This window comes from Oxalobacter vibrioformis, from assembly GCF_027118995.1.
GTDB classification, from domain to species: Bacteria; Pseudomonadota; Gammaproteobacteria; order Burkholderiales; family Burkholderiaceae_D; genus Oxalobacter; species Oxalobacter vibrioformis.
This window is the reverse complement of record NZ_CP098242.1, coordinates 1,430,722-1,487,936: the sequence shown is the minus strand read 5'-3', so window position 1 is coordinate 1,487,936 and position 57,215 is coordinate 1,430,722. Positions and strand designations below refer to the sequence as shown.

Below are 57,215 nucleotides of genomic sequence, written 5' to 3'. Positions count from 1 at the left end.
ATTTTTATTTTATCAAGTATAGTAAATGCACCGACAAAAGATATGTAGTTCAAGTCAACAAAATCCATATCAGCATATTTAGCATTATAGTCAATTTTAGTATATAACTCAGGAACGAGTTCCACATCAATGCCGTGCATTTCATACATTGATGCAATTTTATTCATTATCTTATTAATTTTTGGCTTTGGATAAACAATAGGCGTCGCTGGAGCGTCAGAAACCCCATCAAGATATGGATTATTTCGCCAGATAAAGTCAAAATACTTAGCATTTCTATACGCTGATTCTGATGAAATAAAAACCCTTTCTGCCAGTTTCCTTTCTTTTAAAAGGCGTGGCAACGGACTATGAAATAAATGATCACCCAATCCTCCGTATTCAACATTAATTACGATGGACCTCAATACTCCCTCCTCAATAAACGCTTTATTTTGTTAGAAACTCTAGCTATAAATATTTCCAGTCTCTTGCCGTTTTTTATTTTTTTTGAATCTAACTCAGTTAACAAATCTTCAAGATGAATTAGAGAACCATGAATGCCAAATGCTATAAGTATTATTAATGAATTAATTTTATCAAAAAGAGCTTGATTATCAATTTTTTCTGCTATCTTGATTGCCTCTGTTATCTTTCCTCTTGTTGCAAGATAAATAATTAAATTTAACCTGTCATATCCCGTAGGGTCTCCCTCGACATCATTAATAAACTCCACCATCCCAATGTTTTTTCTTAACGAATCAAATATATTCTCTTTCATTGCCAATGTTGAAAGATCGACAAATAAACTTTTACCAATCGCAACTTTTTTCGGATTTCTATAATCGTAATTTAAAATGACATCTTGAATATCTGGACGAAATTTGTACAAAAACTCAATGAAAATTAAAAACCAATTTCTGAGTAAATTTCCACCTTTTACCTCGCGGATATAATAGGAAGGCCTTGAAGGCAAGCGCTGGTGGTACAACTGAAAATCAGGAGTATAAATTTTACAATTTGCGGCAAGCAATCGATACCCAAAACCTTGTGTATCGAATCCATGATGTTCGGGATAACCCCCAGCCAAATTATAAGCTGTCTTTGTAAATAATAAATTACCAATAAATGGATTAGGCGAAGGAGAGATTAAATCTTCAAACTTTCCCCAACCTGATTTAAATCTATAAGTCAAACTTGGATTCGTGAGGTCATCAACAAAACAACTGGCAAACCCATTTGCGATTCCATCTGCCCGAGTTTTCTCTAACAAATCTATCGCTCTAGGCAACGATCCGGGAACGAGGATATCATCACTATCCAGAACAAATATCAGTTCATTTTTCGCCTGACTAATGCCAATATTACGCGCGGCACCGCCACCCCTGTTTCTCTTATTTCGATGAATCTTGATACTATTATTGTTAACATGATATTGAGATATCAAATCCCAAGAGCCATCTGTAGAACCATCATCTACCAAGATTATCTCCTGGTTAGCAACTCCACTTTGCAAGGCAGAATCGATTGCCTCAGAAAGCGTATCTTTTGCATTATAAATTGGCATGACAATGGAAATCATGCTACTTTTCCCTCTTGATCTCTTGCATGCTTGTGGTGTTGTTCTTGACAGTGATGAGTTTGTCCGCATATTTTAATGGCGTTGTTCCATGCGTAATCCAGATAACAGTCATCTTATCTTTCAACTGGCCTATATTTGAGATAACTTCATTTTCTATATGGGCATCTAAAGCATTTGTCGCCTCATCTAATACCAACACCTCCTTTGCTCGATATATCGCTCTAGCCAAACCTATCCTTTGTTTTTGACCACCAGAAATTTTTGCTCCTCGTTCGCCCACATCAATGTCGAGATTTTCAGGATGACTGTTTACCATTTCCTCTAATCCACATATTCTTACCACATCCCGGAGTCTTTCACTGTCAATCAGTGCCTCTTCTTCGCCTAAAGTAATATTCTCCTTTATCGTGCCATCCACGAGAAAGATGGTTTGAGGAACGTAGGAAATATACTTTTGCCAGCTTTCCTCATTATCGTCAATGCCTATGCCATCAACCAGAACAGTACCCGAACTAGGTGGCAATAACCCACACAATATGTCTATTAAAGTGGATTTTCCCGCACCGCTTGGCCCACTTATACAGATGATTTCACCCTTATTGATTTGCAGATTTACTGACCGTAGAACAGGTTTTTGGCTATCTGCATAGCAGAAATCTACGTTACTTAGGCATATATTTTGCCTAAAAGGAAGTGGGCGCCTGATAGCCTGTACATCAGAGGAATTCCCTGACGCAAAGAGCTCTGATAACAGAGTAATGCTTGGATACGAATACCGTATAGCCTGCAATCCGTTCATAATACGATTGGCACTCGGCATTAAGCGGAAGGCGGCCGCCGCATATAGGCCGATAATCGGAATAACTGACGCAGTTTCAGTTGCACCGGCAAACAAGACTACAAGCACAAGTACGAACACTGCCATCACCTCAAGAAAAAGCCTAGGTACGCTCTGAAGGGTTTGATTGCGTTTTCCGGCATTGCAACTACCATGCGCATGCTTTGCATAGGCGGCGGAAAATTGTTTTTGAAGCCCTGCAATTTTTATCTCTTTCAAAACGCCAAAGCATTCCTGCAGCTTTTGCTGTCTCATGCCTTCATGATACTGACGCTCTTCTCCCCATTTAAGAATTAGCCGCCGAACCCGTGCATGAAACAAATATCCGATAAATCCTAGCAATCCGACCATTAGAATAGCACCGAGCGGATTGACCGCTATCAGTACGCATAAAATACCTACACCAATCAAAATCTCGGAAATAAGAATGCAAAGTGGAGCGACCGCATAGTGACAAAAACTACCGACTTCTCCGATAATATTACGTATAAGCTGGGCAGAATTATGGTTAAGGAAGAATGAATAAGGTTTTTCAAGATAAAGACGTAATAAACGTATGGAAAGGTGCGCCTCAAGTGTGAAAATGAATTTGCTCTGGAAATATGTCTGAATTGCCAAATAGATATTTTTAAAAGTAAATAATACGAGCAATCCAAGTGTAATCTCTCCCAAGGAAAATTGCGCGAAGAAAACATTCAAATTACCGAGCATTCCACCACTGGCAATTTCGCTCGAGTTGGATGCCACAAGAGAGCCGAGAAAGGGAATGATCATTCCAAGGCCAATTGTTTCCAGAATGGTTGCAACTGCCATCATTACCACTAGAAGTTTTGCCTGTCTTCTCGACTTGACTGGCAATAAGCCCCATACCAAACTAACTGTATCAACTGCTTTATGTTTCATTATGAACTGTGGAAATTATCGAAGACGTCTTTTATTTTGGAGAAAAGTGATGCTTGTACATAAGCAGATTTAATTTATATATCAGTTTTCTGAAAAACTGAAAAAGAATAGCTTGTCCGCACAGGATATGACGAAATCACATGTATATTTATTCATTATTCCTGTACCGTTTTTCGCACAGCTTATATATAAGTGATTTTTAGTGTATGGCAATACCTATTATCTATATTCATACTGTTAGTCTTAAAGCTTTTTTCTGATTTAAAAAAGGATTTTTTTAAAGTATGATATGGTTTCTTCTAAGCCATCATCTAACCTGACCCTTGGCTCCCATACTAATTTTGTTTTAGCCAGAGTAATATCAGGCTTACGTTGCTGAGGGTCATCAACTGGCAAGGAATGAAACGTCAGAGTTGATTTTCCTCCAACCAGACTGAGTATTTTCTCGGCAAGTTCCAGTATGGTGAATTCGTTCGGATTGCCAATGTTAATTGGCCCAGTGATATCTGCTGGACTATCCATGAATTGGATCAGACCATCAATCAGATCATCTACGTAGCAAAAGCTGCGTGTTTGCTGGCCATCACCATAAATAGTAATATTTTCTCCTTTCAACGCTTGGACAATAAAGTTGCTCACAACTCTTCCATCATTAGGAAGCATCCGCGGGCCATAAGTATTAAAAATACGAGCAACTTTGATCTCAAGCTGATATTGTCTGTAATAATCAAAAAACAGCGTCTCTGCACATCGCTTTCCTTCGTCATAACAGCTACGAGGGCCAATAGGATTGACATTACCCCAGTATTTCTCCGTCTGAGGATGCTCGGTGGGATCACCATAAACTTCACTTGTGCTGCTTTGCAGGATACGTGCCTTAAATTGCTTGGCCATGTCAAGCATATTGATTGCTCCATAAAGGTTGGTTTTTATTGTTTTTACAGGATCATGCTGGTAGTGAACAGGGCTAGCAGGACATGCTAAGTTGTAAATAGAATCAACATCAATATAAAGTGGCAAGGTAATATCGTGCTGTAGAAATTCAAAATGAGGATGATTCAATAGGTGTTCAATATTACGCTTTGTGCCAGTAAACAGATTGTCTGCACATATAACCCTCACTCCCTTCTCGATCAAACGATCACAAAGATGAGAACCTAAAAAACCCGCGCCACCAGTTACTAATATTCGCTTCACAGCAACTCCAATGTTAGTATAAATTTATATATTTTATTTTTTTATAAGTTCAGCTTTTAACTTGGCTACGATATTTTGATATGCAAATATCTCACAAAAAAGTGGATCATATTTTTCTATTGGTATGAGCCCATATTCTGCCATCCGAAAAAAATCATAATTTGGAAGAAAATCCCAAAAATCCTTGAAAAATGTTCTGCTGATAACATTCATTCCATTAAATTCAAAATGAATCAAATCAACTAGATTATTATTGATGTAGGTATCAAAACCTTTCAATACGGCCAATTCATTTCCTTCAGTATCAACTTTTAATAATGATACTCTTTTTATTTGATTTTCTTTTGCAAATTCATTTAAGGTTATGGCTTTGACAGAATGCTCAACAGCTTGTCCGGCATGAAATTCTTCTATTACCTCTTTAAATAGGGATGCATGCTCAGAACCATCATGATTTTGGTAATCGTATAAGCTAAGAATCCCAGGAGCACTATCAATAGCCACATTAAAAGCCACTATTCCTAAACCATCAACTGCTGATTGCAGCTTTCCGAAAGTACGAGGATGTGGCTCAAAGCAATAAATTACACTGGCATTGTTAAGTTCGCGTATGTTTTTGGCGTAGTTTCCAATGTTTGCCCCAACATCAAGAATAACGCCACTTTCTAAGGTCGCTAAATGGGACTTTAAAAACTCCTCCTCGCCACTTTGATTTCCACGTACCCCAAGGCACCTTAGAGAGGAAAAATTAATGAATCTATTAAATTTGTAGAATATTTTCCTTGAGAAAATTCGTGCATAAATATATGAGAGAAGCATATTAATTATTTTTTGTTAGTTTTGCTCAAACAGATCGCGTGTGTAGACACGATCAGATATATTACGAATATCGTCAGTTATCCGATTGCAAACAATAATATCTGCTTGACGTTTGAAGACTTCCAAATCATCAACAACTCGAACATCTAGAAAAAAGGCCTCATGAAGCAATGGCTCGTATACGATAATTTCAATACCTTTTGCTTTGATATAACCAATGATATCGTGAATGCTTGATTCTCTGAAATTATCAGAATTCGCTTTCATTATCAGTCTATAAATCCCCACGACTTTAGGATTACGCTTGAGGATTTCCTGAGCAATAAAATCTTTTCGAGTATTGTTGGACTCGACAATGGCTCGGATAAGATTCTGCGGTATGTCTTGGTAACTGGCTAATAATTGTTTAGTATCTTTAGGAAAACAGTACCCGCCATAACCAAACGATGGATTATTGTAGTAATTACCTATACGTGGGTCTAGACACAACCCATTGATTATCTGCCTTGAATCCAGCCCAAGCGTTGCAGCGTAAGTATCAAGTTCATTGAAATAGGCCACACGCATTGCTAGATAAGCATTTGAAAAAAGTTTGATTGCCTCAGCTTCAGTATTGTCAGTGAAGAGAATGGGAATGTCTGTTTTCAGAGCGCCCTGTGTTAATAGACTGACAAAAACTTCTGCTCGATTAGATTTTTCTCCAACGATTATACGTGAAGGATAAAGATTGTCATGAAGAGCTTTTCCTTCACGCAAAAACTCAGGTGAGAAAAAAATGTTTTCACAGAGAAATCGAGCTTTTATTTTTTCTGTGTAGCCCACAGGTATTGTAGATTTGATAATCATCGTAGCATGTGGGTTTATGGCTAAAACATCCTGAATTACGGATTCAATAGATCTGGTATCAAAATGATTAGTTTCAGGATCATAGTCTGTTGGTGTCGCGATAATGATGAAGTCTGCATTTTTGAAAGCCTGTTGCTTATTTAAAGTTGCTCGAAAACGAAGTCGTTTTTGCAAATATTTCTGCATTTCGGCATCATCAATTGGAGATTTATTACGATTCAACATCTCAACTTTCTTTTGCATAATATCCAGAACAACGACATCATTATGTTGAGCCAAAAGAAGGGCATTAGATAAACCAACGTAACCAGCACCTACAACAGTAATTTTCACTTTTACTCCACACTCACATTAACTTCATAGCCATTTGCCTTCAGCAATGCGTGCTGTTTGGCCTGTTCCAGGTCATGCATGACCATTTCCTTGCACATTTCCCGCACCGTAATTTCAGGCTGCCAGCCCAGTTTTTCCTTTGCCTTGCTGGCATCGCCAAGGAGTGTTTCAACTTCGGTAGGTCGGAAATAGCGAGAGTCTATACGCACAATAGGACGATCTTCCCAGTAGCCGACCTCATCAACACCCTTCCCCTCCCAGCGTAATGACATACCCAGTTCTTCCGCTGTCCATTCGATAAACTGGCGAACGCTGTATTGCTTTCCAGTGGCAATGACAAAATCTTCTGGCTGCTCCTGTTGCAGCATCATCCATTGCATACGCACGTAATCTTTGGCGTGCCCCCAGTCTCGCAAGGCATCGATATTACCCATATACAGGCAGTCTTCCAATCCCTGGTTGATGTTGGCAAGCCCGCGTGTAATTTTTCGAGTCACAAAGGTTTCGCCTCTGCGAGGGCTTTCATGATTAAACAATATCCCGTTGCATGCATACATGCCGTAGGCTTCTCGGTAATTTACCGTAATCCAGTAAGCATAAAGCTTGGCAACAGCATAAGGACTGCGTGGGTAAAACGGAGTAGTTTCTTTTTGGGGTATTTCCTGCACCAGGCCATAAAGTTCGCTTGTACTTGCCTGGTAGAAACGGGTTTTCTTTTCAAGCCCGAGAATCCGGATAGCTTCCAGCATACGCAGGGCGCCCATGGCATCGATGTCAGCCGTATATTCCGGACTTTCAAAACTGACCGCCACATGGCTTTGTGCAGCAAGATTATAGATTTCATCCGGCTGAGTTTCTTGAATGATGCGAACCAGATTGCTTGTATCGCTCAAATCGCCGTGATGGAGTCTGAAGCGGGCATTTTCCACGTGAGCATCCTGGTAAATATGGTCAATCCGTTGTGTGTTGAACTGGCTAGCCCGACGTTTAATGCCATGAACCATATAACCTTTTTCCAAAAGAAATTCTGCCAGATAAGAGCCATCCTGCCCGGTAACGCCAGTAATAAGAGCGACTTTTGGTTTTGCTGTCATAATTTAATCCCGTTTGTTTATTCTGTGCGAAGCGTCTGGTTGTTTTTCAGAAAGTCCTGGTAGGTGATTGCCAACCCGTCCTGAAGATCAACTCTAGGTTGCCAGCCAAGAGATATTAGTCGTGTACTGTCGATCAGTTTGCGGAAAGTGCCGTCCGGCTGGCTCGCATCAAATTCGATTTTGCCCTGATAACCAACTATATGGCCTATAGTGCTTGCCAGCTCACCGATAGCGATGTCATCACCATAGCCAACATTGATGTGGCTTAGCATGGGCTGTGTATGCGCATCATATAAGTCTTTATCAAGATTCATTACATGAATACAGGCAGCCGCCATGTCATCCACATATAAAAATTCCCTGCGGGGGGCACCCGTTCCCCATATCACCACATTTGACAGGTTGTTGACTTTGGCTTCATGAAAGCGGCGGATGAGCGCGGGTATGACATGGCTGTTTTCAGGATGATAGTTATCACCTTGGCCATAAAGATTTGTCGGCATCACACTACGGTAATCAATAGCATGGCTTTCACCATATTGGCGGTTATAGCTTTCACAAAGCTTGATTCCCGCTATTTTTGCAATGGCATACGGCTCGTTTGTCTGCTCGAGTTGCCCCGTAAGTAATGCACTTTCCGCCATGGGCTGCATTGCTTCTTTTGGATAAATACAACTGGACCCCAAAAACAGCAATTTTTTTACTTTATTTCGAAAGGCAGCCTCGATGACATTGGCCTCTATCATCAGGTTTTGATAGATAAATTCTGCAGGGAAGGTATTGTTTGCATATATACCGCCCACCCTTGCCGCTGCCAAATAAACCTGATCCGGTTGCTCTGCTTCAAAAAAAGCACGTACTGCAGCCTGATCCGTCAAGTCCAGTTCTGCATGGGTGCGGGTAATAATTCGATCAGCAGGCTGATTATTTGCCAATAACTGCCGGACAATGGCAGAACCAACCATACCCCGATGGCCAGCGACATAAACTTTGGGTGCGTCATTCATATCATTACTCATCATTGCGGCCATAATTATCTTCCAGCCGCACAATATCATCTTCCCCCAGATAACTCCCGGATTGAACTTCTATCATTTCAAGTTCAACCTTACCCGGATTTTTAAGACGGTGAATTTCGCCAACCGGGATATAAGTGGATTGATTTTCACTCAGAAGAAACACATCATCTCCGCGGGTAACTTCAGCTGTACCCTTTACAACAATCCAGTGCTCGGCTCGATGGTGATGTTTTTGCAGACTAAGGGAGGCTCCAGGTTTGACGCCAATGCGTTTGACCTGAAAACGTTCGCCGGCATCAACTGAGTCGTACCAGCCCCACGGGCGAGACACTTTACGATGCATCACTGCTTCGACGTACTGGCCTTGTTCGAGCTGTACGACTACATCTTTTACCTGCTCCGCGTTATTGCGATGCGCAACCAGAACAGCATCAAGGGTATCAATAATAAGCAAATCCTGCGTTCCGAGCGCAACCACCGGCCTGTATGGCGCGTGAATGAATGTATTTGTAGCATTATGAGCCAATCCCTGACCTTCGACGCGATTGCCCTCCTCATCAGGTGAAGAAAGATCAGCTACGGCATTCCAGCTGCCGACATCACTCCATTGCCCATTGAAAGGAACAACGGCTACATCGCGGCAAGGCTCCATGACCGCATAATCGATGCTTTGCGATCTGCAGGATGAAAAGACGGTATTGTCGGGACGAATAAGCAGGTACCCGTCAGCATTGGACTTATGCGTTGCTGCAGATAGCGATTCCTGGCATGTTTTTAAAATATCCGGAGCATGCTGCCGCAGGGCATCAATCAATGTGCTTGCGCGAGCGAGGAAAATGCCGGCATTCCAAAGTACGCCACCTTGAAGCATGAGTGATTCTGCTTTATCAATGGCCGGTTTTTCAATAAAACGCTCCACCTGATAGCTGCCATCGGAACGTTTTGTGCCTTGTTGAATATAGCCATAGGCTGTGCTTGGAAAACCTGGCACAACTCCAAATGTAACAATAGCGCCGGATTCTGCTGCGGGAACACCCTTTTGAATCGTTTCAAAAAAAGCCTGGGCATCAGGAATATGATGATCTGATGGACAAAAAAGCAATAATTGGTCCGCATTAGCCGCTTTTTCAATATGAAGTGATGCAAGCGCCATAGCAGCAGCAGTATTTCTTGCCACAGGCTCCAGAATAATCGGGCCAGTTGCCCGGGCTGCCCGCAGGATATCGCTCACCATAAATCGATAGTCTTCTGCTGCAACAGTTATTGTTTCATTCCCAAAACCGGACAGACGCTCAATGGTTAACTGCAATAGACTTTTGTTTCCGACAAGCGGCACAAACTGTTTGGGAAAACTCTTTCTGGATAATGGCCATAGTCGCGTTCCAGAACCTCCACACAGGACAACAGGTGTAATCAATGGCTGTTTCATGAATAGATTGGAAATGAATTGATCCGTGGTAAGGAAAATTGGGGATGTGCCTTCGTCATTTTCGATAGCGCCCTACTGATCAGCATCTTTTTTCAAGGCCTCAATTTCTTCACGCAAGGCCTCATGCTCTTCTTGTTTACGCTTCAGAAAACGTCTTGTCAAAGCAGATTTCTCAGCCAAGCCTGTCGGTGTAAGCAAATAAACATAGCCAAGCTTATTCTTGCTTTTGCTGAAATTCTGCATTTTGACCCAGCCTTTTTCCATAAGAGCCTGCAGACAGTAATTAACACTACCCAAGCTGACACCCAGTTCCCTTGCTAATTCGCGCTGACTGATATCAGATGTTTCCTGAAGTCGTTTCATAACCCAGAAATGAACATCTTCCTGCAATCGCGTTTTTCGTTTGATTGTATTGGATCTCGTAGAGGGCATTTGGGAATGCTACCGCCATGCTGTATACGATCAGCAAGCACAGAATGGCGTCAGAATAAGCAAAAAGTGCGTTCAAAATTTGAACGCACTTTAACATATCTGCAGTATGATAACAATTCCCTTGCCAAAATGCATCAGATTCCTGGAGAAATCCTGGAAATTGTTTAATTAATTTTCCGTAGTTTCGAAGGATTAATCGACAGTGGGATGCCTTTGCTCAGCAATTCGACAAGGACCATAACCCGGCTATCACCATCGCGTAAGTAAAAGAGTGCTTCAATACCTGAAAAAGGACCATTTGTGATCAACACTCGCTCATCCGGAGAAAACAGCTTTTCAGGTTGTCGCCCAATAATGCTGTTTTGCTCACGCAACGCCTCAACCAATTCCTCGCTAATTCTGGCGGGTTCGTTCGCAAAGGAAACAAGTCGATTAACCCCTTTTGTTGATCGGATGGGAGCCCAACTCTGGCCGGATTGATCTGCTCTGAGCCGGATAAACAGGTAACGTGGAAAAAGCGGCTCCTGTCGTGGTTTTGTGTGAATAACGTACCAGAGCATAGGTCCCGCCTTGATTGCTATATGAATGCGGAACTGACTCAAATTTAATCTTAGATTAGTTCGATGCTTGTTACCAGTCGCTGATGAACTTTGCTTTTTTTGAGCGTTCCGAACTGCCTGAAAACCACCTTTACAGCAAAATCATTGCAAAAGAGACGCTTTGACAGTTTTGCAAGTAAGACATTGAGCGATTTCCCCCCGATAATACAATCCTATACATGTTAAACCTAGATTCAAGTAGAATGAAAGCTCATCCTTTTGTAGAGACAAAACTCACTAATGCAGTATCTTGCCCTGCCCTTTTTTATTTCTCTGCTTATTACCCTGCTGATTCTCAGATTTCAGCATTTGCATGGCAAGTATACGGCTGACCATGATTTGACTGGTGTTCAAAAATTTCATTCTCGTGCCGTTCCTCGCATTGGTGGCTTGGGCATCATGGTTGCGATGGTCGTAATGATTGGCTGGCTGTTTATTTCTGGTAATTCGGACGCCACTGCTTTTGCTTTGCTAATTCTCGCTTCTTCACCGGCATTTCTTGGCGGCATCATTGAAGACTGCACCAAAAAAGTACGTTCTCTGATCCGGCTCTTATTGACGATGATCGCTGCTGCCCTGGCTTTTTATCTGCTCGATGCCGGTGTATTCAGACTGGATATTCCCTTCATTGATCTTGTCATGGCTTTCTGGCCGGTTTCCCTGCTGTTCACCGTGGTTGCTGTCGGGGGTGTGGCAAATGCGATCAATATCATTGATGGCTACAACGGGCTTGCCAGCATGGTTTCTGTTCTGATGTTTGCGGCTTTAGGCTATGTCGGATTTCTGGTTGGCGATACATTTATCTGGCGAACCGCACTCATTATGATGGGTGCCATTTTGGGGTTTTTCGTCTGGAATTATCCAAGAGGCCTTATTTTCCTGGGTGATGGTGGGGCATACCTTATTGGCTTTATGCTGGCAGAACTTTCTGTGTTGCTTGTTACCCGGAACCCGTCTGTATCGCCATGGTTTCCCTTGCTGGTCATAATTTATCCCATTTTCGAAACTGTTTTTTCCATTTATCGTCGGGTGATTGTCCGCGGTGGAGCCGCGGATATTCCGGATGCCGCTCATCTGCATCAGTTGGTCTATAAAAGGATGGTTCGCTGGGCGGTTGGCAGCAAAGTTGCCCGGGAAAAAACCACGCGAAACGCGATGACATCTCCCTATCTCTGGTTTTTGTGTTCGGTTTCGGTGGTCCCCGCCATGCTTTTCTGGCAACACGCATGGATGTTGCAACTGTGCGTTGGCGCTTTTATTGTTTTATATATTGTGCTTTATCGGCGCCTGGTTCACTTCAATGCGCCCCGCTGGTTATTGATTAAAAAAGCGCGACAGGATACTTCCTCTGACGATGAAAAGGCGTAAATTTGACTGCCATGCTCCCGATTAATGACAGCGAAATCGACCGGATTATCTGGGAGGAAATTCACGATAGCTCCTCCAGGGAAGACTTTGCCTTTTATATGGTGCATGCGCCGGTAGATGCGAGGTATCGGGACGAGGCGAATGCGCGTATCAGGGAAATGGCAGATATCGAGGAGGATGCTCCCGCTCAATACCTCCGTGCCATAGACAGGATAAGAGTCCTGGCAGAAACAGGTAACGCAACAGCGCTTTTTCACATGGGGAAAATCAATGCGCTGGGGATTGCGATCAAACAGGATCTGGCTTCTGCCGTGTGGTGGTATGAAAAAGCCATGACGGCAGGAGAACCTCGTGCATTCGCCAATCTGGGATGGTTTTACCAGTCCGGTTATGGTGTCAAAAAAGACCCGCAAAAAGCATTTGAACTCCTCTCCGCTGGCGCTGATGGCGGTGTGGTTTCTGCACGCGCAGCGGTTGGCATGATGCTGATGTCCGGTGAAGGCTGCCGCGCTGATCCGGAAAAAGGGATTCAAATGCTTGAGGAGGCCTTTGAGCGCGGGTATGTCAATGCAGGAAATCATCTGGCTGATATCTATTTCGAAGGGAAACATGTGCCTCGCGATATTGAACGCGGGCATGCCTGGCTTTTCCGGTGCGTAAACCAGGGTGATGAGCGAACCATGGCGATACTGGGGCATTACCTGGTTGCCGGTACACATGGAATGACGGATGTCGAAAAAGGGCTTTCCCTTCTTGAGGAAGCGATCGAGAAGGGCTATCTGCTCGCCTTTTCCTGGATGGCTGGGCTGTACAAACAGGGGATTGGCGTTGAAAAAGACCTGGAAAAAGCCCGGCAATGGTATGAAAGGGGGTATGCCGCAGGCAGCAAGACATGTCTGGAGGAACTGGCGCGTCTCTTTTTTGACAATCGTCCGGATCAGGCCGGTCCGGATGGACAATCCCTTCACTGATCCCTTTCCCAAGCCCGATTTTCCTGTTTTTCTCGGCCGCGTTATCCTGTAAAGTATGCTTTGTTATCCCTTTGCATAGAGACATACCATGCATATCCTCCGGCAATGTGTCATCATTTTTCTCTGCCTGGCTTTTGGTGAACTGGTTGTTGATCTGACGGGAACCAAGTTTCCCTCTTCTCTGATCGGTATGCTGCTTTTAGCCTTCCTCCTGACTATTGGCTGGATCAGGCTGGAATGGGTCAAGGGTATTTCCGACTTTTTGCTGGCGCACTTCGGTCTTTTTTTCGTTCCGCCCGGTGTCGCGCTCATGCTGTATTTTGATCTGATTGCAGCAGAGCTGCTCCCCATTACCATTGCCACCATCTTAAGCACATTGATTGTGCTGGCGGCAACCGGCTGGACCTACCAACTCTTTCGGCGGCGCTCATGAGTCATTTCCTGCATAGCGAAGTCCTATTTATCACTCTGACCATCGCCGTTTTCTGGGGTGCGCAATTGCTGCAGCGGCGGCTGGGCTGGGTGCTGCTGAATCCGATCCTGCTGGCTATTGCCATCATTATCCTGATCCTGAAAGCCGGCAATATTTCCTATGACACGTATGAAAACGGCAGCCGTTATATTGCTTTCCTGCTCAAACCCGCCATCGTTGCGCTGGGGGTGCCGCTATACCAGCAACTGGAACAGATCAAAAAGCAGGCTGTGCCGATTTTTGCCTCCCAACTGGTTGCATGTATTGTTGGTGTTTTTTCCGCCGTCTTTATTGCCTATGTGCTGGGCGCATCACCCGAGGTGTGTGTCTCGCTTTCGCCCAAATCAGCCACCACGCCCATTGCCATGGAAGTGTCACGTGTGCTTGGCGGTATTCCGGCGCTGACGGCTGTCATTGTGATTTTGACCGGCATTTTGGGCGCGATAGTTGGCCTGCCATTTTTGAAGCTGATCCGTGTGCGAAGCCGGATTGCGCAAGGCCTGGCCCTGGGTGCGGCAGCCCATGCGGTTGGAACGGCTCATGCGATGGAAAAAAATGCACGTCAGGGAGCTTATTCCAGCCTGGGACTCATACTGAATGGCACATTGACCGGTTTACTGACGCCCTGGTTGCTGCAGTTACTCAGCTATTGAGACAAACACCGTTCTGTCGATTCAGGCAATCTGAAAACGGACAATTCCTGCCATCTGATCTTCAATCCGTTTTACGCGATTCTGTGCTTCCAGATAATTCAGGTGGGCGATGGATTCACCCATGGCAAACATCAGTTGATGGGCATCGAGTTCGCCCCAGTCAAACAGAACAGGGAGCAGTTCACAGGCTGTCCGGGGGTCGCGGATGGCTTCAAGAATGATATTGCATCGATTACGGTGATGTTCTTCCAGAAAATCGACCCGTTTATGGGCACCCACAAAGGGACGTCCATGGCAGGGCAAAACCAGCGTGTCTTCCGGCAGGCTGCGGTAGCGCTGCAGGGAGTCCAGATAAAGTTTCAGCGGATTGTCATACTGGTTGGGCGCCACGACCGGGATGTTTGTCGAAATACTGGGCAACAGCATATCGCCTGCAATCAATACTTTCAGCGCCTCACAATAAAATCCGGCATGCTCAACAGCATGCCCGTAACCGACGATTACACGCCAGTCATGCCATCCAATCCGGATAACCTGGTCGTCAAACAGACGTCGAAAAACCGGTGGAAGAAGGGGTACGCCGACCCGGTAGATATTCCCCCTGCGTTTCAAGGTATCCAGACGCCGCCTGTCCAGCCCGTGATGACGGAACAGCTCGACCATGGAATCGACGTCATAGCTGCCCGACCCTTCGGCAACCGCCTGGGCCGTGAGATACTCTCCCTGCGTCATCCAGAGTTCGAGACCCTTTTCCTGGTGCAGCCATCCGGCAAGCCCGACATGATCCGGATGATAGTGTGTCACCATCTGGCGAGTCAGCTTGTGTGTCTGAAAAAGCTGTCGCCAGATTTCCTTGATGGGCTCCCAGGTCAGGCCGGTATCTATCTGGCACCATCCGTCATTGTCGGCGACCATCCACAGATTCACATGATCCAGGGCAAACGGCAGTGGCATACGCAGCCATTTGATACCGGGAGCCACATCCATCGGGACACCCGGTTCGGGTATGGTTCGGGCAAAAGGATAATAGAGTGCTGACATGCTGACCCATCAATTACGCATGGCGTGATTCTAACCGAAAGATAGCTGTCTCTCATCCCTCAGGGATAAAAATACTGTCTGAAGACATAAAAAGTCGAAAACGGCAGGGGCGGCTGTCAGTTTGACTGCGTGGCTGACACCGATGGCTGTGGTTCCTGCTGTGCCAGGGCTTCGTCCTTTTGCGCTTCGTCACTTGCGCCAGGGGTGATGTAAGTGGCGATAACCATGTCGGACACCGCGTCGACCCTTGCCCGATGAAGCATGCGCGGGATTTCATCCATCTCGCCCTCCATCGATTGCGCAATGGCAGCCGCATCCACACTGCGAGCCGCATCCAGAACGCGTTGCCAGAATTCCCGTTGCGGGAACTCAATATTTTCCTTGCTGACGGTTTCGGATTTCCGCCCGCGCAGATCGCATTCTGTCGCATCAATTACATTCATGAAGCGTTCAGGCCTTCTGAATGCGTCACAGCGTTCCAGCAACATGACAAGCGTTCTGGAACGCAACTCACGACTGCGCCGGATATTGCCGTGCTCGCGCGTCGTCATAATGGCAATATCCCGATACATGTTGGAAACCCTCAGCCTGCGACAGACGGCTTCTGCAAGCGGTACCCCTCTTTCCTCATGCGCACGGTGGTGCGGCCACTGATGGGATGGTGTTGTCCCCTTGCCAAGATCATGCAGGAGGACAGCAAAACGAACCTGAAGCGGATAGCCCTGTTTTGCCGAATAATCAAGTGCGAGCATGGTATGAACACCCGTGTCGATTTCCGGATGCCACTGCTCCGGCTGCGGTACTCCCCACAGCGCATTCAGCTCCGGAAGAATGCGTTTCAGGGCGCCACATTCCCGCATGACCATGAACATGCGCGACGGCTGTTTCTCCATGAGCCCCTGTGAAAGCTCCTGCCAGATCCGCTCAGGCACCAGGGCATCCACTTCACCTGATTCAACCATCTTTTTCATCAGATCCATGGTTTCAGGCGCGATGGTGAAATCGGGAAAGCGCGCAGCAAAACGGGCAAGTCTCAATATCCGTACCGGGTCTTCAGCAAAGGCAGGCGATACATGCCGGAAAACCCGGTTTTTCAGATCCTCCTGGCCGCCGAACGGGTCGATCAGCTCGCCATCCTTGGAGAGCGCCATAGCATTCATGGTGAGATCACGCCGGGCGAGATCTTCTTCCAGTGTCACATCCGGCTCGGCATGAAAGACAAACCCCTTGTACCCCGGCCCCGTCTTGCGCTCCGTTCTTGCCAGGGCATATTCCTCTTTGGTCTGCGGGTGCAGGAAAACCGGAAAATCCTTTCCAACCGGCTGAAAGCCGAGAAGCAGCATCACATCAATTGTTGTGCCAACCACGATGTAGTCCCGGTCCCGTACAGGCAACCCGAGTATCATGTCGCGAACAGCGCCGCCAACAGTGTAGATTTTCATGTCTGTCCCCTTTGCTCAGCCAGTTTCAGATATGGACATTACAGCCGGATTCAATAAAAAAGGACCATCCAGCATGAAAGGCGTTGTTTTTACAATGCTTTCATCTCTATGATACCGCCAATCCCCTTTTTCTGCAGAGCAACCCTTTTTTTGCTTCAAGGGGGCGATACTTTGCCCATGCGCTTTTTCAGTGATTGGGGACGGCCCTCTGTCAAGGCAGCATAATACGCCGCATTGGACATGACTTTCTTGACATAATCCCGTGTTTCATTAAACGGTATCGTCTCTGCAAAAATTGCGCCCTCAACGGTACGTGTCAGCCTCGATCGCCAGGCGCGGGGTCTTCCCGGGCCGGCATTGTATCCGGCAGTTGCCAGGGTTTCGGAATTGCCAAGCTGATCCATCATCATTCTCAGATAATTGGTGCCCAGCAGGATATTGGTTTCCAGGGTGTTGATCTGTGAGGCACTGTAGTCAGCAAGACCGATTTTTTTTGCCACCAGCCGGGCGGTTGCCGGCATCAGCTGCATCAGGCCGGATGCCCCTGCAGTAGATCGCGCATCCATGATAAAGCGGGATTCCTGGCGAATGAGGCCATATGCCCAGGACATGTCCAGCCCAAGATCCTGGGTGGCCGTTTTCATGTTTTCCTTGAACGGCATGGGAAAGCGCTGGGTAAAAATGATTTCATCACGTGTCCGGTCTGAGGTATTGACCATCCGGTCCAGCACACCGCTGCGTTTGGCAAATTCTGCTGCCGCCAGCAACTGTCGGTCATTCATTCCCCGCAACTGCCAGTTCCATTCCCGGGCACCTTCAAAACGCATATTCAGGGAAAAGAATTTCAGGGCAAGCTGAAATCCGGGATTGTTTGCCATTGGCGCAATTTCCGCTTCTGTTACCCGCTTGGCCATTTCTGGCACGGTGATCTTTTTTCCCAGTTCTTCCAGTGCCAATTGACCATAAAAATGATGTTGATCCGCAATACTGGTGAAATAACGGCGCGCTTCCTGGCTGTCTCCTGCTGACTGGAGCGCACGACCTTTCCAGTAAACCCAGGCGGCATCATCCCTGACTTTTTCCGGCATGTCATCAATCCATTGGCTGACCGCTTTCCAGTCATGCGAGCGAAGCGCCATCCTTACCCGCCATTCCTGTGCATGGCGGGTAAGCGGTGCGCCCTGTGCGTTTTTCCAGTAGCTCAGCGCATCTGCCGCAAGGGAAAGTGATGCCGGAAGCGCAATCTGTGCCCATGCCGCCTTCCGTTCGGATGGCGTCAGCTGGCTCTCCGCCCCCTTCAGACTCTCTGCGGCCTGCTGATGGTCCTTTTTGGCCAGTTGCCCGAGCGCCAGAATAAACACTTCATGAGCCGCCTGCCCTGTTCCCGGCCCCCTGGACAAAACAGCTGCCGGCATATCCAGCGCACGCGAGACATCTGCCGGCAGCGCGCCTGCCAGCCCTGCCAGCCGCTTTATCGTTCCGGCAGAGCTGCCTTCTGCTGCAGTGCGGGCCTGAAACCAGAGATCATCCGCATTGAACTGTCCCTTTTGCTTGAGCGTGGAAATGAGGGTATAACAGGCATCACCGTTCTTACGCGGCATATCGAGCAGTATCCTGGCCTCGCTGGCAACATCCTCGCCCTGTACGGCTCTTGAAACGAGCGCATAGCACCTCAACTGCGAATCATCCTTGAGTTGAAAAAGCGGATATTCCCGGTCAAACGTGGCCCATTGGCCTCTTTTCCCAAGCACAAGCAACCAGTCATTGCGTAGCCGGTCTGCAATGGCGGTGTTTTCGTATTGTGAAATAAATCCCAGGATTTCCGGCTCGCCGGCCGTTTCAATACGCGATTTCAGGCGATAATATTCCACATAGGATGAAACAGGATAATCCGAAAGACTGGCAGCAAGCCGTTCCACCCTGGCAGCATCCTGCTTGCGCACGGCATCACGCAATTCAAGGAATACGTCATCCTGCGCCGATGTAGTGGACAGATCCGGTAACGCGTGCGCCACGCCTGCCATCAGGAGCGCACTCAGGAATAATGAAATATTTTTCAGATACTTACGCACAACTTACCCCGCTTTTATTCAACTATTTGGTATCCAGCTATGAGTGTACCACCAGATACGACGCCTCATATGAAGGCCACTGACCATCCGGAAGATATCAAGCCAGTGCTTCGCCGCTCCCTGCTCTCTGTCAGGCTCTCTCTGGATGACAATAAGCGGGCGCAGTGGGACACAAAAATCGGCGAACACATTGAACATCACCTGAAAACCCGCTCACTGACAACGCTTGGCGTTTACTTTTCCACCCAAAATGAACCGGACCTGATGGCACTTTATGACACCCTGTCCCGAAAAGGCATCATCCTGTCACTGCCGGTTGTCGTCAAAAAAGCGGCTCCCCTGCAATTTGCGAAATGGCTGCCGGGTGATCCGCTGGTAAAGGACAGCTATGGCATTTCCACCCCGGGAATCAGGGATTTTGTCCCCCTCCCCCAGGCATTGCTGATTCCGTGCCTGGGATACACGGCCCAGCGCTTCAGACTGGGTTATGGCGGCGGTTATTTTGACCGGACACTGGAGCAAGAACCCCGCCCGCATACCATCGGGATCGCTTACTCATGCCTTCAAAGCCGCTTCCCCATTGACGAATATGACATCCCCATGGATTGCATCATCACCGAAACCGGTCCCATCCCGTAATAAATCATGTGTTGGTTTTGAGACAAACGGCGCCTAGCGATATTCTTCATCATCCTGATACTGATTGCGCGAAATGCTGACATTCGTGTCGGGATGACTCCCCCTTGTTCTTTGCAGTTCTTCTTCACTGATATATTCAAAAACCTTGACCACGCGCTGGACACCCGGAACAATACTGGCAACTTTCGCCGCAATATCTCCCTCCTGTTGGGTGAGACGTCCCATCAGATAAACCGTGCCCCGCTCGGTTACCGTTTTTCTTGAATTGGAATAAAGGCCCTCGGCATTCACGAAGCGCGCGGCTATCTGTGCGGTAATCAGCGAATCACTGGAGCGGGCGCTCAGGCTGGAGGGGGCGGCAAGCACCAGTTCATTCACAATACCTTTAACGTTGGGGATACGCGCCACCTCGCGTTCCACCCGTACCTTCATTTCCTCATGCGGCACTTCTCCGGTAATCAGGACCAGGCGGTTAAAACAGGTGACATTGACATGTCCCGAGTCGCCGACGATGGCGTCAGCAACAGATTCTCCCTTAAAGCTGATCGTTTTGTCTTCGATCTGGGTGCCAAAAGTGCGCCTGTCCGTTACCGCCATGGTACCGGACACGCCAGTGCGGGCGATCGTGAGCGGCATGCAGGCCTGAAGCAAGGCCGCCATAACCAGGCATAAACAACCTGTTACCAGGCAGCGTTTCCATCCCATCATTTTCGTACGTTGCGGATTCATCACCATCTCGTCCAGATCATGTCACATCAATTACGTCACCGATCCAGAAAAACTTGAATGAACCTGCCTGTGCCGGAAATATGACATTTTGCAGGATTGTATCAACGCATGAAGCGGTACTATCCGGCTATAATCGGGGGTTTTACCCTTTAAATAAATGAAAACAGGGAACACAAGGTTCCCTGTTTGCGACATGAGGTGAGAAGGGGGGTCAGCGATATTCCTCGCCATCCTGATCCGAGCGGGTAGCCTCTGCTGCCGAGACATCCTGTGCTTTCATCTGATCCAGCTCTTCTTCGCTGATATGTTCAAAAACCTTGATCACACGCTGTACGCCGGGAACGCCTCTTGCCACCTCGGCAGCCAGATTTCCCTCACGCTCTGTCACACGTCCCATCAGATAGACATTGCCACGCTCGGTTACCGTTTTGAGTGAATTGGCATACAGACCATCCGTATTGAGAAAACTGGCGGCAACTTTTGCCGTAATCAGGGAATCACTGGAACGGGAACTCAAACTGGATGGGGCGGCAATCTCCAGCTCATTGATAATATTTCTGACATTGGGAATCTGTTTCACCTCGCTGGCTACCCGGGTTTTCATTCCCTCATTGGGCACTTCACCGGTGATCAACACCATCCGGTTAAAGCTGGTGACACTAACATGCCCCTGGCTACCGACAATCGAATCCGCCACTGACTCACCCTTGAAACCAATCGTGCGGTCTTCGGTTTGCGTCCCGAACGTCCGCCTGTCCGATGCGGCCATCGTGCCAGCCACTCCGCCACCAACAATAACCGTCGGCATACAGGCCTGAAGTACCAGCGCTGCTGTCGAACACAGGAGACAAATGCCCAACAAACGTTTCCACCGGGTTACTGCTGTGCTTTCCTTACTCATCAATATCTCCTCCAAATAATGCCGCATCAATGCCATCGCAGATGCAATGAATCACTAAAAGGTGCACTTCCTGAATACGGGCTGTCCGGGCATGCGGCACACAGATATGCACATCAACTTCCGAGAGCAGCTCTTCGATCCTGCCGCCGCCATTACCAGTCATGGCAATGACGCCCATATCACGATCCTTGGCGGCCTCGATAGCGGCAATGACATTGGTGGAATTACCGGAAGTGGAAATCGCCAGCAGGATGTCTCCAGGTTGCCCGAATGCCTGTACCTGCTTGGTAAAAACATCCTGAAATCCGTAATCATTGCCAACCGCCGTAAGAATGGAGGTATCGGTTGTCAGTGCAATAGCCGGCAAGGGCAGGCGGTCACGCTCAAAACGGCCAACAAGCTCTGCCGCAAAATGCTGGCAATCTGCGGCAGAGCCTCCATTGCCACAGGCTAAAATCTTGTTTCCCTGGGACAGGGCGGCAAACATCATGTCAACCGCATCTGAAATGGGAGGTGCCAAAACGGCTGCGGCCTGCATCTTCAGGTCGACGCTTTCATTAAAGTGTCCGAGTATGCGCTGATTTCTCATCGTTTTCGTATCTTTTCCCTGTCTGTCGAAAGGGATTACATTTCATCAATCACATTTTTCAGCCAGGTAATGTCGTCGCCATCCAATGCAACCACATCAAACCGGCTGGGGGGTGTCTTTACTGTTTTCTGCAAAAAAAGCTGCGCCGTTTTTACCAGGCGCTGCTGTTTTGCACGGGTGATACTTGCTACCGCACCACCAAAATTTCCTTTACTGCGTTTTCTGACTTCGATAAACACCAGGGTGTCACGGTCCTTCATTATCAAGTCGATTTCGCCCATCCGGCTGCTGAAATTACGCGCCACCAGAACCAGGCCCTGTTTGATCAGATAATCCAGCGCCTTGTTTTCTCCGGCCTGACCGGATGGCAACCGGGTCTTTGGCGCCGTTGTATTCTGCATGCTTCCTGTTTCTCCCTGAAAAGGATTTATCCAGTCAAACACAGACAGCGCGGCTTGTTTTTAACCCCGCACTCGCGCACAATCATAGCAGACTTATGGATGGACAACTGATGAATGATGAAAATGACAAGTTAAAAAATCTGGCCCGACTCATGCAAGGGGTCATCCGGCAGGATTACCCTGCATCCACATTATATGTGATGGCAACACCGATCGGAAATGCCGCGGACATCAGTCTTCGGGCACTCCATATCCTCTCACTGGTCGATGCTGTTGCCTGTGAGGATACCCGCATAACAGGAACCCTTCTTGCCCAATACGGCCTTTCAAAAGAACTGATTGCAACGCACCAGCACAATGAACGCCGGATGACGGATCAACTGATCCAAAGACTCGCCAGAGGGGAAAAGATCGCGCTGGTCTCTGATGCCGGAACCCCTGCAATCTCCGATCCCGGATACCTGCTTGTTGATGCCGTGCGTTCTGCGGGATTTCGCGTCATACCTGTTCCGGGCACTTCTGCTGCCATTGCCGCGCTTTCTGCCGGCGGTCTTCCCGCCGATCATTTTTATTTTGCCGGATTTTTGTCGGCAAAAACGGCTGCCAGAGAAACCGCCCTCAAATTACTGGAAAACATGCCGGCAACACTGGTGATATATGAAGCACCACACCGGATAAAAGAAACACTGGCATCGCTTTACACCGTCTTCGGTCCGGAGCGCCGGATTGTCATTGCCCGTGAAATCACAAAACTTTTTGAAGAAATACACGGCTGCCGGTTATCAGAAGCGCAAAGCTGGCTTGATGCTGATCCCAACCATGCCCGAGGAGAATTTGTCCTGCTGGTGGAGGGACAACCATCCGGCATGGACAAGGATGAAATAGAAGCCGCGCGCATTTTATCCATCCTCCTGGCTGAATGCCCTGTCAGCCAGGCGGCATCCCTTGCGGCCAAAATCACCGGTATCAAGAAAAACCGGCTGTATGATCAGGCACTGCGGATGAAGGATGAAATATAGGCATCACTCCGGCACAGTAGGCTGGGCCTCCTGCTGCGTCATATCCTGAATATCCGTTTCTTCCGGTTTTTCTTTTGTTGCCTCGGGGTCCCATCCGCCGCCAAGCGCAAGGAAAAGCGTCACCTGGTCTCTGGCGAGTTGGGCGTCTGACTCGGCCAGCCTGCTTTCATATTCGGCCAGTGTCCGGTCTGCATCGAGCGTGGTCAGAAAGTCTGACCGCCCATAATTGTAGAGCCGGTGCGCCTGTCTTGACGCCAGCGCACTCTGGTCACGCGCCTCTCTTAAGGCGGCATTTCTGTCCAGTTCCCTGGCATAAACGGTTAACGCGCTTTCCACCTCCTTTAACGCCCGCAAAACGGTACCGTCAAAGTCTGCCAGCGCAGCAGCGGTAACGGCTTCTGCCTGCGCAATACGCGCACGGGCCGGTCCTGTAGCAGGCAATGTCCATGAAATCAGCGGACCGATACCCCACCGGAAAAAGTTGCCCGATCCCCAGTCAGAAAAAGTGCCGGTGCTGCCAATATTCAATCCCAGGCTGATACTGGGATAGAGGTCTGCTGTCGCAACCCCGATTCTGGCCGTTGAACCGGCCAGCGCTCTTTCTGCTTCCCGGATATCCGGGCGACGGCTTAATAATGCAGCGCCATCCCCAACCGGAATCGCCTGTTTCAGTTGGGGAATCGCCCGGCACTGTCCCACTTTTTCTGTCAGCGCATCCGGCAGCTCCCCTGTCAGAACCGCCAGCTGGTATACCGCTGTCCGCTGCTGGGCAACGAGCGGCGGCACTGCGGCACGAAGCTGCTCCAGTTGGGCACGAGAACGACTCACATCCAGTGGTGTCCCCCTCCCCCCATCAGACAGACGTTGCGTTGTGCGAACAAATTTGTCCTGAAGATTGACAGACTCTACCGCCACATCAATGCGATGCCCGGATGAACACACATCCAGATAAGCGCGTGTCGTATCGGCAATGACGGTAATCCGCATCAGGTCATAGGCTGCACGGGTGGCTTCCATATCCGCTTCCGCCGCTTCCACCGCACGCGCGATTTTGCCAAACAGATCGAGCTGGTAGGACATGCCCGCTCCCATGTCGTAAAACCAGTGATTACTCTCTCTCTGTGCACCATGTTTGGTCGCATTTTTACCATAGGTCGGTGATACACCGACATCAAAAATCGGATCCGTCATCGTCCTGGCTTCCTCCAGAATGGCGCGTGACCGGGCAAGGTTTGCCGATGCGATTCTGAGGTCAGTATTGGCTGCCAATGCCTTGTTGACCAGTTCATTGAGGATTTCCTGTTCATACATCTGCCACCAGTTTCGAGGCAGATCATCCTGAACATAAACCGGCTCTTTGGCAGAAACAAATTCTGCGCCAGCCTTTTCCTGGCGGATAACCGCCTCATCAGGCACATGATAATCCGGGCCAACCACCGTACAGGCTGACAACAGGGCCAACAACAGCAAACTGATTGTTGACAGGGATAATCGACTAAAAAACATGGTGCATTCCTACTTTGTATTTTGAGCCTCAGCCAACTCGCGGCGATCACGGTTATGGATATTGATGGTCGCCGTCTGTCCGACAACCAGGCGCACATGCTCAGGCTTGGATTCGATGCCAACCCTGACGGGGATACGCTGCACAAGCCTGACCCAGTTCAGCGTGGGATTGATATTTTGCAACAGGTTATCTCCCGTACTGCGCTCCCGGTCAAAAATACCGCTTGCCACACTTTGCACCCGGCCCTTGAGTTTTTCCTCTTCACCCATCAGCGAAATCGTGGCCGCATCTCCCGGATGGATACCGGCCAGCTTGGTTTCTTCAAAATACCCTTCGACATAAATGGAATCGGAATCAATCAGCGCGATAACCGGATGACTCGCCGTCACATAGGTACCCACCTGCACATTAAGATTTGTCACATAGCCATTGACCGTAGCAAGTACCCGGCTGCGCTGGAGATCCAGCCTGGCCGTATCCCGCTGAACGATCGCCATGGCCAGATCCGCTTCATACTGCTCAACCTTGGCGCGCCCCTGCTCCCGTTCTTCATGGGAGACCAGTTCCTTCAGATTGCGATTACGCGCATCTTCCCGCTTGGCCTGCGCCAGATTGATACGGGCCGCGTTCACGGTTGCTTCCGCCTGCCGGAACGCCAGCTCAAAACGGTCACGATCTATTTCAAAAAGCACATCACCTTTTTTGATGACCTGATTGTCCCTGACATTGACCTTGATCACCTGACCGGTCACATCCGGGGCAATCTGAACCACATCCGCTTTCACACGTCCGTCACGCGTCCAGGGATCGTACTCATAGTGAACAAACAAACGCCATCCCAAAAGAACAGCAACCAGGGCAACACCGACCGTCACAAAGAAACGGATTGCCAGGGGTTTGGAAAACTCAAAACGCAAAAAACGCATACTAGAACCCACGTGCAGAGAACAGGAGAAAGAAAATACCCATCACAATGACAACAAGCGTAAAATCAAACAAGGCCGGATGCCAGATGTAGCGGTACAGACCGAACTTTGCCAGTCCCCGGCTGATCAGCCTGGCAACCAGCATGGAAGCAAAAAACATCACAATACCCCAGGGGATATAAAAGCCATAGACATTGAGTTCGCCGATCATTCGTACCCCCTTCTGGATATGGCTGCCCGGTGAAAAAGGGCATTCGGGAACAGATCACGGCGAATGCCTGCCAGGGCTGAAATCGTCTCGTTTTTTCTGTCCGATGAAGGCATACTGCATGCCTGGTACAGCAGCCGATCCAGTTGTACCAGCAATTCCCTGCCGTCACCCTCCGCCTGCTTGAGCTTGGCAGTGAAATAGGCTGACAGGTCCTTCATGAAGGCATCTAAAGAGATATTGTTTTCCCTGAGAAAATCCTGGATATCCAGCAAATGGGCCATGTTGATGCTGACCCTGACATCTTCCATCAGATCAAGGGACGGCCCTTCTGCCTTGCTTTCAACCATGGCCAGGCGAGGCCCAAGCAGATTCACCCTGTCTGTCATCCGTACGGCAATTGCCGCGATGGATACCGGGCGTCTTGCCGCTGCAACCCGGGCAATTTCCTGCCATCCGGCACGCATGATGCGGCGCACCATCCTTTCCACGCTGGCATTTCTCAGCACGCGATTAACGCCAATGGCAATGGCAATACCAACCAACTGGGCGGACTGCCCGTTAATATAGGTCTCCAGATCCTGCTGGCCGAAATCATAAAGCATCAGCATACCGACCACCGACATGATCGTCATCAGGAAACGGCCTGCTGTTGCCGGGCGGCCCACGTAAATACCGGACACAAGAAAAAACGGTGCCAGTACGAGAATCAGCATCTCAATTGTATGGGCACTGGGCACGCCGACAAGCAGGTAAAACGCTGAAAACGGCACGGAATAAACCGTATACCAGAATGCAGCTTTCAGACCCGGGGTAGGATCATCCTGGGCAGCAAAAATCGAGCTCATAATGCAGGCAAATGTCGGCGCCTGAAAACCGGTTGGCCAATCAGTCACAATCCAGAAAACGGAAGATATCGCCGTGGACAGGAAAACACCTGTTGCGGCGATGAATGCCTGTCCTTTATCGGTATGAAGCGCCCGATTTGAGACGGCCTTCAAATCCGGCACCTCCTGCAGTGTGCCTTTTTTCACACCGATTTCGATCTGGTAACGATAACGGAAACAATCTTCAAACGCATCAATCAGCATATTCAGCTCGGAAGCAAAATTGATCTGCAGCATGTCGCTCCAGCCGGCATTGATGTCGGTTTCAGGTGCCAGTTCCCTGATACGGCTTCTGAGCTGGCGCGCTCTTCCGGGAGTCGGTATGCCGCGCTGGCACCAGGCAGCAATATCGCCCAACAACTCCCGCCAGGCTGTAGACCTGACTTCGGAACGTCCCTCTTTTAACGTGGTCATCCGGTCTTCCATACCCGAGATAATGGGCACCAGGGAAGCCAGCCGGTCATGAAGCACGCTGACAACATCCGCTGTCCAGCGGATGTTGTGGGTGTCAAAGGGCAGGTGCGTGGCCATCAGACGCAGCTCGGTAATATCCTGCGCCAATTTTCTGTGTAATGGCGCACTCTTGCTTTCCTTTATACCGGCAAGTACATCTGCTGCCCACTGCTTCGCATCATTAATCGACTGGTCAAGCCGGGCTAAAAGTGCATTACCGATACTCTGCGGAAAAACGAGGCCATGGATCACCGATGAACACCACAAGGCGATGATGATTTCCTGGGCACGGTCAACGGCCGTCTGAAAAGGCGTCGCCTCCATCATGTGATGCGTTTCAGCCAGAAGCGGGGTGCCAATAATGGCCGCCGTATAACCCGCCAGCATGAAAATATAGGCGCGCGGCGTCCTGTCAAGCAGCGAGATATACATGCAGACGGCGGCAAATCCCCCAAGCACGCAGACATAAATGGAACGGTAATTGGCGAAAAGAGGAATCGTGATTATCACGACAAAGCCGGCCAAAATGGTACCCAGTGAACGGTACATCCCCTTGGAGCGTACCGAACCGGCCAGCGGAGCCGCAATCACATAGCAGGTACCCACCGCCCAGAAGGGATGCGTCAGCCCGATTTTGAGGGAAATATAAATCGCCAGCATGGCCGAGGCGAAACATTTGGCCGTAAACAGCCATTCCTGCGGTGCGGGCAGCACAGGAAAATTCAGTCGAATCACCTTGGTTGTCGGGGCTTCCATGGACGTGTCCGGCAGATGCCTCAAACGAGCTCGTGACTTTTGACGGATGATCGCAATGCGCCTAAAACACGCACACAGGCCTGAATATCGGAAATCGGCACATCCTTGAGCAACTCCCCACGAAAGGAGATAAGCGCCATTTCTACCTGGGCGATGACTTTTTCACCCTCTTGTGTCAGGTTCAGTATTTTTGCGCGCCGATCCTGCGGATCTTCAAGCCGTTCAACAATCCCGGCATTAACCAGCTGGTCAACAATCCGTACAAGCGAAGACGGGTCAAGACCCAGTGTTTCAGCCAGTTCACCCGGACGCACATGATTGCCCATCCTGCCAATCATCACGGCAGGCCAGGCCGTCGCCTGTGACAGTCCATAGGCTGCGGCAATTTTGTTGGCAACAGAAGTATAGGCACGCGACGTCTGTGATAAAGACGTGGTAAACAGCATACGGATTCGATCATTGTCTTTCATGGCAACCTTATTTTTATGCAAATATTTTGTATGCAAAATATTATCGTGCCAAATAGTAGAATGCAATAGGGCAATGAAAAAATTCTGTAACCAGCAGCGTTGCCTTCCCTTGTTCAGCCTTGCCGGCTCACGTTTTCCGTACTTTCAAAACGAAGCAGACGCGGCGGGGAAATAACGCATTATCAGGCAGGCTCTACCTGAACAAGCTGCTCTATGATGCGATCAACATGCACATGCCAATCAGGCAATTGAAATCCCAGACTCCGGGAAAGTGCCGAATTATCCAGACGGGAATTGTGAGGACGGCGCGCCGGAAGGGGATATTCTTCAGATGTAATGGGAGTAATTCCTGCTGAAGTCAATTTCATCGGGCGATTTTTTCGGGAGGCCTGATCCATCAAATAACAGGCAAGACCATACCAGCTTGTTTCTCCTGACGCGACAAGATGATGAATGCCTTCCGGTAAAATATCCCGGTAAAAAGCGGCAATGGAAAGTGCTGTCACATCGGCAATCAATTCGGCGGAAGTCGGTGCACCAGTCTGATCTGCCACTACATTCAGGGTTTCACGCTCCTTTCCCAGACGCCAGATCGTTTTAATAAAATTCTGTCCATGAAAGGCATGCACCCAACTGGTGCGGAAAATGAAATGATGGCAGCCCGCCTGTTGTACAGCAAGCTCACCGGCCAGCTTGCTTTTTCCATACACATTCGGCGGATTGGTGATATCTGTTTCAACATAAGGCGTATCTTTTTTTCCATCAAAAACATAGTCTGTTGAATAATGCACTAGCAGCGTACCATTATGGCGGGCATGATCCGCAAGCAATTCGACCGCATCAGCATTGATCTGAAACGCCAGGCGTTCTTCCTCCTCTGCCCTATCAACTGCCGTATAGGCTGCGGCATTGACAATCACATCGGCCCCATGTCCCCGGACAATCTCCCGCAAGCGGTCCTTGTCTGCCAGATCGACCTGATTGCGATCCAGCGCAATAACCTCTCCCAAAGGATAGAGCGTCCGAAGCAGCTCATGCCCGACTTGTCCGTTTTTTCCAAGTAAAAGTATTTTCATAAGGATTCCTGATCTGTTCTATTCATACCAGGACTCGGGTTTTCAACTGTTTATTATCCGTTCAAATCTCTACCCGTCCGCCTAGCTCAATAACCCGGTTGGCCGGAATCCGGTAATAATCCGCCGCATTGCGGGCATTGCGTGATATCCAGATAAACAGATGTTCCCGCCAGCGAGCCATCCCGGATGACGGCGTGGAAATCAGTGTCTGTCGTGATACAAAAAAAGAAGTCGCCATCATGTCAAAGGTATAACCATATTCCTTGCACAACAACAGTGTGCGCGGAATATCGACTTCATCCTTGAAACCATAATACAGATCGATCTGATGACATTCATAACCAAGCGCTTCCACTTTGACGCGCTCGCTGACCGGCACCCAGGGGACTTCTTCAATATGAATCGTTAAAAAGAAAACCCGTTCATGCAACACCTTGTTGTGGGAGAGATTGTGCAAAAGTGCCTGCGGCGCCCCGTCATTTTCCCCGCGCAAAAATATGGCCGTCCCGGCAATGCGCTGCGGCGGAGAGAAAAAGAGAGATTGAAGAAAAGAATTCAGCGGAATGGCATGCCTTTTCTGGCTGGCCCCGACCAGGATGCGCCCCCGCCGCCATGTCATCATCAGCACATATATAAAGAGGCCAATGGCAATGGGGAACCAGCCACCGCTTTTTATCTTGAGTGTATTGGAACTCAGCAGTGACACGTCGATCATGCAAAACAAGAGGGGAACCGCCAGGCTGAGGAAAATATTGCGCTTCCAGTGGTAACGCATGATAAAGAAAAGAAAAATGGTGGTGATCAGCATGGCCCCGGTTACGGCAACACCATAAGCTCCCGTCAGATTGGTCGATGAGCGGAATTCAACAACCGCGACAATAACTGCCACCATCTGCAGCCAGTTGACCGTGGGGATATAGATCTGCCCCATTTCACTTTCCGAGGTATACACAACCTTCATGCGGGGGAGAAGGCCAAGGCCAATCGCCTGCTTGGTAATGGAAAAAGCACCGGAAATCGTTGCCTGGGAAGCAATCACAACCGCTACAGTCGACATGAAAACCAGGGGATAAATACTCCAGGAACCCAGTTGCTGGAAAAAGGGATTACTCAGTGCGCCAGGATTCGACAGCAAAAGCCCCCCTGCCCCAGATAATTCAGCGTAAGGGCAGGAAATACCAGTCTGAACCAGGCACGGCGAATGGGCTGGGGGCCAAAATGCCCCATATCAGCATACAGGGTTTCTGCGCCGGTAAACGCCAGTACAACCGCACTCAATGCAATAAAGGCCGTTCCCGGATTTTGTTCGATAAAAAGCAGGGCATACCAGGGATTCAAGGCAAAAAGCACTGCGGGCGACGCCACAATATTAACCACGCCCATGCCGGCAAGCGCGATAAACCAGACAATCATGATGGGACCAAACCATTTCCCGATACCGGCGGTACCCTTGTATTGAATGGAGTACAACCCCACCATGATGGTCAGCGCGATGGGAATGACATAAGGACGAAATAGGGGCGTGGCAACTTCCAGCCCTTCCACGGCAGAAAGGATCGAAATTGCCGGAGTAATCACACTGTCACCATAAAAGAGGGACGCGCCCAGCACACCCAGCGCCAAAAGCGGATAGTACAGCCGCGACTTTTTGGGCAATGCCGAGTGGGCCAATGCCATGAGCGCCAGCGTACCACCCTCCCCCCGGTTATCGGCACGCAGCATGATCAGGACATATTTGACCGAGACCACAACAATGAGGCCCCATATGATCAGAGAAACAATACCCAGCAGATTGTTTGACGTCAGGATCAGGCCGCCTGTTCCGCCAAAAACCGCACGCATGGCATACAGCGGGCTGGTACCGATATCACCATAAACAATACCGATTGAGGCAACGGTCAGCGCAGCAAGGCTGCTTTTCTCTATCCCCTGTTTTTCCGCTTCAGGATGGTGTTCCAAATAAACTCCTATTTTACGGTTGCGCCTGCACAATAGGACAAAGCCGCAAAAAATGCAATTCCCGGATTGCGCCGAAATACCCGGTTTTATTTTCGGCCAAACCTGCGCACCCCATACTGCATTTGCGCAATAGATGCCGGACATGATACTTTCAGCAGATTCCCCCTTTTATTTAATTTTTAATTACGGCTTTTTCCATGTCCCAATATGTTTTTACGATGAACCGGGTCGGCAAGATCGTCCCGCCCAAGCGTCAAATCCTGAAAGATATCTCCCTTTCCTTTTTTCCCGGCGCCAAAATCGGTGTTTTAGGATTGAACGGTTCCGGGAAATCAAGCCTGCTGAAGATCATGGCAGGCGAAGACACGGATATCCTGGGCGAAGCACGGCCGATGCCCAATCTGAAAATCGGTTATATGCCCCAGGAACCGCAACTGGATTCGGAGCAGACTGTACGCCAGGCGGTGGAAAGCGGCCTTGGCGAAGTGTTTGAGGCCCAGGCAAAACTGGATGCGGTTTATGCCGCTTATGCGGAACCGGATGCCGACTTTGATGCGCTGGCAGAAGAACAGGCACGCCTGGAAGCAGTCATTGCGGCAGCAGATGGCACCAACCTGGATCAGCAACTGGAAATGGCCGCTGATGCACTGCGCCTGCCGCCCTGGGATGCAAAAATAGGCATCCTGTCTGGCGGGGAAAAGCGCCGGGTTGCCTTGTGCCGCCTCCTGCTGTCCCGGCCCGACATGCTGCTTTTGGATGAGCCGACAAACCACCTGGACGCTGAATCAGTCGACTGGCTGGAACAATTCCTTCATCGATTCCCCGGCACGGTTGTCGCTATCACCCACGACCGTTACTTTCTGGACAATGCCGCAGAATGGATTTTAGAACTGGACCGGGGCCAGGGCATTCCATGGAAAGGCAACTACAGTTCCTGGCTGGAGCAGAAAAGCCTTCGCCTGAAGCAGGAAGAGGCATCGGAGTCATCCCGCCAGAAAACCATTGCCAAGGAACTGGAATGGGTACGGCAGAACCCGAAAGGGCGACAGGCCAAGAGCAAGGCCCGCCTTACCCGTTTCAATGAACTCTCGGAATATGAATACCAGAAACGCAACGAAACCCAGGAGATATTCATTCCTGTGGCAGAGCGGCTGGGCAATGACGTCATCGAATTCAAAAACGTCTCAAAAGGGTATGGCGACAGGCTGCTGATTGAAAACCTGAGCTTCATGATTCCCCCAGGCGCCATTGTTGGCGTGATCGGGCCGAACGGTGCCGGCAAATCAACGCTTTTCCGGATGATCATCGGCCAGGAACAGCCTGATGAGGGTGAAATCAGGATCGGGCAAACGGTCAGGGTTTCGCTGGTTGACCAGTCCCGCGAGGCGCTGGAAAACAACAAGACGGTATTTGAAGATATCAGTAACGGCACGGATACCCTCACCGTTGGCCGCTTTGAAATGCCTGCACGCGCCTATCTGGGACGATTCAACTTCAAGGGCGCGGACCAGCAGAAAAACGTCGGCAGCCTTTCCGGTGGCGAGCGCGGCAGGCTGCACCTGGCCAAAACCCTCATGCAGGGAGGTAATGTCCTCCTGCTTGACGAACCCTCCAACGATCTGGATGTTGAAACCCTTCGGGCGCTGGAAGACGCCCTGCTGGAGTTTGCGGGCAGCGTCATCGTGATTTCACATGATCGCTGGTTCCTGGACCGGATTGCCACCCATATCCTGGCTTTTGAAGGCGATTCGCAGGTCACCTTTTTTACCGGGAACTATCAGGAATACGAAGCAGACAAACGCAAGCGGCTGGGTGAAGAAGGCGCCAAACCCAAGCGGATCCGGTACAAGCCGGTAACCCGCTAAAGCCTGTTACACAAAACATACAGAGATACGAAAAAAGGCATTAGATAAAAACGGGGCTCTAGATTACAATACAAAACTTTAAGGTGCATGTTATTAATACTGTGTCAAATATTGTTGAGATTCGCGATCTGGCTTTCCGTTATGGTGAGCGCCCGATTCTGTCGGAATTGAACATGACCTTTCCCCGCGGAAAGGTCATTGCCGTCATGGGTGGATCCGGTTCGGGAAAAACAACCATATTGCGCCTGATTGGCGGCCAGATTAAACCACAGGCCGGCACACTGCTTGTCAGCGGCGAGCCGATCCATGACCTGGATACAGAAGGCGTCTACCGGCTGCGCCGGAAAATGGGCATGTTATTCCAGTATGGCGCCCTTTTTACCGATCTGTCGGTTTTTGAAAACGTCGCATTCCCCTTGCGCGAGCAAACTGACCTGTCCGAAGAGCTGATTCATGATCTGGTGCTGATGAAGCTGCAGGCTGTCGGGCTTCGCAATGCCGCCTATATGAAACCGGCTGAGATTTCCGGTGGCATGGCGCGCCGTGTCGCCCTGGCCAGGTCCATTGCCCTGGACCCGGAACTCATTATGTACGATGAGCCGTTTGCCGGGCTGGACCCGATTTCAATGGGCGTGACGGCCAACCTGATCCGCCGCTTGAATGACGCGCTGAACTCCACCTCGATTGTGGTGTCACACGATGTGGAGGAATCCTTCACCATTGCCGATTATGTCTACTTCCTTTCAGAAGGACGTATCGTTGCCCACGGTACCCCACAGGAAATGCGTGAATCCCATGAGCCATACGTCAGGCAATTTGTGCATTCCCAGGCCGATGGCCCGGTTCCCTTCCACTACCCCGGGAAATCACTGGCCGAAGATCTGGGGCTGGAGAAAACCGCATGATCGCGTCTATCGCCACATTGGGTTTCAAAACCAGAAAACTGGTTGCCGGCATCGGCTATGCTTTCCGCATGTTCCTGACACTGACAGGCGCGATTGTCCGGGTCATCAGAAGGCCCCGCCTGATCACCGACCAGATTCATTTCATTGGCAACCATTCCGTTTTGCTGATTACGGTAGCAGGCCTTTTTGTCGGATTCGTGCTGGGCCTGCAGGGGTATTACATCCTGAACAAATACGGATCGGAACAGGCACTGGGCACGCTGGTCGCACTGGCCCTGCTTCGTGAGCTGGGTCCCGTCATCACGGCACTTTTGTATGCCGGTCGGGCCGGCACCTCGCTAACCGCCGAGATCGGCCTGATGAAGGCCGGCGAACAGCTGACCGCCATGGACATGATGGCCGTCAATCCGGTACACCGGGTTTTAGCACCACGTTTTTGGGCAGGCATCATTTCCATGCCGATTCTTGCCGCCCTTTTCAGCGCAGTGGGTATTTTGGGCGGTTATATCGTCGGGGTTGTCCTGATCGGTGTGGATGAGGGCGCATTCTGGTCGCAGATGCAGAGCAATGTCGACATCTGGCTGGATATCGGAAACGGGATGGTCAAAAGCCTGGTGTTTGGTTTTGCTGTGACATTCCTGGCGCTTTTCCAGGGATATGAGGCGAACCCGACCCCTGAAGGGGTTTCTATTGCAACAACCCGGACCGTTGTTTATTCATCGCTTCTGGTGTTGTGGCTGGATTTTTTGATGACGGCGCTGATGTTTAACTGAATTATGTGATTTTGACAACTTTTGACCATTTCAACCGTCTGTGTCAAATATGAGACACTTTGCCGGTTTTCTGTCTCTTTTCAACAACACGAAATGGGCTGTTTGCTAAACTAACTGGTATTATTTTTTTATGCAACGCAAATCTCTGGATATCTGGGTAGGTTTCTTTGTCATTGTTGGCGCTCTGGCTATGATGTTTCTGGCGCTCAAGGCAGGAAACATGAGTTCTCTATCGTTTGAAAAAACCTATTCCATTACGACCCGCTTTGACAATATCGGCGGCTTAAAGCCAAGAGCACCGATCAAAAGCGCCGGTGTGGTTATTGGCCGTGTGGGGGACATCAGCTTTGATGATGAGGAATTCCGGGCACAGGTCATGCTCCAGATTGAAGAGCGTTACAAGTTTCCGAAAGACAGCAGTGCCAAGATTTTGACATCGGGTTTGCTGGGTGAGCAATACATCAGCATTGAGCCAGGTGGCGATGAAAACAACCTGGCAAACGGCGACCAGATTACCATGACACAATCCGCCATGGTTCTGGAAAACCTGATCAGCCAGTTTATTTACAGTAAAGCGACAGAAGAAAAGGACCCTGACAAATGAGTCTCACTTCAAAATTGACCAAAATTTGTGCGGCCGCATCCCTGGCTGTGCTCGTAACCGGTTGCACACACAGCCCAAACGATCCGCTGGAAGGATATAACCGTCAGGCCTTTTATTTCAATGAAGCGATGGATACGGTGGTGGTAAAACCCATTGCCCATGGCTACCATGACCTGGTACCGGATGTTATCCAGACCATGGTCAGCAACTTCTTCGGCAATATCGCCGACGTCTGGATCGCTTTCAACAACTTTCTGCAGGGGCGTGGCGATGAAGGGTTCTCCGATGTCTCCCGCATCATGATCAATACCTTTGCCGGTGTTGGCGGACTGATTGATGTCGCCTCTGATGCCGGCCTGCCCAAACATAATGAGGATTTCGGCCAGACCCTTGGTGTCTGGGGTGCACCTCCCGGACCTTACTTCGTAATCCCCATTCTGGGCCCGTCCACCATTCGTGACACTATTGCGGCGCCTGCTGACTACTGGTTTGGCGACCCAATCACCTATATCGGCAACAGCCGTGAAGGCCTCATGTGGGGACTGGTTGCCCTTCGCGGTATCAGCAAGCGCGCCGAACTCATTGACGCTGCATCGGTCATTGATGATGCCGCCATCGACAAATATGAATTCATCCGCGATGCCTACCTGCAAAGACGCCAGCGCCTGGTTCATGACAAAGACCTGAGCGATGACCAATGGGAAACGGTTGATGAGAAAAACAAACGGATTGAAGGCCAGACCTGGCTGCCAAGCAGCGAAGTCAGGCCGCAACCCTCACCGGTAGAAAAAACGGCGGTAACGACTACCGAGGCAGAAGCAGCTCCGGCAGAGGCCAGTGCCCAGACTACGGCTGAAACACCGGAAACCGTGGTAGCGCCAACCGCAGCAGCAGATGCTGTTCCGGCAACTGATGACAGCGTGGCTGACTCTGCCCCGGAAAAGGACAAGCCAGCCCAGGCCTCTGGCCCGGCATCGGCTGAAACCGCTGCACTGATCAATTAATCAGACAATAAAATCGGGAAACGCTGATTAAATGATTTTGGGAGATGAAGTGCAAGGTGCATGGAGCGCCGCAACCAGGACATCTCTTAAGATAGGCGAAGGTTGCGAGCACCGTGTAACGCAGCAATTCGCTCTCAAAGCCTTTTAATCAGGGTTTCCAAAGCCCACCTTAATAAAAGAAGATTGAATATGACTGCATTAAAAAAATGGTTTGTTTTTGCCTTTACCACTTTGGCATTTACATGCGCAGCACAGGCGAGTGTGCAAGAAGCACCAGATGAGCTGGTCAAGCGTGTCAGCGTGGACGTGCTGGATGTTGCCAAAAAAGACAGGGATGTCAAAAAAGGCAACATGCAAACCATTTTCAGGCTGGTCGAAGAAAAGGTCATGCCCTACGTCGATTTCAAAAAGACCACGTCTTTGGCTGTCGGCAAATACTGGCGCCAGGCAACACCGGCACAACGTGAAGAGCTGACCAAACAATTCCACGATCTGCTTTTCTACACCTATGCCAGCGCCATCTCCAAGGTGGAAGATGGTCACAAGCTGCAATTCCAGCCGCTTCGCGCCAAGGCAGACGCAACGAACGTTATCGTCAATTCCCGTATTATCCAGCCGAAAAATCCGGAACCCATCCTGATTGGCTATCGTCTGGAAAAGCAGGCTGATGGCTGGAAAATTTATGACATCAATGTCATGGGTGCATGGCTGGTCGAAACCTATAAGACCACTTTCACCAATGAGATTGGCCGTGCCGGTATTGATGGCCTGATCAAGACACTCAAAGACAAGAACGCCAGCCTGGCCAAAGGTGGCCAGCCGACCAAATAATCAGAAGGCGTCCTGATGTCTGTTTCCATCACCAGCCTTTCCTTTTCCAGTGCAAAAGAAGCACTGAAAACAGGGCTGGAAGCCATCAAAGGCGGACAGACTGCTTTTGACCTTGGCAGCATCACCACAACAGACTCTTCCAGCATTGCTGTCATGCTTGCATGGCAGCGTGCTGCAAAGGCTGCATCAACGCCTCTTCAGTTCCTCAATACGCCTGACAATATCCTGAGCCTTGCGGCACTGTATGGTGTCACTGATCTGTTGGGTCTGCCGGCACCAGTGAACGCTCACGGCGAAGCCACGCATTAATCCGGTACGGCCCGTCGCAGAGGGTTTGTCGTACAATATCACGGCTATCGCCATTTTCCGGCAATGTAACTGATCCTTCCGACAGACTTCCCTGTATGGAAAAGTTGTTTTTATGTCAGCCATTGAAATCAGAAACATCAATAAAAACTACGGTGACCTGAAAGCACTGCAGAATGTCTCGCTTAATATCGGCGAAGGGGAATTTTTTGGCCTTTTGGGCCCGAATGGCGCAGGCAAGACCACATTAATCTCCATTATTGCCGGGCTGGCACGCGCCGACTCCGGAGATGTCCGTATTTTAGGCCATGATGTGATTGATGATTTTCAGGCCGCCAGAAAAAACCTGGGCGTTGTCCCCCAGGAACTCGTTTTTGATCCTTTTTTTACCGTTCGTGAAACCCTGCGGCTGCAATCCGGTTATTTTGGACTGAATAAAAATGACGACTGGATTGACGAAGTCATGCATAACCTGGATCTGTCGGACAAGGCCAATGTCAACATGCGCGCCCTGTCCGGCGGGATGAAACGGCGGGTGCTGGTCGCACTGGCACTGGTGCACAAGCCCCCTGTCATCGTGCTGGATGAGCCGACAGCCGGCGTCGATGTGGAATTGCGGCAAACCCTGTGGCAATTCATCGGCCGGCTCAATCAGGAAAAACATACCATTGTCCTGACAACCCATTATCTGGAAGAAGCACAGACTTGGTGCAACCGGATCGCCATGCTCCAGCGCGGTGAAATTGTAGCGCTCGATACGACAGAAGCCCTGATCAAACGGGTTTCCGAGTCCCAGCTTGTCTTAAAACTTGCGGAAAACCGCCTGCCGGAAAGTCTGAAACCGCTTATCGTGACGCAGGATACGATTGAGGCATCGCATATCTGGACACTGCGCATCAACCAGTACGACGAAATTGAAAAAATCCTGCAAATCCTGCGGGAAAACAGCGTTACCGTCAGTGATATTCAACTCAAGCAGGCTGATCTGGAAGATGTGTTTGTCCAGATCATGAATACCAGGAACCGCTGACATGTTTTCCTCGCCATTTCTCACCCTCTTTTATAAAGAAATCTGGCGTTTCTGGAAAGTCGCCACCCAGACCATTACCGCACCCATCCTGACCTCCCTGCTTTATCTGCTGATATTCGGACAGGCGCTGGAAAATCACGTTCAGGTATACGATGGCGTGACCTATACCGCTTTCCTTATTCCGGGACTCGTCATGATGAGCCTGCTGCAGAATGCCTTTGCCAACTCATCTTCTTCGCTGATCCAGTCCAAGATAAACGGTAGCCTGGTTTTTGCGCTTTTGGCACCGATTTCCTATCTGGAATGGTATGGCGCCTATCTGCTGGCTGCGATTTTCCGGGGCATTGTGGTCGGGCTGGGCGTTTTTCTGGTTACCTGCTGGTTTGCCGACATTTCTTTTGTCGCGCCTGCCTGGATCGCTGTTTTTGCGCTTTTCGGCGCAGCCATTTTAGGCAGTATGGGCATTGTCGCGGGTATCTGGGCCGACAAATTCGATCAACTGGCCAGTTTTCAGAATTTCCTGATCATGCCGGCAACCTTTCTTTCGGGCGTTTTTTATTCAATTCACTCTCTGCCATCAATCTGGCAAACCATCTCCCGGTTCAACCCGTTTTTTTATATGGTGGATGGTTTCCGTTATGGTTTTTTCGGCCAGTCTGATGTGAACCCGTTCTTCAGTCTTGCCATCGTCGCTGTTTTTTTTGTCTTTCTGGCAGCAATAACGGTACGGATGTTGAAAAGCGGGTATAAATTACGACATTAAACCCGTAGAATACGGGTTTTCCTGTTTAAAACAGCCATCTATTCAGACTCGGGGAGGCGGGCTGTTTTGCTTTACCTATTGACCTCGCCCTGACAAATTAGCAGAAATGGACAAACTGATTATTTCCGGCGGACACCGCCTTTCTGGTGAAATCACCATCTCCGGCGCCAAAAATGCCGCCCTGCCGATCCTGTGTGCAGGACTTCTGACAGCTGATACGGTTGCCCTGTCGAATGTCCCGGCTTTGCGCGATGTGCAAACCATGCTGCGCCTTTTGCAGCAAATGGGACTAAAAACCGAACAGCAGGGTGAAAACATTACGTTGAATGGCAGTGGCATCGATAATTTCTGTGCTCCATACGAGTTGGTCAAGACCATGCGGGCATCCATCCTGGTGCTGGGGCCGCTTGTTGCCCGCTTCGGGCAAGCCAAAGTCTCACTGCCAGGCGGTTGCGCCATTGGTTCACGCCCTGTCGAGCAACATATCAAGGGATTGCGCGCGATGGGGGCAGAAATTGAAATTGATGCAGGATACATTCATGCCAGGGCGGGCCGCTTAAAAGGCGCACGGATCACCACTGATATGATTACCGTTACCGGGACCGAAAATCTGCTGATGGCTGCCACGCTGGCCAACGGAGAAACGGTTCTGGAAAACGCCGCACGCGAGCCGGAGGTAACGGACCTGGCCAACCTGCTGGTCAAAATGGGTGCGCAGATTGAAGGGATCGGCACAGACCGTCTCGTGATCCATGGCGTTGAACAACTGCATGGCGCATCACACGAAGTGATTGCCGACCGGATCGAAACGGGCACTTTCCTGTGCGCGGTTGCCGCTACCGGCGGCGATGTCACGCTGGTGCGGACACAGGACAATATCCTGGACGCGGTTCTTGATAAAATAAGGGAAACCGGCGCCGAGATCACGACGGGTGATTCCTGGATACGGATACGGATGAACAGCCGCCCCAAGGGCGTGAGTTTTCGCACGACAGAATATCCCGGATTTCCGACTGACATGCAGGCCCAGTTTATGGCGGTAAACTGTATTGCCAGTGACGCCAGCCATGCCGTAGAAACTATTTTTGAAAACCGCTTCATGCACGTTCAGGAGTTAAACCGCCTCGGCGCAAGAATCAAGACAGAAGGCAATACGGCCTTTGTCAAAAACGTGGAGAAACTGATTGGTGCCCCTGTCATGGCAACCGACCTTCGGGCGTCGGCTTCGCTGGTGATTGCCGGCCTGGCGGCACATGGAGAAACCCATGTGAACCGCATTTACCATCTGGATCGCGGCTATGATCGAATGGAAGAAAAACTGTCCGCTGTGGGCGCGAATATACAAAGAGTCAAACAATGAACCAGCCTGAAAGCAATAACGCACAGGAACTCGTGCTTGCCCTCTCCAAAGGGCGTATTTTTGACGAAACCATCCCGCTTTTGCAGGAAGCCGGTATCCAGGTCCTTGAAGACCCGGAAACCTCGCGCAAACTGATCCTGCCGACCAACCAGCCAACGGTTCGGGTCATCATTGTTCGCGCATCAGATGTGCCGACCTATGTCCAGTATGGCGCAGCAGACTTTGGCGTTGCCGGCAAGGATGTGTTGCAGGAGCATAGCAGTGCCGGTCTGTACCAGCCCATTGACCTTCATATCGCAAAATGCCGTCTTTCCGTTGCGGTACGGGAAAACTTTGATTACGATGCCGCCATCAAACAGGGCTCCCGCCTGCGGGTTGCCAGCAAATACGTCCAGGCAGCCCGTGAGCACTTTGCAAAAAAAGGGGTTCATGTCGACCTGATCAAATTGTATGGTTCAATGGAGCTGGCACCGCTGGTCGGCCTGGCAGATGTGATTGTTGACCTCGTCAGCACCGGAAATACCCTGAAAGCCAATAATCTGGTTGAAGTGGAAAAAATACAGGAAATCACGTCCCGCCTGATTGTGAACCAGGCTTCACTCAAGCTGAAGCGCCAGCTCCTCCAGCCGATCATGGAAGCCTTCAAAAAGGCCTCCATCCAGCTGAATGACTCAACCAATGAATTTGCGGACCCCAATCTGTATTGAGGAAAAACCATGACGATCCGGATTACCCGGCTGGATACCACCCAGCCTGACTTTGATTCTGCCCTTATGCAAATCCTGGTATTTGAGGCCAGTGAAGATGAATCCATCGACCGGGTGGCGGCCGATATCATTGCCGATGTCAGGAAGCGTGGCGATGCGGCTGTGCTGGAATATACCAACCGCTTTGACCGCCTGACAGAAACTGCCATGGCATCGCTTGAAATCCCGGTTGAGTCTTGCCTGGCGGCGCTGAATAATCTTCCACCTGCCAGTCGTGCAGCACTGCAGGTAGCGGCCGACCGTGTCCGCGTCTACCACGAGCATCAGCGCGAAGCCTGTGGCGGCTCCGGCTACACCTACACCGACGAACATGGTTCCCTGCTCGGACAGAAAATCACACCGCTTGATAAAGTCGGTATCTATGTTCCCGGCGGCAAAGCGGCTTATCCGTCATCGGTACTGATGAATGCCATCCCCGCGCAGGTTGCCGGTGTGCCGGAAATCATCATGGTCGTTCCGACGCCGGATGGCATCCGAAACGAGTTGGTGATGGCTGCTGCCGGCCTGTCCGGGGTTAACCGCATTTTTGCCATTGGCGGTGCGCAGGCCGTTGCCGCGCTGGCTTATGGCACCGAAACGATTCCGGCTGTTGATAAAATTGTCGGCCCCGGCAATGCTTTTGTTGCAGCAGCCAAGCGCCGGGTATTCGGTCAGGTAGGCATTGACATGATTGCTGGCCCTTCCGAGATATTGGTACTGTGTGATGGCACCACCAATCCGGACTGGATCGCCATGGACCTCTTCTCCCAGGCAGAGCATGACGAACTGGCACAATCCATTCTCGTCTGCCCGGATACCGCCTACCTTGACCAGGTTGAGGCCAGCATTGCCCGGCTTTTGCCCCAGATGCGGCGCCAGGAAATCATCCGTACGTCATTGACGAACAGGGGTGCCCTGATCAAGGCAAAGAATATGGAAGAAGTCTGCGCCATAGCCAACCGGATTGCACCGGAACATCTGGAAGTATCCACCGAAAATCCGGAGCGCTGGCTTGACCTGCTGCGCCATGCCGGGGCGATTTTCCTGGGCCGCTTCACCTCGGAAGCGCTGGGAGACTATTGCGCCGGCCCGAACCACGTGTTGCCGACATCGCGTACCGCGCGTTTTTCTTCGCCGTTAGGCGTCTATGATTTCCAGAAACGCTCCAGCATCATCCGGGTCAGCGAAGAAGGGGCACAGATCCTGGGCAAAACAGCGCTGGAACTGGCAGAAGGGGAAGGGCTGGAAGCTCACGCAAAGAGTGCCGCCTACCGGATGAAAAAAGACTGACGCTTAAGGAGAAATTCCTGCGTTTTGAATAAAGAAAGACAACATGTCGCTGATTGAAAACATCATCCGCCCGGATGTCCGTGCGCTGGATGCCTATCATGTGCCGGACTCAGCCGGCTACCTGAAACTGGACGCGATGGAAAACCCGTATCGTCTGCCAGAGAACATGCAGAAAAAACTCGGTGAACACCTGGCTGAAGTCGCGCTGAACCGTTACCCGGTTCCCTCCTATACGGAACTGAAGGCAAAAATACGGGAAACGCTGGGCATACCCCCGGGCTATGATGTGATTGTCGGCAATGGATCGGATGAACTGATCGTCATCGTCTCTACCGCCCTTGCCCGCCAGGACAGGCGTGCCAAAGTGCTGGCGCCTGTGCCGACTTTTGTCATGTACGCGCTTTCCGCACAGTTTGCCGGCATGGAATTTGTCGGTATCCCGCTGAAAGCGGATTTTTCACTGGATATGGATGCCATGCTTGACGCCATCCGGGTACAGCGGCCGTCCGTCCTGTATCTTGCCTATCCCAACAACCCGACGGGCAATCTCTTTGACTTAGAGGATATGCTGGCCCTGATCGAAGCCATGAAAGATATCGGCATCGTGATCAGTGATGAGGCCTACCAGCCGTTTGCACAAACCAGCATGATGTCATACCTGCCCAAATACCCGAATCTGGTGGTCATGCGAACCGTATCCAAGCTGGGGCTGGCAGGGGTGCGCCTGGGTTATATGTCGGCCTCATCAGAACTGCTTGCCGAGTTTGACAAGGTGCGCCCTCCCTATAACGTGAATGTACTGACAGAAGCTGCGGTAACGTTTGCCCTTGACCATATTGATGTCTTTAACAGGCAGGCCGCCGCCCTGCGAGGCGAACGCGAAACGCTGTCTGCCGCACTCTCGGCGCTGCCGGGTATCGAGGTACTGCCATCTTCGGCCAATTTTGTTCTGGTTCGCCTTGAAAATGCCGATACAGTTTTTGAAAAACTGCTGGCAAAAAAGATTCTGATCAAAAATGTAGGTAAAATGCATATATTGCTTGATAATTGTCTGCGTATAACTGTCGGCACGCCTGAAGAAAACAAGCAGTTTCTCGAATTGTTCAGCGCCTGCCTTTCCCAACCTGTCTGAAAATTGCTATGTCTGCTCCAAGAACCGCCGAAATCACACGTAATACAAAGGAAACCCAAATCAGGGTTGCCATCAATCTCGATGGAACCGGTCAGTTGAATACGGTTACCGGTGTACCGTTTCTGGACCATATGCTGGACCAGATCGCCCGGCACGGCCTGGTTGACCTCACCATTGAAGCCAATGGTGATCTCCACATTGACGGACACCACACGGTTGAGGATATCGGCATCGCCCTGGGACAGGCCATAGCGAAGGCAATTGGCGATAAAAGCGGCATCCGCCGTTATGGACATGCCTATATCCCGCTGGATGAAGCGCTCTCACGTGTCGTGATTGATTTTTCCGGGCGGGCTTATCTCGAATTCAATGTCGACTTTACCCGTCCGACATCCGGTACATTTGATCTGGATCTGGTACAGGAATTCTTCCAGGGGTTTGTCAATCATGCCCAGGTGTCGCTGCACATTGACAACCTGCGCGGAAAGAATGCTCACCACCAGTGCGAAACCATCTTCAAGGCCTTCGGACGTGCCCTGCGCATAGCAGCGGAATCCGATCCGCGTGCTGCGGGCATGATTCCGTCAACCAAGGGGACTCTGTAAAACAACTCCCGAAAGCACTGTTACTGACGGCTCACCCCTATGAGAAAAATTGTTGTTGTTGACTATGGCATGGGCAATCTGCGCTCCGTGGCACAGGCACTGCGCGCTGTCGCCCCCGAAGCGGACGTAAGAATTTCCGGCGAAATTGCCGACATCCGCGAAGCGGAACGCATCGTTTTACCCGGCCAGGGCGCCATGCCGGACTGCATGCGCTCCCTGCGTGAATCCGGCCTGCAGGACGCCATGATCGAGGCTGCCCGCTCAAAACCCATTTTCGGCGTCTGCATTGGCGAACAGATGATGTTTGACTGGAGTGAAGAAGGAAATACCCCCGGGCTGGGCCTGCTGCCCGGAAAAGTGATCCGTTTTCGCCTGGAAGACCAGTTGCAGCCTGACGGCACACGGTACAAGGTACCGCAAATGGGATGGAACCGGGTACAACAAACCACATCGCATCCGTTATGGAAAGATATACCGGACAACAGCCATTTTTATTTTGTGCACAGCTTTTATGCCATACCGGAAAATACGGCACATATCACCGGTCAGACGGAGTACGGACTGACTTTCTGCTGTGCCGTAACTCATGAAAATCTGTTTGCAACCCAGTTTCATCCTGAAAAAAGTGCTGAAGCAGGGTTACAACTGTATAAAAATTTCATAAACTGGAATCCTTGAGTAAAAAATAATTTTTTATCATTTTTTTCTGATCTTTCATCATGCTGCTCATACCTGCTATCGACCTGAAAGATGGTCGCTGTGTTCGCCTCAAACAAGGCGATATGAACCAGGCCACCGTTTTTTCCGATGATCCTGCCGAAATGGCCTTGCACTGGCTTGAACAAGGCGCCCGGCGTTTGCATCTGGTTGACTTAAATGGTGCCTTTGCCGGAAAACCGGTCAATGAATCTGCTGTTAAAAACATTATCCGTGTCGTACAGGATTATGCGGATGACAATGATCTCGAAGAGATCCCTGTACAGCTTGGTGGCGGCATCCGTGATCTTGATACGATTGAACGCTTTTTGGACCATGGGCTGAGCTATGTCATTGTCGGAACGGCTGCCGTGAAAAATCCCGGCTTTCTGCAGGATGCCTGTGGCGCCTTTGCCGGCCATATCATTGTCGGACTGGATGCACGGGACGGAAAAGTGGCAACCGATGGCTGGAGCAAGCTCTCACGGCACAACGTCATTGAGCTGGCACAGAAATACGAAGGCTACGGCGTCGAATCCATCATCTATACCGATATCGGGCGCGACGGCATGATGTCCGGTGTGAATATCGATGCCACGGTCAATCTGGCCCGTGCCGTCCGTATACCGATTATTGCTTCAGGCGGCGTCCACGACATCCGGGATGTGGAAGCACTTTGCGAAGTGCAGCATGAAGGCATTGAAGCCGTCATCTGCGGCCGTTCCATCTATGAGGGCACACTTGACCTGGAACAGGCACAGGCACGCGCTGACGAATTGTCCGATGAATAAGCCTGCCGCCCGTTCGCGGTAAACCTGGGGCTTTTCATATACAATCACCAGGGGCAGTCTTTATTAATTGGCCTGCCCCTAAAGCAATGTATACCGTACGGCATTGTCGTAAGGTATACGCTGCATTTATTTTTAAGACAGGAAATACCCCATGCTGGCAAAAAGAATTATTCCCTGCCTGGATGTCACGGCAGGCAGGGTTGTAAAAGGCGTCAACTTTGTTGATCTGCGTGATGCGGGAGATCCGGTTGAAATTGCGCGCCGCTACAACGAACAAGGCGCTGATGAATTGACCTTCCTCGATATCACGGCAACCAGTGATCAACGTGACCTTATCCTGGATATTATCGAAGCCGTTTCCGCCCAGATCTTTATCCCGCTGACTGTCGGTGGCGGTGTCCGGACAGTGGATGATGTCCGCCGTCTTCTCAATGCAGGTGCGGACAAAGTCAGCATCAACTCCTCCGCTGTCACCAATCCGGAACTGGTAGCCGATGCCGCCAGCCGTTATGGATCACAATGTATCGTGGTGGCCATTGATGCCAAACAGGTGGGGCCGGATCGCTGGGAAGTTTTCACGCATGGCGGACGCACCCCGACCGGCCTGGATACTATTGATTGGGCAAAAAAAATGGAAGCCCTTGGCGCAGGCGAAATTCTTCTGACCAGCATGGACCGTGACGGCACAAAAAGCGGTTTTGATATTCCGCTGACGCGCGCTGTGTCGGATGCTGTCAATATTCCGCTGATTGCCTCAGGCGGTGTCGGCAATCTGCAGCATCTGGCCGATGGCATCCTCGAAGGACACGCCAATGCCGTGCTGGCTGCCAGCATCTTTCACTATGGTGAATTCACCGTACAGGAAGCCAAGCGCTTCATGGCTGAACGGGGAATCGAGGTCAGGCTGTCATGACGGGAAAAGGCTGGCTGGAAACAATCCACTGGGATGACGACGGGCTGGTTCCTGTCATTGCACAGGAAGCGGCAACCGGTACCATCCTCATGTTTGCCTGGATGAACCATGATGCCCTGATACAAACGGTCCAGACAGGTAAAGCGGTATACTGGAGCCGTTCAAGAAAAAAGCTGTGGCATAAGGGCGAGGAATCAGGACATACGCAAAAGGTGATCGACATGCGTATCGACTGCGATGAAGATGTCCTGCTGTTGCTGGTAGAGCAGGCTGGCGGTATTGCCTGCCACACCGGTCGTCAATCCTGCTTTTACCAGCAGTTCCAGGGTGACGTTTCGACAGGCCGGTGGGTCGCTGTCGACCCTGTATTGAAAGATCCGAAACAAATATACCAATGAACAATACGTTGCAAAGACTCTCTGCCATCATTGAATCGAGAAAACCGGCCAATGGCGGCGACCCGGAAAAATCGTATGTTGCCCGCCTGTTGACCAAGGGTGACGATGCCATTCTGAAAAAAATCGGGGAAGAAGCAACCGAAACCGTCATGGCTGCCAAGGATGCGCGAAATGGCGGTGATGCAGCAAAAATCGTTTCCGAATGTGCCGACCTGTGGTTTCACTCGCTGGTTCTGCTGGCGCAATTTGGCCTGACACCCGATGATGTCATGGATGAGCTTGCACGGCGTGAGGGAATTTCAGGCATCGAAGAAAAAGCCGCTCGCAAGGATATCCTGCGGGAAGCGGACGAAAACCAAAAAAACTGAAGGAGAAACTGATGGAGAATTGTCCTTTCTGCAAAATCATTGAGAGACGGCTGCCAGCAGATATTATTTATGAAAATGACAGAATCCTGGTTTTCAAGGATATCAATCCGGCCGCTCCGGTTCATTTTCTGATCGTGCCAAAGCAGCATATCCCGACACTCTCTGATTGCCACGAAGGCCATACCGCCATCCTGGGAGAAATGATGGCCGTGGTTCCGCGAATCGCGGATATGCAGAAAATAGGGGTAGTCGGCAGTACGCCCGAGACCCGCACCGGGGGCTACCGTGTCATCATCAATGCCGGACCGGACGGCAGGCAGGAGGTATACCACCTGCATGTCCACATGATCGGTGGGCCGCGTCCGTGGAAAGACAATAAATAATCCGGTCTTTGAACCGACCAGAAATCAGGCGGATAGCGGCAACGTTATCCGCCTGATTGTTCTTCCAGACGCTTTCTTGAGGGCCGCTTGCCAACGGTCACTTCCAGCGGCACATCCTTGCCGTTTCGCGATACCGTCAAACCAACCTTGCTGCCCGGCTCCAACAGCGCAATCATGTTGAACATTTCTGTCATGTTTGCGATTGGCTTGTCGCCAACAGCCAGCAGGATATCTCCGGGCTTCATACCGGCTTTGTCCGCCGGACCATTTTTGAGAATTGCCGCAATAATCACGCCGCTTTTCTGGCTCAACTGGAGATTTTCAGCCAGCTCTGGCGTGATATCCCGGGGCTCCACCCCGATCCAGCCCCGTACCACCTGCCCCTTGCTGATGATGGATTCCATCACCGTCTTCACCGTTGATACCGGAATGGCAAAGCCGATGCCCAGTGATCCGCCGGTACGTGAATAAATGGCTGAATTGATCCCCAGAAGGTTGCCATTGGCATCAATCAGTGCACCGCCCGAATTACCCGGATTGATCGCGGCATCTGTCTGGATAAAATTTTCATAGATATTGATACCGAGTTGGCTTCTGCCCAGGGCGGATACAATACCCATCGTCACCGTTTGCCCGACACCGAAAGGGTTGCCGATTGCCAGCACCACATCCCCCACCCTGGCTTCCTCGATATGGCCCAGTGTCATGGTGGGCAGATTCGGCAACTCCACCTTGATGACGGCCAGATCCGTTTCAGGGTCCGTTCCCACCAGCTTGGCCGATGCTTTTCTGCCATCCTCAAATGCCACTTCAATCTGGTCTGCCGTCTCCACCACATGGTTGTTGGTCACAATGTAGCCTTCCGGGCTGATCACCACGCCGGAACCGAGATTGGTCTGTTTTTCCGCATTGTCAAAGCGCTCACCGAAAAAACGCCGTAAAAAAGGATCATCCAGAAGCGGGCTTTGTGGCTGGCGAACCTCTTTCATGGTATAGATGTTCACGACAGCAGGCATGGCGCGCGTCACCGCCTCACGATAAGACGCCTGCGCAGGCGTTGCATTTGGCGAGGCTTCCTGTACGGTCACCGTTGAAGTCAACGGTTTTCTCTGGGCGCTCCCCTCAGATGTCCATTCCGATTTCAGTGTCGCAACCAGGAACCAGATTGCCAGGCCCGCTGTTACAATTTGAGCAAACAACAACCACAGCCGTTTTATATTGGACATATCGGAAAATTCAAAAATGGATCAAAAAACTGCGCATAGGGATGAAATTACCAGATTTCTGGCCCAGAAACTAAATATTTCTCATATTCGTGATTATTGTCCAAATGGTTTACAAGTGGAAGGGCAAATTCACATTAGCGCCATTGTAACCGGCGTCACCGCCAGTCTCGCCATGGTTGAGGCAGCCATTGACGCCGGGGCTGACGCGCTTTTCGTTCATCATGGCTACTTCTGGCGAGACGAAGACCCTTGTCTTACCGGCCCCAAGCATGCCCGAATCAAGCGGCTTTTAGCACATGATATCAATCTTTATGCCTACCATCTTCCCCTCGATATGCACGAAGACATCGGCAACAATGCGATGCTGGCAAAAAAACTCGGCTTTCTTTCAAGAGGACGCTTCGGGGAAAATGATATCGGCTGGCTTGGTATTACTGAAAATCCGGCCATCAGCACAACAGGCAAGCTCGCAACCCTGATTGAAAATCGCCTGGGAAGAAAACCGCTTTTGATCGGTGATCCCGAACAACCCGTTGATATGGTCGGCTGGTGCACCGGCGCGGCACAGGGCATGCTCGCTGAAGCCGCATCAGCTGGCGCTGGTGTTTACCTGAGCGGGGAGATTTCAGAACGAACCGTGCATGAAGCCCGTGAATACGGTATTGCCTACCTGGCCTGCGGGCACCATGCCACCGAACGTTATGGTATTGAAGCGCTCGGCGAACTGCTTGCCCGTCAGTTTGGCATCCGCCACCAGTTCATTGAAATTGACAACCCGGCATAACGTGCGCCTTTCACTAGCTGCCCGATCTGCCCCTCTTTAAAAAAGGATCACAATTCTTTATAATATAAAGTTGACGTTAAACTGGGCTTAGTTTCCCTAAACTGGATATATGTTACGGACAGTTGCAAAGAAATCCGGACTTTTTAATCGGTGAACTTTTTTCATGTGCTCATCTTCAACCTGTATCCGGCAAATCCCCTGTATAACCATGAAACAGGCCGCTGTTCTCGAGACAGCGGCTTTAACTTCGTTTTCTCTGGCATAAAGGAACAAAAATCATGATGGTTCTTTATTCAGGTACTACCTGCCCCTTCTCTCAGCGCTGTCGCCTGGTTCTCTTTGAAAAAGGCATGGATTTTGAAATTCGCGATGTTGACCTGTTCAACAAACCCGAAGAAATCTCGGCAATGAACCCGTATGGGCAGGTACCTATTCTGGTTGAAAGGGAGCTGATCCTCTATGAATCCAATATCATCAATGAATATATTGATGAGCGTTTCCCGCATCCCCAGCTTATGCCGGCTGACCCTCTGATGCGTGCCCGTGCCCGGCTGATGCTCTTTACCTGTGAAAAAGAGCTGTTTGTTCATGTTGATACCCTGGAAAACGACAAATCTGAAATGGCTCATATCAACCATGAAAAAGCCCGCGCCCAGATTCGGGACTACCTGACCGCGCTGTCGCCCCTTTTCCAGAAAAACAAATTCATGCTTGGAGATGATTTCTCGATGCTGGATGTTGCTATCGCTCCACTTCTCTGGCGCCTTGACTACTACGGTATCGAACTCTCCAAGACTGCCGCGCCGCTCATGAAATATGCCGAGCGCATTTTCTCGCGTCCTGCTTATATCGAGGCACTGACACCGCCGGAAAAAGTCATGCGCCGCTGATTCAATCAGGGAAACAGGAAACACCATGGAAAACGCCACCAAGCCCTATCTGGTACGCGCCATTCATGAATGGTGCGTGGATAACGGCTTTACACCCTATATCGCAGTGGATGTCGATTCACATACCAGACTGCCCCTGCAGTTTGTCCGTGAAGGCCAGATCGTTCTCAACATCAGCTACGATGCAACCAGCGGGCTGGTGATCGATAACGAATCCATCCGCTTCAAGGCGCGCTTTGGCGGTGTTTCCCAGGATATTTACATCCCCGTGATCAATGTCATGGCAATCTATGCCAAGGAAAACGGCCACGGTATGGCTTTTGATGTCAAACGAACGCCACCGGATGCTGATCCACCGTCTGACAATGATCCCAAACCGCCAAAAAAAGACGGGCCGCCGATTTTAAAACGGGTGAAATAAGGTAAAATACGCTTCTTTAAAAAATGCCAGCTTAGCTCATCAGGTAGAGCACATGATTTGTAATCATGGGGTGGCGGGTTCGAGTCCTGCAGCTGGCACCAAAACACAGTTCGGAGAAATCCGAGAGCATCCAGAAACCCGCTAAAACACTAAGCTTTAGCGGGTTTTCTTATCCACCAACATCCTCCAACTTCCATTGATTTTATGTACACGAATGTGTATATTTTTTGTGTACACCAACTTTGCCCATACTCAATCAATGGCAACAAACAAGCTAAATACAAAATTCTGTGATGCGGCACAACCCGGACATCATTTCGATGGCGATGGATTATTTCTCCTTGTGCAGAAGGATGGGAAAAAATACTGGCGCTCTGTCACATATGTCAACGGGAAAAGAAAACAGCTGGGCTTTGGCAGATATCAAAGAATTTGTCCAGCATGTCCACAGCGTTTGACATCATGAACGGCTTTCCCCGGTAGGCATAGACCTTGGCAAGATTGACCCAGTGCGTTCCGATCAGCGTCTGCGAAAGATAGGCTTCTGTGTCACTGGCTAGCTGTTAAGTTCCAATACGTTATTCCCATTTACGGATAGCCATTTAGCTGGAGAGATTCTTCCGAGAGCTGAGAGAGATCGGATGCTGTTATACCAGTTGATCCACAAAGCCAGGGCAGCCGTTCTCTCATGAGAATGAGTATACACCCTGGCATACGCCCATTCATTCATGGCAGTGCGGATAAAGCGCTCTGCCTTTCCATTGGTCTGCGGCCTATAAGGTCTGGTTCGCCTGTGCTTGATACCAAGTTCAGCGCAGGCATCACGCCAGGCAAAAGATTGATAGCAGGCACCATTGTCAGTCAGAACCCGCTCTACCCGGATGCCAGGACGCTGGTAATAAGCGATGGCCTGACGTAAGAATAAAACAGCAGATTCCTTTTTCTCATTGGGCAAGATGGCTGTAAAAGCCATGCGCGAGGCATTGTCCACACAAACATGCAGATACTCCCAACCTGCATGGCGCGGCTTGGCAGCCTGCCTGCCCAGGATGCGGTGTCCAACGCCATCAATCCTGCCCAGCTTCTTGATGTCGATATGAAGCATCTGGCCGGGCCTGTCCCACTGATAACGGACAACCGGCTCTTTGGGGGTTAATGCATGAAGCCGCGACAAGCCCTGACGCTTCAGGACTCGAAATACGCTGCTTCTGCATAGACCGAGGCGGTGTGAAATCATATCTCCTGTCAGACGCTTTTGACGCAAGGCGAGAATCCGCTGAATGTCCTGTAACCGAAGCTTGCTACGACAGCGTAAAGGACGGGATGAGGCGTCTTTCAGGGCGGACAGGCCTCCCTGCCTGTAGCGCTGGTACCATTTCCTGGCGGTTCTGACGCTGACGCCAAATCCGGCTGCCACAATGGATGCCGGTTGGGTCTGCATCCGTTTGACCATTTCTTCTCGACCTTTGGGTGTAAGTTTGGCATTCTTATGGATGTTCACCTTTCTTCCTTTCCTGTTTGCTGAGTGTCGTAACTCCAGCTTAACGGGGATTCGAAAGGTGAACAACCTATTGAGACTTTACACCTAGCGCTGTTTTTTCGTCATATAAAAAACCCGGTTATAAGAACCGGGTTTTTAGTGGAGTGGGGCTGTGGCTTATTCTTCGTAGCGGTTTACCAGGTGCCCTATGCCGTCAATGATGACTTCCACGGTGCTGCCGGGGCGCATGGAACCAACGCCGACAGAGGTGCCACAGGAAATAATGTCGCCCGGCTCCAGTGTCATGTCATGTGAAATCATGCTGACCAGCTTCTGCGGGGAAAAGACCATATCACTGATAGGGTAATTCTGACGCTCATCGCCGTTCAGGATGGTTTTGATGACAAGTTTGGACGGGTCTACGTCGGTGACGATGCCCGGACCGAATGAGCCGAAAGTATCAAAACCTTTTGCACGCGTCCATTGTGCAAAGGTCGGGTCTTTCTGGATGATTTCACCAGCGGTCACATCATTGCTGCAGGTATAGCCAAAGATATAGTCTTTTGCCTGGTCTTCGGAGACTTCCTTGCAGCGCTTGCCGATCACAATTGCCAACTCGCCCTCATAGACCACTTTGCCGTCGTAGGATTTCGGTTTTTTGACAGCTTCACCATCCGCAATGAATGCGGTGCCCGGCTTCAGGAGATAAAGCGGTTCTGTGGGAGTGGGTACGCCCAGCCGTGCTGCCAGGGCATTGAAATTGTTCCACAACAGGATCATTTTGGTGGGAACACAAGGAGTCAGCAGTTTGACGTCCGCGCGTTTGACGGTTTTGCCCGCCGCCGTCGGGTTATCAAACATATTACCGGTATACACGGCAATATCATCGCCATCCATCAGGCCAAAGCCGATTTCCGATCCCTGTTCATAACGTACCCATGATTTCATTTTTATCTCCTTGGTTGAGTGTTTTTGCTGGATTACATATTTGCGATCATGATGTCGCCAAATTCGGAAGTGGAAACTTCATCGGCGTCATTCATCAGGCGGGCAAAGTCACTGGTCACATGCTTTGATGTGATAGCTTTCTGCATGGCATCGATCACAATGTCAGCGGCTTCTTCCCAGCCCATATGGCGCAGCATCATTTCTGCCGACAGGATCAGTGAGCCGGGGTTGACATTGTTTTGCCCGGCAAGCGAAGGGGCGGTGCCGTGCGTTGCCTCAAAGATGGCAACCGTGTCGGAAATATTGGCGCCAGGCGCAATGCCGATACCGCCAACCTGCGCAGCCAGAGCGTCCGAGATATAGTCGCCATTCAGGTTGAGCGTTGCCAGTACGCTGAATTCATCCGGGCGCAACAGGATTTCCTGCAGGAAGGCATCGGCAAGCACATCCTTGATAACGATCTCTTTACCGGTCTTCGGGTTTTTAACGGAACTCCACGGGCCTTTGCCAATCACTTTGGCGCCAAATTCTTTTTGAGCCAGTGCGTAGCCCCAGTCACGGAAACTGCCTTCTGTAAATTTCATGATATTGCCCTTGTGCACAAGGGTGACAGAGGGCAGATCATTGTCGACGGCGTACTGGATGGCTTTTCGGACCAGCCGTTCCGTTCCTTCCTTGGACACCGGCTTGATACCGATCCCCGAAGTGGAGGGGAAACGAATCTGGCTGACACCCATTTCCTTAACGAGGAAGTCGATGACCTTGTTGGCTTCTGCAGAGCCTTCCGGCCATTCAATGCCGGCATAAATGTCTTCCGTATTTTCGCGGAAAATCACCATGTTGGTTTTTTCCGGCTCACGCAAGGGAGAGGGAACGCCATCAAAATAACGAACCGGGCGCAGGCAGACATAAAGATCAAGCTGCTGGCGCATGGTGACGTTCAGTGAGCGTATGCCGCCGCCGATGGGCGTGGTCAGCGGTCCCTTGATGGAAATGACGTATTCTTTCAGCGCCTGCATGGTTTCATCAGACAGCCAGACATTGTCACCATATACCTTGAGGGACTTTTCACCGGCATAGACTTCCATCCATTCAATTTTGCGCTTGCCGCCATAGGCTTTGGCAATGGCCGCATCAATCACTTTGCGCATTACGGGGGTGACATCGATGCCGATGCCGTCGCCTTCAATAAAGGGAATGATCGGGTTATCAGGCACATTGAGTGAAAAATCGGCATTCACCGTGATTTTTTCACCTTTTGCCGGAACCTGAATATGCTGATACATGGCTGTCTCCGAATAAAACGAGTGTTAATTACAGGGGGAAATCCCGACGGGTGCCGTCTTTCTCAGACGACGGCACCATCATTGTTGCTTTTTTCCTTGACCGGTTTGATCAGATCCTCCCGTTTAATGCCCAGACGCATCGCAATGGCGGCGGCAACGAAAACGGAAGAGTAGATACTGAACACAATACCAATGGTCAGCGCGATGGCGAAGTTGTGCAGGGTCGGGCCGCCAAAAAACAGCATGGCAAGCACCATGGCTTCCGTACTGCCATGGGTGATCATCGTGCGGGAAATGGTCCGGGTGATCGCATTGTTGATCACTTCAGTCACGCTTGCACCACGCATGGTCCGGAAGTTTTCGCGTACGCGGTCAAAGATAATGACGGATTCGTTAACCGAATACCCCAGTACCGCCAGGACGGCGGCTAAAACGGAAAGCGAAAACTCCCACTGGAAGAAGGCAAAGAAACCCAGAATGATAATGACGTCATGCAGGTTGGCCAGTACAGCGGCAACACCATATTTCCATTCAAAGCGGAAACCAAGATAAATAATGATGCCAAAGACCACAAGTCCCAGTGCCATCAGGCCATCATGGGTGAGTTCATCACCAATCTGGGGGCCGACAAACTCAACCCGTTTGAGTTCGACGGCCGGATTTTTTTCCTTGAGTGCGGAAAAAAGTTTTTCGCTCAGTTCGGCTGAAGTAATGTCTTTTTTCAATGGCAGATTGATGATGACATCCTGTGCCCGGCCAAAGTTCTGGACCTGAAAGTCGTCACCAATGTCGAGCCCTGCCACCGTTTTACGAATGTCCTGCAGATCAGCCGCCTGTGCATAGCTCACCTCGATTGCCGTACCGCCGGTGAATTCATTGGACAGATGGAGTCCCTTGTAGCAAAGAAAGAAAACGGCGGCGATAAATGTCGCAAAAGAAACGATATTGAAAATCAGCGCATGGCGCATGAAAGGAATATCTTTTTTTATTCGGAAAAATTCCATGGTGGATTCCGTAATCTAGTCAGTAACAAAAAAATCAGGCACGATCAATGATCAGTTTTCATCCGGCTTCCATACCTGGCCGATCGCAAGCGAATCGATCCGCTTGCGGTGTCCGTACCACAGGTTGACCAGTCCGCGCATCACAAATACGGATGAGAAGATCGATGTCACAATACCCAGCACGTGAACAACGGCAAATCCCCTGATCGGGCCGGAGCCCAGCATCAGAAGCGCCAGGCCGGCAATCAGTGAGGTGACGTTTGAATCCAGGATCGTGGCCCAGGCATGGGAAAAGCCTTTGGCAATCGCCATTTGTGGCGACAGACCGGCCCGCAGTTCCTCCCGTATCCGTTCATTGATCAGGACGTTTGAGTCGATTGCCATACCCAGTGTCAGCGCCAGCGCGGCAATACCCGGCAACGTCAGCGTGATTTGCATCAGTGACAGCACGGCCACCAGCATCAGGACGTTGACGGTCATGGACAACACGCTGAAAAACCCAAACAGCGTGTAGTAAACGATCATGAAAGCGGCTACCGTCAGGAAACCGTACAGGGTTGACTTGAAGCCCATTGAAATGTTTTCAGCACCCAGTTGTGGCCCGATGGTGCGCTCTTCGATGATTTCCATCGGCGCGGCCAGCGAGCCTGCCCGTAAAAGCAGTGCCAGATCGGTTGCTGCCTGTGAGCTTTCCATGCCGGTGATCTGGAATTTCGAGCCCAGCTCATCGCGAATAGTCGCAACCGTGAGCACTTCCCCTTTGCCCTTTTCAAAGAGCACGATGGCCATCAGCTTGCCGACCTT

Annotated in this window: 60 protein-coding genes, 1 tRNA gene and 1 pseudogene (2 of these 62 only partly in view); 31 read left to right on the top strand and 31 right to left on the bottom strand. The window is 50.3% G+C overall.

Features of this window, described 5'->3' with window-relative positions; translation table 11 throughout:
- From NB640_RS07365 to nusG, 11 genes are all read right to left on the bottom strand, one after another.
- Positions 1-407, bottom strand: the 5' portion of a protein-coding gene (locus NB640_RS07365) for a hypothetical protein (RefSeq protein ID WP_269308097.1). Its footprint begins 337 nt before the window's first position; only the first 407 of its 744 coding nucleotides appear in the window; the start codon lies at positions 405-407; the stop codon falls past the left edge of the window.
- A complete protein-coding gene (locus tag NB640_RS07360; RefSeq protein WP_269308096.1) occupies positions 404-1,561 on the bottom strand; it encodes a glycosyltransferase family 2 protein in 1,158 nt (385 codons plus the stop codon). The genes NB640_RS07365 and NB640_RS07360 overlap by 4 nt, the downstream gene beginning before the upstream one ends.
- Before the next feature lies 1 nt (position 1,562).
- Entirely contained in the window at positions 1,563-3,302 is a 1,740-nt protein-coding gene (locus tag NB640_RS07355; RefSeq protein ID WP_269308095.1) for an ABC transporter ATP-binding protein, read from the bottom strand.
- A 261-nt stretch (positions 3,303-3,563) separates the two neighbouring features.
- Entirely contained in the window at positions 3,564-4,499 is a 936-nt protein-coding gene (locus NB640_RS07350; RefSeq protein ID WP_269308094.1) for a UDP-glucuronic acid decarboxylase family protein, read from the bottom strand.
- A 33-nt stretch (positions 4,500-4,532) separates the two neighbouring features.
- Positions 4,533-5,318 carry an FkbM family methyltransferase gene (locus NB640_RS07345; protein ID WP_269308093.1) on the bottom strand — a complete coding sequence of 262 codons (786 nt, stop codon included), beginning with the start codon at positions 5,316-5,318 and terminating at the stop codon, positions 4,533-4,535.
- Between the two features lie 15 nt (positions 5,319-5,333).
- Entirely contained in the window at positions 5,334-6,497 is a 1,164-nt protein-coding gene (locus NB640_RS07340; protein ID WP_269308092.1) for a nucleotide sugar dehydrogenase, read from the bottom strand.
- A gap of 2 nt (positions 6,498-6,499) precedes the next feature.
- Complete coding sequence (gene gmd / locus NB640_RS07335; protein WP_269308091.1) at positions 6,500-7,591, bottom strand: GDP-mannose 4,6-dehydratase; 1,092 nt, start codon at positions 7,589-7,591, stop codon at positions 6,500-6,502.
- A gap of 17 nt (positions 7,592-7,608) precedes the next feature.
- Positions 7,609-8,622, bottom strand: a complete 1,014-nt coding sequence (gene fcl / locus NB640_RS07330; RefSeq protein WP_269308090.1) for a GDP-L-fucose synthase — start codon at positions 8,620-8,622, stop codon at positions 7,609-7,611.
- Entirely contained in the window at positions 8,603-10,039 is a 1,437-nt protein-coding gene (locus NB640_RS07325) for a mannose-1-phosphate guanylyltransferase/mannose-6-phosphate isomerase (protein WP_269308089.1), read from the bottom strand. Before NB640_RS07325 ends, fcl begins: the two co-directional genes overlap by 20 nt.
- A gap of 72 nt (positions 10,040-10,111) precedes the next feature.
- Positions 10,112-10,471, bottom strand: coding sequence for a MarR family EPS-associated transcriptional regulator (locus NB640_RS07320; RefSeq protein ID WP_269308088.1), 360 nt, complete (start codon positions 10,469-10,471; stop codon positions 10,112-10,114).
- Between the two features lie 164 nt (positions 10,472-10,635).
- Positions 10,636-11,031, bottom strand: a complete 396-nt coding sequence (gene nusG, locus NB640_RS07315; RefSeq protein ID WP_332880207.1) for a transcription termination/antitermination protein NusG — start codon at positions 11,029-11,031, stop codon at positions 10,636-10,638.
- A 279-nt stretch (positions 11,032-11,310) separates the two neighbouring features.
- Between nusG and NB640_RS07310 the strand changes: the two genes are divergently transcribed.
- From NB640_RS07310 to NB640_RS07295, 4 genes are all read left to right on the top strand, one after another.
- The gene (locus NB640_RS07310; RefSeq protein WP_269308087.1) at positions 11,311-12,438 is read left to right on the top strand and encodes an MraY family glycosyltransferase; all 1,128 of its coding nucleotides are present in this window, start codon (positions 11,311-11,313) and stop codon (positions 12,436-12,438) included.
- 11 nt (positions 12,439-12,449) lie between these two features.
- Positions 12,450-13,409 (top strand): tetratricopeptide repeat protein, encoded by a 960-nt coding sequence (locus NB640_RS07305; RefSeq protein ID WP_269310421.1) that lies wholly within the window; start codon positions 12,450-12,452, stop codon positions 13,407-13,409.
- Between the two features lie 88 nt (positions 13,410-13,497).
- Positions 13,498-13,842 carry a CidA/LrgA family protein gene (locus NB640_RS07300; protein WP_269308086.1) on the top strand — a complete coding sequence of 115 codons (345 nt, stop codon included), beginning with the start codon at positions 13,498-13,500 and terminating at the stop codon, positions 13,840-13,842.
- Positions 13,839-14,534, top strand: a complete 696-nt coding sequence (locus NB640_RS07295) for a CidB/LrgB family autolysis modulator (protein WP_269308085.1) — start codon at positions 13,839-13,841, stop codon at positions 14,532-14,534. The genes NB640_RS07300 and NB640_RS07295 overlap by 4 nt, the downstream gene beginning before the upstream one ends.
- A 21-nt stretch (positions 14,535-14,555) precedes the next feature.
- Here the strand turns inward: NB640_RS07295 and NB640_RS07290 are convergent, their stop codons facing one another.
- From NB640_RS07290 to NB640_RS07280, 3 genes are all read right to left on the bottom strand, one after another.
- Positions 14,556-15,575 (bottom strand): MBL fold metallo-hydrolase, encoded by a 1,020-nt coding sequence (locus NB640_RS07290; RefSeq protein WP_269308084.1) that lies wholly within the window; start codon positions 15,573-15,575, stop codon positions 14,556-14,558.
- A gap of 116 nt (positions 15,576-15,691) precedes the next feature.
- The gene (locus NB640_RS07285; RefSeq protein ID WP_269308083.1) at positions 15,692-17,017 is read right to left on the bottom strand and encodes a multifunctional CCA addition/repair protein; all 1,326 of its coding nucleotides are present in this window, start codon (positions 17,015-17,017) and stop codon (positions 15,692-15,694) included.
- Positions 17,018-17,172: 155 nt separating this feature from the next.
- Positions 17,173-19,089, bottom strand: a complete 1,917-nt coding sequence (locus tag NB640_RS07280) for a lytic transglycosylase domain-containing protein (protein ID WP_269308082.1) — start codon at positions 19,087-19,089, stop codon at positions 17,173-17,175.
- A gap of 39 nt (positions 19,090-19,128) precedes the next feature.
- Between NB640_RS07280 and NB640_RS07275 the strand changes: the two genes are divergently transcribed.
- Entirely contained in the window at positions 19,129-19,728 is a 600-nt protein-coding gene (locus tag NB640_RS07275; RefSeq protein WP_269308081.1) for a 5-formyltetrahydrofolate cyclo-ligase, read from the top strand.
- A gap of 33 nt (positions 19,729-19,761) precedes the next feature.
- Here NB640_RS07275 and NB640_RS07270 read toward each other — a convergent pair whose 3' ends face one another.
- From NB640_RS07270 to NB640_RS07255, 4 genes are all read right to left on the bottom strand, one after another.
- Entirely contained in the window at positions 19,762-20,457 is a 696-nt protein-coding gene (locus NB640_RS07270; protein ID WP_269308080.1) for a BON domain-containing protein, read from the bottom strand.
- Between the two features lie 211 nt (positions 20,458-20,668).
- Entirely contained in the window at positions 20,669-21,358 is a 690-nt protein-coding gene (locus tag NB640_RS07265) for a BON domain-containing protein (protein ID WP_269308079.1), read from the bottom strand.
- Positions 21,351-21,947: a phosphoheptose isomerase gene (locus tag NB640_RS07260; protein WP_269308078.1), complete on the bottom strand. Its 597-nt coding sequence runs from the start codon at positions 21,945-21,947 to the stop codon at positions 21,351-21,353. Before NB640_RS07260 ends, NB640_RS07265 begins: the two co-directional genes overlap by 8 nt.
- Positions 21,948-21,982: 35 nt before the next feature.
- Positions 21,983-22,348, bottom strand: coding sequence for a YraN family protein (locus NB640_RS07255; protein ID WP_269308077.1), 366 nt, complete (start codon positions 22,346-22,348; stop codon positions 21,983-21,985).
- Positions 22,349-22,443: 95 nt separating this feature from the next.
- Here NB640_RS07255 and rsmI point away from each other — a divergent pair, with 95 nt between their 5' ends.
- Entirely contained in the window at positions 22,444-23,367 is a 924-nt protein-coding gene (gene rsmI, locus NB640_RS07250) for a 16S rRNA (cytidine(1402)-2'-O)-methyltransferase (RefSeq protein WP_269308076.1), read from the top strand.
- A gap of 3 nt (positions 23,368-23,370) precedes the next feature.
- Here the strand turns inward: rsmI and NB640_RS07245 are convergent, their stop codons facing one another.
- The 7 genes and pseudogenes from NB640_RS07245 to NB640_RS07215 all read right to left on the bottom strand — a co-directional run bounded on the left by NB640_RS07245 (position 23,371) and on the right by NB640_RS07215 (position 31,576).
- Positions 23,371-24,873, bottom strand: coding sequence for a TolC family protein (locus NB640_RS07245; protein ID WP_269308075.1), 1,503 nt, complete (start codon positions 24,871-24,873; stop codon positions 23,371-23,373).
- Positions 24,874-24,882: 9 nt separating this feature from the next.
- Positions 24,883-25,800, bottom strand: a complete 918-nt coding sequence (locus NB640_RS07240) for an efflux RND transporter periplasmic adaptor subunit (RefSeq protein ID WP_269308074.1) — start codon at positions 25,798-25,800, stop codon at positions 24,883-24,885.
- Position 25,801: 1 nt separating this feature from the next.
- Positions 25,802-26,011 (bottom strand): DUF1656 domain-containing protein, encoded by a 210-nt coding sequence (locus tag NB640_RS07235; protein ID WP_269308073.1) that lies wholly within the window; start codon positions 26,009-26,011, stop codon positions 25,802-25,804.
- Positions 26,008-28,104: an FUSC family protein gene (locus NB640_RS07230; RefSeq protein ID WP_269308072.1), complete on the bottom strand. Its 2,097-nt coding sequence runs from the start codon at positions 28,102-28,104 to the stop codon at positions 26,008-26,010. The genes NB640_RS07235 and NB640_RS07230 overlap by 4 nt, the downstream gene beginning before the upstream one ends.
- A 20-nt stretch (positions 28,105-28,124) precedes the next feature.
- Positions 28,125-28,574, bottom strand: a complete 450-nt coding sequence (locus tag NB640_RS07225) for a MarR family winged helix-turn-helix transcriptional regulator (protein WP_269308071.1) — start codon at positions 28,572-28,574, stop codon at positions 28,125-28,127.
- Between the two features lie 182 nt (positions 28,575-28,756).
- Positions 28,757-29,650, bottom strand: coding sequence for a dTDP-4-dehydrorhamnose reductase (gene rfbD, locus NB640_RS07220; protein WP_269308070.1), 894 nt, complete (start codon positions 29,648-29,650; stop codon positions 28,757-28,759).
- Between the two features lie 61 nt (positions 29,651-29,711).
- A pseudogene (locus NB640_RS07215) lies at positions 29,712-31,576 on the bottom strand (potassium transporter Kup).
- 230 nt (positions 31,577-31,806) lie between these two features.
- Between NB640_RS07215 and ettA the strand changes: the two are divergent.
- The 20 genes from ettA to NB640_RS07115 all read left to right on the top strand — a co-directional run bounded on the left by ettA (position 31,807) and on the right by NB640_RS07115 (position 48,372).
- Positions 31,807-33,474 carry an energy-dependent translational throttle protein EttA gene (gene ettA, locus NB640_RS07210; RefSeq protein WP_269308069.1) on the top strand — a complete coding sequence of 556 codons (1,668 nt, stop codon included), beginning with the start codon at positions 31,807-31,809 and terminating at the stop codon, positions 33,472-33,474.
- Between the two features lie 101 nt (positions 33,475-33,575).
- Entirely contained in the window at positions 33,576-34,379 is an 804-nt protein-coding gene (locus NB640_RS07205; protein ID WP_269308068.1) for an ABC transporter ATP-binding protein, read from the top strand.
- Positions 34,376-35,152 carry a lipid asymmetry maintenance ABC transporter permease subunit MlaE gene (gene mlaE / locus NB640_RS07200; protein WP_269308067.1) on the top strand — a complete coding sequence of 259 codons (777 nt, stop codon included), beginning with the start codon at positions 34,376-34,378 and terminating at the stop codon, positions 35,150-35,152. Before NB640_RS07205 ends, mlaE begins: the two co-directional genes overlap by 4 nt.
- Positions 35,153-35,282: 130 nt before the next feature.
- Positions 35,283-35,756 carry an outer membrane lipid asymmetry maintenance protein MlaD gene (mlaD, locus tag NB640_RS07195; RefSeq protein WP_269308066.1) on the top strand — a complete coding sequence of 158 codons (474 nt, stop codon included), beginning with the start codon at positions 35,283-35,285 and terminating at the stop codon, positions 35,754-35,756.
- Positions 35,753-36,760 carry an MlaA family lipoprotein gene (locus NB640_RS07190; protein WP_269308065.1) on the top strand — a complete coding sequence of 336 codons (1,008 nt, stop codon included), beginning with the start codon at positions 35,753-35,755 and terminating at the stop codon, positions 36,758-36,760. The genes mlaD and NB640_RS07190 overlap by 4 nt, the downstream gene beginning before the upstream one ends.
- Positions 36,761-36,949: 189 nt before the next feature.
- Positions 36,950-37,591: an MlaC/ttg2D family ABC transporter substrate-binding protein gene (locus NB640_RS07185; RefSeq protein ID WP_269308064.1), complete on the top strand. Its 642-nt coding sequence runs from the start codon at positions 36,950-36,952 to the stop codon at positions 37,589-37,591.
- Between the two features lie 15 nt (positions 37,592-37,606).
- Entirely contained in the window at positions 37,607-37,900 is a 294-nt protein-coding gene (locus NB640_RS07180; protein ID WP_269308063.1) for an STAS domain-containing protein, read from the top strand.
- Between the two features lie 112 nt (positions 37,901-38,012).
- A complete protein-coding gene (locus tag NB640_RS07175; RefSeq protein WP_269308062.1) occupies positions 38,013-38,927 on the top strand; it encodes an ABC transporter ATP-binding protein in 915 nt (304 codons plus the stop codon).
- Position 38,928: 1 nt separating this feature from the next.
- The gene (locus NB640_RS07170) at positions 38,929-39,690 is read left to right on the top strand and encodes an ABC transporter permease (RefSeq protein WP_269308061.1); all 762 of its coding nucleotides are present in this window, start codon (positions 38,929-38,931) and stop codon (positions 39,688-39,690) included.
- Between the two features lie 106 nt (positions 39,691-39,796).
- Positions 39,797-41,050, top strand: coding sequence for a UDP-N-acetylglucosamine 1-carboxyvinyltransferase (gene murA / locus NB640_RS07165; protein WP_269308060.1), 1,254 nt, complete (start codon positions 39,797-39,799; stop codon positions 41,048-41,050).
- Positions 41,047-41,757: an ATP phosphoribosyltransferase gene (gene hisG, locus NB640_RS07160; protein ID WP_269308059.1), complete on the top strand. Its 711-nt coding sequence runs from the start codon at positions 41,047-41,049 to the stop codon at positions 41,755-41,757. The genes murA and hisG overlap by 4 nt, the downstream gene beginning before the upstream one ends.
- 9 nt (positions 41,758-41,766) lie before the next feature.
- Positions 41,767-43,086: a histidinol dehydrogenase gene (gene hisD, locus NB640_RS07155; protein ID WP_269308058.1), complete on the top strand. Its 1,320-nt coding sequence runs from the start codon at positions 41,767-41,769 to the stop codon at positions 43,084-43,086.
- Between the two features lie 43 nt (positions 43,087-43,129).
- Positions 43,130-44,218 (top strand): histidinol-phosphate transaminase, encoded by a 1,089-nt coding sequence (hisC, locus tag NB640_RS07150; protein ID WP_269308057.1) that lies wholly within the window; start codon positions 43,130-43,132, stop codon positions 44,216-44,218.
- A gap of 8 nt (positions 44,219-44,226) precedes the next feature.
- Entirely contained in the window at positions 44,227-44,823 is a 597-nt protein-coding gene (gene hisB, locus NB640_RS07145; protein ID WP_269308056.1) for an imidazoleglycerol-phosphate dehydratase HisB, read from the top strand.
- A gap of 39 nt (positions 44,824-44,862) precedes the next feature.
- A complete protein-coding gene (hisH, locus tag NB640_RS07140) occupies positions 44,863-45,501 on the top strand; it encodes an imidazole glycerol phosphate synthase subunit HisH (protein ID WP_269308055.1) in 639 nt (212 codons plus the stop codon).
- Between the two features lie 41 nt (positions 45,502-45,542).
- Positions 45,543-46,310, top strand: coding sequence for a 1-(5-phosphoribosyl)-5-[(5-phosphoribosylamino)methylideneamino]imidazole-4-carboxamide isomerase (gene hisA, locus NB640_RS07135; protein ID WP_269308054.1), 768 nt, complete (start codon positions 45,543-45,545; stop codon positions 46,308-46,310).
- A 151-nt stretch (positions 46,311-46,461) separates the two neighbouring features.
- Entirely contained in the window at positions 46,462-47,223 is a 762-nt protein-coding gene (gene hisF, locus NB640_RS07130; protein WP_269308053.1) for an imidazole glycerol phosphate synthase subunit HisF, read from the top strand.
- Positions 47,220-47,621 carry a phosphoribosyl-AMP cyclohydrolase gene (gene hisI / locus NB640_RS07125; RefSeq protein ID WP_269308052.1) on the top strand — a complete coding sequence of 134 codons (402 nt, stop codon included), beginning with the start codon at positions 47,220-47,222 and terminating at the stop codon, positions 47,619-47,621. The genes hisF and hisI overlap by 4 nt, the downstream gene beginning before the upstream one ends.
- A complete protein-coding gene (locus NB640_RS07120; RefSeq protein WP_269308051.1) occupies positions 47,618-47,989 on the top strand; it encodes a phosphoribosyl-ATP diphosphatase in 372 nt (123 codons plus the stop codon). Before hisI ends, NB640_RS07120 begins: the two co-directional genes overlap by 4 nt.
- 11 nt (positions 47,990-48,000) lie before the next feature.
- Positions 48,001-48,372, top strand: coding sequence for a histidine triad nucleotide-binding protein (locus NB640_RS07115; protein ID WP_269308050.1), 372 nt, complete (start codon positions 48,001-48,003; stop codon positions 48,370-48,372).
- Positions 48,373-48,416: 44 nt separating this feature from the next.
- On the opposite strand, the gene NB640_RS07110 is transcribed toward NB640_RS07115, so the two are convergent.
- Positions 48,417-49,589 carry a Do family serine endopeptidase gene (locus tag NB640_RS07110; RefSeq protein WP_269310420.1) on the bottom strand — a complete coding sequence of 391 codons (1,173 nt, stop codon included), beginning with the start codon at positions 49,587-49,589 and terminating at the stop codon, positions 48,417-48,419.
- A gap of 25 nt (positions 49,590-49,614) precedes the next feature.
- Between NB640_RS07110 and NB640_RS07105 the strand changes: the two genes are divergently transcribed.
- From NB640_RS07105 to NB640_RS13045, 5 genes are all read left to right on the top strand, one after another.
- Complete coding sequence (locus tag NB640_RS07105; RefSeq protein WP_269308049.1) at positions 49,615-50,382, top strand: Nif3-like dinuclear metal center hexameric protein; 768 nt, start codon at positions 49,615-49,617, stop codon at positions 50,380-50,382.
- A gap of 278 nt (positions 50,383-50,660) precedes the next feature.
- Positions 50,661-51,272 (top strand): glutathione S-transferase N-terminal domain-containing protein, encoded by a 612-nt coding sequence (locus NB640_RS07100; RefSeq protein ID WP_269308048.1) that lies wholly within the window; start codon positions 50,661-50,663, stop codon positions 51,270-51,272.
- 25 nt (positions 51,273-51,297) lie between these two features.
- Complete coding sequence (locus NB640_RS07095) at positions 51,298-51,693, top strand: ClpXP protease specificity-enhancing factor (RefSeq protein WP_269308047.1); 396 nt, start codon at positions 51,298-51,300, stop codon at positions 51,691-51,693.
- 25 nt (positions 51,694-51,718) lie between these two features.
- Positions 51,719-51,794: transfer RNA gene (locus NB640_RS07090), tRNA-Thr, on the top strand.
- 113 nt (positions 51,795-51,907) lie between these two features.
- Positions 51,908-52,159, top strand: coding sequence for an Arm DNA-binding domain-containing protein (locus tag NB640_RS13045; protein WP_408637916.1), 252 nt, complete (start codon positions 51,908-51,910; stop codon positions 52,157-52,159).
- A 90-nt stretch (positions 52,160-52,249) separates the two neighbouring features.
- On the opposite strand, the gene NB640_RS07085 is transcribed toward NB640_RS13045, so the two are convergent.
- The 5 genes from NB640_RS07085 to secD all read right to left on the bottom strand — a co-directional run.
- Positions 52,250-53,194 carry an IS481 family transposase gene (locus NB640_RS07085; RefSeq protein WP_269308046.1) on the bottom strand — a complete coding sequence of 315 codons (945 nt, stop codon included), beginning with the start codon at positions 53,192-53,194 and terminating at the stop codon, positions 52,250-52,252.
- A 156-nt stretch (positions 53,195-53,350) separates the two neighbouring features.
- Positions 53,351-54,121 carry a fumarylacetoacetate hydrolase family protein gene (locus NB640_RS07080; RefSeq protein ID WP_269308045.1) on the bottom strand — a complete coding sequence of 257 codons (771 nt, stop codon included), beginning with the start codon at positions 54,119-54,121 and terminating at the stop codon, positions 53,351-53,353.
- Between the two features lie 32 nt (positions 54,122-54,153).
- On the bottom strand, positions 54,154-55,407 hold the full coding sequence (gene icd, locus NB640_RS07075) for an NADP-dependent isocitrate dehydrogenase (protein WP_269308044.1): 1,254 nt from the start codon (positions 55,405-55,407) through the stop codon (positions 54,154-54,156).
- Positions 55,408-55,469: 62 nt separating this feature from the next.
- Positions 55,470-56,411, bottom strand: coding sequence for a protein translocase subunit SecF (gene secF / locus NB640_RS07070; protein WP_269308043.1), 942 nt, complete (start codon positions 56,409-56,411; stop codon positions 55,470-55,472).
- 51 nt (positions 56,412-56,462) lie between these two features.
- On the bottom strand, positions 56,463-57,215 hold the final stretch of the coding sequence (gene secD, locus NB640_RS07065; RefSeq protein ID WP_269308042.1) for a protein translocase subunit SecD. It continues 1,101 nt past the right edge of the window; only the last 753 of its 1,854 coding nucleotides appear in the window; its start codon lies off the right edge, out of view; its stop codon occupies positions 56,463-56,465.

What these genes read in the sequence shown, in the direction of transcription:
- NB640_RS07360 (WP_269308096.1), bottom strand. Translation starts at nt 1,561, where the DNA reads ATGATTTCCATTGTCATGCCAATTTATAATGCAAAAGATACGCTTTCT.
- NB640_RS07355 (WP_269308095.1), bottom strand. Translation starts at nt 3,302, where the DNA reads ATGAAACATAAAGCAGTTGATACAGTTAGTTTGGTATGGGGCTTATTG.
- NB640_RS07345 (WP_269308093.1), bottom strand. Translation starts at nt 5,318, where the DNA reads ATGCTTCTCTCATATATTTATGCACGAATTTTCTCAAGGAAAATATTC.
- gmd (WP_269308091.1), bottom strand. Translation starts at nt 7,591, where the DNA reads ATGACAGCAAAACCAAAAGTCGCTCTTATTACTGGCGTTACCGGGCAG.
- fcl (WP_269308090.1), bottom strand. Translation starts at nt 8,622, where the DNA reads ATGGCCGCAATGATGAGTAATGATATGAATGACGCACCCAAAGTTTAT.
- NB640_RS07325 (WP_269308089.1), bottom strand. Translation starts at nt 10,039, where the DNA reads ATGAAACAGCCATTGATTACACCTGTTGTCCTGTGTGGAGGTTCTGGA.
- NB640_RS07320 (WP_269308088.1), bottom strand. Translation starts at nt 10,471, where the DNA reads ATGCCCTCTACGAGATCCAATACAATCAAACGAAAAACGCGATTGCAG.
- nusG (WP_332880207.1), bottom strand. Translation starts at nt 11,031, where the DNA reads ATGCTCTGGTACGTTATTCACACAAAACCACGACAGGAGCCGCTTTTT.
- NB640_RS07310 (WP_269308087.1), top strand. Translation starts at nt 11,311, where the DNA reads ATGCAGTATCTTGCCCTGCCCTTTTTTATTTCTCTGCTTATTACCCTG.
- NB640_RS07305 (WP_269310421.1), top strand. Translation starts at nt 12,450, where the DNA reads ATGCTCCCGATTAATGACAGCGAAATCGACCGGATTATCTGGGAGGAA.
- NB640_RS07300 (WP_269308086.1), top strand. Translation starts at nt 13,498, where the DNA reads ATGCATATCCTCCGGCAATGTGTCATCATTTTTCTCTGCCTGGCTTTT.
- NB640_RS07295 (WP_269308085.1), top strand. Translation starts at nt 13,839, where the DNA reads ATGAGTCATTTCCTGCATAGCGAAGTCCTATTTATCACTCTGACCATC.
- NB640_RS07290 (WP_269308084.1), bottom strand. Translation starts at nt 15,575, where the DNA reads ATGTCAGCACTCTATTATCCTTTTGCCCGAACCATACCCGAACCGGGT.
- NB640_RS07285 (WP_269308083.1), bottom strand. Translation starts at nt 17,017, where the DNA reads ATGAAAATCTACACTGTTGGCGGCGCTGTTCGCGACATGATACTCGGG.
- NB640_RS07275 (WP_269308081.1), top strand. Translation starts at nt 19,129, where the DNA reads ATGAGTGTACCACCAGATACGACGCCTCATATGAAGGCCACTGACCAT.
- NB640_RS07270 (WP_269308080.1), bottom strand. Translation starts at nt 20,457, where the DNA reads ATGAATCCGCAACGTACGAAAATGATGGGATGGAAACGCTGCCTGGTA.
- NB640_RS07265 (WP_269308079.1), bottom strand. Translation starts at nt 21,358, where the DNA reads ATGAGTAAGGAAAGCACAGCAGTAACCCGGTGGAAACGTTTGTTGGGC.
- NB640_RS07260 (WP_269308078.1), bottom strand. Translation starts at nt 21,947, where the DNA reads ATGAGAAATCAGCGCATACTCGGACACTTTAATGAAAGCGTCGACCTG.
- NB640_RS07255 (WP_269308077.1), bottom strand. Translation starts at nt 22,348, where the DNA reads ATGCAGAATACAACGGCGCCAAAGACCCGGTTGCCATCCGGTCAGGCC.
- rsmI (WP_269308076.1), top strand. Translation starts at nt 22,444, where the DNA reads ATGGATGGACAACTGATGAATGATGAAAATGACAAGTTAAAAAATCTG.
- NB640_RS07245 (WP_269308075.1), bottom strand. Translation starts at nt 24,873, where the DNA reads ATGTTTTTTAGTCGATTATCCCTGTCAACAATCAGTTTGCTGTTGTTG.
- NB640_RS07240 (WP_269308074.1), bottom strand. Translation starts at nt 25,800, where the DNA reads ATGCGTTTTTTGCGTTTTGAGTTTTCCAAACCCCTGGCAATCCGTTTC.
- NB640_RS07235 (WP_269308073.1), bottom strand. Translation starts at nt 26,011, where the DNA reads ATGATCGGCGAACTCAATGTCTATGGCTTTTATATCCCCTGGGGTATT.
- NB640_RS07230 (WP_269308072.1), bottom strand. Translation starts at nt 28,104, where the DNA reads ATGGAAGCCCCGACAACCAAGGTGATTCGACTGAATTTTCCTGTGCTG.
- NB640_RS07225 (WP_269308071.1), bottom strand. Translation starts at nt 28,574, where the DNA reads ATGAAAGACAATGATCGAATCCGTATGCTGTTTACCACGTCTTTATCA.
- rfbD (WP_269308070.1), bottom strand. Translation starts at nt 29,650, where the DNA reads ATGAAAATACTTTTACTTGGAAAAAACGGACAAGTCGGGCATGAGCTG.
- ettA (WP_269308069.1), top strand. Translation starts at nt 31,807, where the DNA reads ATGTCCCAATATGTTTTTACGATGAACCGGGTCGGCAAGATCGTCCCG.
- mlaE (WP_269308067.1), top strand. Translation starts at nt 34,376, where the DNA reads ATGATCGCGTCTATCGCCACATTGGGTTTCAAAACCAGAAAACTGGTT.
- mlaD (WP_269308066.1), top strand. Translation starts at nt 35,283, where the DNA reads ATGCAACGCAAATCTCTGGATATCTGGGTAGGTTTCTTTGTCATTGTT.
- NB640_RS07190 (WP_269308065.1), top strand. Translation starts at nt 35,753, where the DNA reads ATGAGTCTCACTTCAAAATTGACCAAAATTTGTGCGGCCGCATCCCTG.
- NB640_RS07185 (WP_269308064.1), top strand. Translation starts at nt 36,950, where the DNA reads ATGACTGCATTAAAAAAATGGTTTGTTTTTGCCTTTACCACTTTGGCA.
- NB640_RS07180 (WP_269308063.1), top strand. Translation starts at nt 37,607, where the DNA reads ATGTCTGTTTCCATCACCAGCCTTTCCTTTTCCAGTGCAAAAGAAGCA.
- NB640_RS07175 (WP_269308062.1), top strand. Translation starts at nt 38,013, where the DNA reads ATGTCAGCCATTGAAATCAGAAACATCAATAAAAACTACGGTGACCTG.
- NB640_RS07170 (WP_269308061.1), top strand. Translation starts at nt 38,929, where the DNA reads ATGTTTTCCTCGCCATTTCTCACCCTCTTTTATAAAGAAATCTGGCGT.
- murA (WP_269308060.1), top strand. Translation starts at nt 39,797, where the DNA reads ATGGACAAACTGATTATTTCCGGCGGACACCGCCTTTCTGGTGAAATC.
- hisG (WP_269308059.1), top strand. Translation starts at nt 41,047, where the DNA reads ATGAACCAGCCTGAAAGCAATAACGCACAGGAACTCGTGCTTGCCCTC.
- hisD (WP_269308058.1), top strand. Translation starts at nt 41,767, where the DNA reads ATGACGATCCGGATTACCCGGCTGGATACCACCCAGCCTGACTTTGAT.
- hisC (WP_269308057.1), top strand. Translation starts at nt 43,130, where the DNA reads ATGTCGCTGATTGAAAACATCATCCGCCCGGATGTCCGTGCGCTGGAT.
- hisB (WP_269308056.1), top strand. Translation starts at nt 44,227, where the DNA reads ATGTCTGCTCCAAGAACCGCCGAAATCACACGTAATACAAAGGAAACC.
- hisH (WP_269308055.1), top strand. Translation starts at nt 44,863, where the DNA reads ATGAGAAAAATTGTTGTTGTTGACTATGGCATGGGCAATCTGCGCTCC.
- hisA (WP_269308054.1), top strand. Translation starts at nt 45,543, where the DNA reads ATGCTGCTCATACCTGCTATCGACCTGAAAGATGGTCGCTGTGTTCGC.
- hisF (WP_269308053.1), top strand. Translation starts at nt 46,462, where the DNA reads ATGCTGGCAAAAAGAATTATTCCCTGCCTGGATGTCACGGCAGGCAGG.
- hisI (WP_269308052.1), top strand. Translation starts at nt 47,220, where the DNA reads ATGACGGGAAAAGGCTGGCTGGAAACAATCCACTGGGATGACGACGGG.
- NB640_RS07120 (WP_269308051.1), top strand. Translation starts at nt 47,618, where the DNA reads ATGAACAATACGTTGCAAAGACTCTCTGCCATCATTGAATCGAGAAAA.
- NB640_RS07115 (WP_269308050.1), top strand. Translation starts at nt 48,001, where the DNA reads ATGGAGAATTGTCCTTTCTGCAAAATCATTGAGAGACGGCTGCCAGCA.
- NB640_RS07105 (WP_269308049.1), top strand. Translation starts at nt 49,615, where the DNA reads ATGGATCAAAAAACTGCGCATAGGGATGAAATTACCAGATTTCTGGCC.
- NB640_RS07100 (WP_269308048.1), top strand. Translation starts at nt 50,661, where the DNA reads ATGATGGTTCTTTATTCAGGTACTACCTGCCCCTTCTCTCAGCGCTGT.
- NB640_RS07095 (WP_269308047.1), top strand. Translation starts at nt 51,298, where the DNA reads ATGGAAAACGCCACCAAGCCCTATCTGGTACGCGCCATTCATGAATGG.
- NB640_RS13045 (WP_408637916.1), top strand. Translation starts at nt 51,908, where the DNA reads ATGTGTATATTTTTTGTGTACACCAACTTTGCCCATACTCAATCAATG.
- NB640_RS07080 (WP_269308045.1), bottom strand. Translation starts at nt 54,121, where the DNA reads ATGAAATCATGGGTACGTTATGAACAGGGATCGGAAATCGGCTTTGGC.
- icd (WP_269308044.1), bottom strand. Translation starts at nt 55,407, where the DNA reads ATGTATCAGCATATTCAGGTTCCGGCAAAAGGTGAAAAAATCACGGTG.
- secF (WP_269308043.1), bottom strand. Translation starts at nt 56,411, where the DNA reads ATGGAATTTTTCCGAATAAAAAAAGATATTCCTTTCATGCGCCATGCG.